We start from the raw sequence: 42,499 nt of genomic DNA on the forward strand, positions 1-42,499 counted from the left end.
CGCGGTCCCCTACGTCCTGGAGAAGGTGCACGACAACGCGCGCGGCCAGGCCGGCGGCGGCGTCAAGGGCAGGATCTTCGAGGCGGCGCGCGCCCACGCGGTCGCCTACAGCGAAGCCCTCGACACCGGCGGGCCGACCTGGGCGCAGCGCATCGCGCACCGCGTGTTCGACCGGCTCGTCTACGCCAAGATCATGGGGGCGCTCGGCGGCCGGGCCACCCGCGCCATCACCGGCGGCGGTGCGCTGGAACCGCGGCTGCTGCACTTCTTCCGCGGGATCGGGCTGGAGGTCGTCGAGGGCTACGGGCTGACCGAGACCACGGCGGCCGTGGTCGCCAACCGGCCGGGGCGCATCCGCCCGGGCACCGTCGGCACCCCCCTGCCCGGCGCGGCGGTGCGCCTCGCCGAGGACGGCGAGATCCTCGTCCAGGGCGCCCAGGTCTTCGACCGGTACTGGAACAACGAGGACGCCACGCGGGAGGCGTTCCGCGGCGGGTGGTTCGCGACCGGCGACCTCGGCGCCTTCGACGCGGCCGGCGACCTGCGCATCATCGGGCGCAAGAAGGAGATCCTGGTGACCGCCGGCGGCAAGAACGTCATCCCCGGGCCCACCGAGGAGCGGGTGCGCGAACACCCGCTCGTGTACCAGTGCATGGTGGTCGGCGACGGCCGCCCCTACGTCACCGCGCTGGTCACCCTGGACGCCGAGGAGCGCGCCGGAATGGACGACGCCGCGGTCGACGCCGCGGTCCAGGAGGCGGTCGACGCGGCCAACCGGCACGTGTCGAAGGCGGAGTCGATCCGCCGCTTCACCGTCCTGCCGTCGCCGTTCACCGAGGCGGACGGGACCCTCACCCCCACCCTCAAGCTGCGCCGCCCCGCGATCCTGCGGCACCACGCCGCCGAGATCGAGGGCATGTACGGCTAGGGCGCGTCTGGCTGATCTGCGGATCCCCGGTTCCTCCGCATCCCCTTGCCGATCTTGACGAACTGTTCCCTCAACCGCGAGTGGACTTTCGGTGTTGTGGGCCGGAGGTCTGCGGGGCGGCCTTGTCGCCGGGCGGCATGCGGGTGGTCTGCGGGGAAAGGCAGCGCCGAGGGCTGCGGGTGGGCGGGGTGGGCAGTGGCCTGCACGGTCTCCGAGTGGGGACAAGCAGCACCAAAGGCGGCGGGTGGGTGAGGCCGTAGTCACCTATCCGATGCCCGTTTCCTCCTCATGTCCTCGCTGATCTTGACGAAAGTGTTCCCTCAATGGCGGTTGAGGGAACACTTTCGTCAAGATCAGCGAGAGCGTCGGGAGGAAACGGACATGACGGCGGCGCTCAGGCGCCGAGACTGACGGGGAGTGCGGTCTCGGCGCGGACAACCGCCGCCAACGCAGTCTCGGTGCGTGCGGGGTGGCGCCACGCCGTCGATGACCGCCGGCCCGGGCCATGCGCCGCCTTTGGTGCTGCTTGTCCCCACTCGGAGACCGTGCAGGCCACTGCCCACCCCGCCCACCCGCAGCCCTCGGCGCTGCCTTTCCCCGCAGACCACCCGCATGCCGCCCGGCGACAAGGCCGCCCCGCAGACCTCCGGCCCACAACACCGAAAGTCCACTCGCGGCCGAGGGGCCGGTTTCATCGCGACCGGCGGGGAACTGCGGGGAAACGGACACTCGGACGGCCGACCACCCCCGCGTGCACTCGCGCGGCGCCAACGTGGGTAGGGACCGCGGTACGGCGCCGACGCGCCACGCCCCGCGCGGCTCCGCGGGGGCGGCCGCACGACCGAGAAGAGGCCAGATGAGCGCGATCGATCCCGCGACGGTGCCGACCCAGCTGTTCGACTGGGGCCGGATCACCTGGCGGGTGTCGCCGGACAACGTCCCCGGCACCGGCATCACAGTGGGCGACGTCGTGATCTTCCCCGGCAAGGGGCACGACCACCACACCCACCCCGGATCCGACGAGGTCCTCTACGTCGTCGCCGGGCGCGGCGAGCAGACCGTCGGCGACGGCCCCGCCTTCCCCGTCGCAGCGGGCGACATGGTCCACGTGCCGCGCGGCGTCCTGCACTCCACCCACAACACCGGCTGGAGCGTCCTGCACCTGGTCGCGATCTACAACCCGGCGGGGGCGGAACAGGCGCTGCGCGACGCGCCGGGCTTCCGCGAGATCGGCCCCGGCGAGCAGGCCACCCTGGCGAACGCATGAGCGCCCCCGCCGCGCGCGCCGCCGGAGGCGCGCCATGACCACCGTCGCACTGCTGGGCACCCTCGACACCAAAGGCGCCGAGTGCGCCTTCGTGTGCGACCGGATCCGCCGTTCCGGCGCCGTGCCGCTCCTCGTGGACTGCGGCGTGTTCGCGCCCCAAGACGCGCGCCCCGACATCGACCGCGCCGAGGTGGCCCGCAGCGGCGGATACGACCTCGGCGCGCTTGCCGCAGCGGGTGACCGCGGCGCCGCCGTCGCCGCGACCGCGGAAGGCGCGGCCGCCGTGCTGGCGCGGCTGCACGCCGAAGGCCGCATCGACGCCGCCATGGGCGTCGGCGGCTCCGGCGGCACCTCCATCGCCGCGCGGGCGCTGCGCGGCCTGCCCCTGGGGTTCCCGAAGCTGGTCGTGTCGACGGCGGCGTCCGGCCAGACCGCGCCCTACGTCGGGGAGAGCGACCTCGTCCTGTTCCCCAGCGTGGTCGACATCGCCGGGCTCAACGCGATCTCCACCCGGATCCTCGCCAACGCCTGCGACGCCGTGCTGGGCATGGCGGCCGGGGCCGCCGTCGAGTACCGCGCGCCCGGCCCCGCCATCGCGGCGAGCATGTTCGGCGTCACCACCGAGTGCGTCGGACACGCGCGTGCCCTGCTGGAGGAGCGGGACTACGAGGTCCTCGTGTTCCACATGACCGGTGCCGGCGGGCGCACACTGGAGTCCCTCGTGGCGCGGGGCGCGCTGCACGGCGTCCTCGACATCACGACGACCGAACTCGCCGACGAGCTGGTGGGCGGGGTCATGTCGGCGGGCCCCGGCCGCCTCACGGGGGAGGGCCCGCTGCCGACACCCCGCGTGGTGTCGCTGGGCGCCCTCGACATGGTCAACTTCGGCCCGCGCGACACCGTCCCCGCCGCGTTCGCCGACCGCACGCTGTACGTGCACAACGCCGGGGTCACCCTGATGCGGACCACCGCCGAGGAGTGCGCGGAGCTGGGCGCGCGCCTGGCCGCCCGGGCGGCGGGGCTCGACTCGCCCGCTGCGGTGCTCCTGCCGCTGGGCGGGGTGTCCGCCATCTCCACCGAGGGCGGCCCCTTCCACGACGCCCGCGCCGACGCCGCCCTGTTCGACGCGGTCCGCGCCGGACTGGCGGGGTCCGACGTCGACCTCGTCGAACTCGACACCCCCATCAACGATCCCCTGTTCGCTGCGACCGCTGTGCGGGTCCTCGGCGAACTGGCGGAGCGCACGGCACGGCCCGGCAGCGGGGCCACCGACGACACGGACGGGAAACCATGACCAGAGTGCCCCGAGAGCGCATCCTCGACCTGCTGCGCGCCAAGAGGGCGGCGGGCCGGCCCATCGTCGGCGGCGGCGCCGGGATCGGACTCTCCGCGAAATGCCAGGAGGCCGGAGGGGCCGACCTGCTGGTCGTCTACAACTCCGGGCGCTACCGGATGGCGGGCCGCGGCTCGCTGGCGGGGCTGCTCGCCTACGGCAACGCCAACGAGATCGTCGTGGACATGGCGCCCGAGATCCTCACCGCCGTCCGGCGCACGCCCGTCCTCGCCGGGGTCAACGGCACCGACCCGTTCTGCGACTTCGACACGTTCCTGCCGCGGCTCGCGGCGCTCGGCTACTCGGGTGTGCAGAACTTCCCCACGGTCGGCCTCATCGACGGGACGTTCCGCGCCAATCTCGAAGAGACCGGCATGGGCTTCCACCACGAAGTGGACCTCATCGGGCGGGCCCGCGCGCTCGACCTGTTCACCTCGCCCTACGTGTTCTCCGCCGAGGACGCCGCGGCGATGGCCGGGGCGGGCGCCGACGTCGTCGTCTGCCACATGGGCCTGACCACCGGCGGCAGCATCGGCGCGGAGACCGCGCCGACCCTGGCGGAGTGCGTCGCGCGGATCCGCGACTGGGCGGCGGCGGCGCGCGCGGTGCGGGGGGACGTCCTCGTGCTGTGCCACGGCGGCCCCATCGCCGAGCCCGGCGACGCGGCCTTCATCCTGCGCGAATGCCCCGGCGTCGACGGCTTCTACGGCGCCTCGTCGATGGAGCGGCTGCCGGTGGAGGAGGCCCTGACCGCGCGCACCCGCGCGTTCACCGCCATGGGCGACACGGCGCAGTAGGGGGCGCGGGCACTGCCAAGGGACGAAAAGGCGCCGTGGCGGGGCCCGCACCGCCGCGTATAGGGTCCCGGTATGGGTTCGCGCGCCGACTACGTGGTGGTCGAGCACGGTTCGTGGCGACTGTACTCCTCGCACTTGGCCGCCACGACGATCGACGTCGACCTCATGGCGGGGCCGGTGAGCGCGCTGCGGTTCATCCGCGCGCAGCACGGCAGGGAGCCCCATGACTGGCTCGACGACATCTGGTGCGAAGGCGCGGCACTGGTCGACCTCGACCGGCGCGAACTGCTGTTCTTCGCCTCGGACCTCGACGGCTACGCGCACCGCGCCGCGGTGCTGGAGGTCCTGTGCGAGACCTGGGCGGGGTGGTGCGTCCACTGGGCCTACGACGGCCTCGGCGACCTCGTCGCCCGTGTGGGGCTCGACCGGTCGACGGTCCGCAGGGGCACCTCGCCCGACGAGCCCGAGGCGGCCGACTCATGGGTGGAATGCCTGGTCACCGTCGATGACGGTGAACGCGTGCGCGCCTACCCGCTGCAATCCTGCTCGGCGGGCGAGGTCGTCGGGCACGGGGACGGCTTCGCCGCCCGGATCCCCGCGGCGGCGGAGCGCACGTCATGCCCGGAGTTCCCCGACTCCGGGGTCCACCTCGACCTCCCGGGACGGTCCGCCGGCCTGTGGACGACCGACACCCTGGGCGGCGCGCTGGAGCGCACCGCCGAGCTGTGGCCGGGGTGGCGGTGGGAGTTCTGGGCCGACGACCACGAGCGGCAACGCGCCCTCGCCGGCGGCGCGGTGCGGCTGCCCACCCCGTCGCCGGACTCGGGCTTCGGATCGATCGGCACGCGGCTGGACCGCCACCGCAACTACGACCCGATCGGCTCCGCCCACCGGTTCATCGACCGGATGGCCGCACACGACACCGGTGTGCGGCCCTCACCGGAACTGTTCGATCATGTCGAGGCGCGCCCGACGGCAGCCGAATGGGCGGCGCTCGAAGCGGCCGTGCGGCGGTGCGCCGCCGGCCGTCACAGGTGCAGCAGGCCGCCGTCGTGGTGCAGCGCGTCGGCGTCCTCGTCGTCGAACCACCTGCCGTTCTCGCCCAGGTAGCGGAACCGCACGGTGTCGCCGGCGGGGACGCTCACCACGGCGCTGCGGCGCCCGTTCGCGCGCGCCTTGAGCGGGTGCGCGTAGGGGTCCCACGCGTTGAAGCACCCCACCAGGGACACCGCACCCTCGGGCGCGGTGTCCGGGATCGAGAAGGTCAGCTTGACGTGTCCGTCGCGGTCGGGCTTGCTCCGTTTGATCATGATGGCACCTTCGGTCGTCGCGGGCGGGTCGCCGTGCGCCCGCCCGGTTGGAACAACGGAAATGAACATGTTCGCCGACCAGTTTCCGTGAGCCGCGCGACGATGACGTGCAAGGACACGCGCACTTGGGTCCGATTTGACGCTCGGCCCGCGCCGCGCGCCGCACCGCCTTCGGGGCCCGCTGCGGCGCGCCGGGTCCGGGTGCGCCGCGCCGCTCAGTCGGGGACGAGGTGCTCGGTGTACCCCAGCGCGATCAGTCGCCGCTGTGCCGCGCGGACCTCCTCGGGCACCGCGACCGGGGCGGACCACCCCCGCTCGGCGTAGCGGTCCAGCCGCTGGAGGTCGCCGACGACGAAGTGGACGAGTTCCCGCTCGCTGTACCGCTCGTCCGGGTAGCCGTCGAAGCCGCCGGGGAACGCGCGGAACGTCCATTGCACCCCGGGCCAGTGGACGGCGGCCGCCGCCAGCGCGCGGCGGCCCATGTAGGGCTTCGCGGTGACGACGGCCCGGCGGACGTCCAGGCCGGCAGCCGCGGCGAGGTCCCTGCCGCGGGCGAAGTTCTCGCTGGTGTTGGTGGCGCCGCGCTCCAGCAGCAGCGCGGAGTCGGGGATCGCGGCGACCTCGCGCGCCGCGGCGGCGAACACGTCGGCCTCGGGGCGCTCCCACCGGGCGTGCCCGCCCCCGCCGTTGGTGCGCCGCCCGCGGTCGCCCGTGAACATCAACAGCGGGGCCGTGCGGTCGGCCCACAGCAGCGCCGCGTGGTGCGCGACCCGCAGGTCGTGGCTGCCCAGCCCGAGGATGAGGTCGGCGGGTCCGTCGCCGGGCCCGGTCATGGGTTCGGCGTGGAAGTCCCAGAGCACACGGGCGCAGGCGCGCGCCTCGACGTCGATCGGCACGGTCCCGATGATCGCGCACCGGGCGGCGCGGGGCGAATCCCGGGGGCGGCCCGGCGGGCGGTGCCGATGGCGCGCGATCCGAATGCCGGTCGTTTCGGTCTAGACCGTAAGTGGAACTTGTGGCAATCTCGGTGGCAGAACGGCGCCGTACGAGCGCACAGGACGCGAGCGCGCCGGATCCCCCCGGTTTCGGTCCAGAGCGAAAGGCAGCCCGATGGTGAAATCCGGCAGTGCGACGCGCCCCGGCGGTACCGGGCGGCGCAGGTGGAGCATCGGGCCGGCGTTCGTGACGGCGGCCCTGGTCTTCGGGCCCGGCAGCATCACCCTCGCCAGCTCGATCGGCGCCGGGTACGGGTACGCGCTGCTCTGGGTGCTCGTCGTCGCTGCGGTCTTCATGCTCTCCTACACGGGCATGGCGGTCCGGCTGGGGATCGGCGACTCCCGCTCGCCCTTGGAGGTCATCCGGGCCCGCCTCACGCCGTGGCTGGCCGTCCTGGTGGGCGTCGGCTGCTTCCTGGTCACCGCCGCGTTCCAGGCCGGCAACAGCGTCGGCGCCGGTGCGGCGACCGCCATCCTGGTGGGCGGGAACGTGCAGGTCACCGCTGCGCTGTTCACCGCGCTGGGCATCGCGTTCGTCTGGCTGCCGAGCTTCTACCGGCACCTGGAGCGGGTCATGGTGGTGCTCGTCGTCGCCATGTTCGTCCTCTTCGCCGCGACCGCCGTGGTCTCGCGGCCGAGCCTCGGCGGGATCGCCTCCGGGCTGGTGCCGAGCGTGCCCTCGGGGTCGGCCCTGCTGGTGGTCGCGCTCATGGGCACCAGCTTCTCCGTCGTCGGCGCGTTCTACCAGGCCTACCTGGTCCAGGAGAAGGGGTGGCGGCCGGAGCAGCGCGGCTCGGCCATGCGCGACACCGCCCTGGGGATCGCCCTGCTCGGCGGGCTCACCGCCGTGATCGTCATCGGCGCGGCGGCGGTCCTGCGGCCGCAGGAGGTGGCGGTCACCTCGGCCGGCGACATGGCCGCGATCCTGGAGCCCACCATCGGCCCATGGGCGCGCACCCTGTTCGCGCTGGGCCTGTGGGCCGCGGCGTTCTCCTCGCTGGTCGGCAACGCGACCATCGGCGGGTGCATGCTCGCCGACGCGCTGGGCCTGGGCCGCTCGCTCTCGGCGCCGGTCGTGAAGCTGTTCATCTCCGGGGTGATGTTCCTCGGCGGCGCGGTCGCCGTGGCGTTCGCCGCGAACCCCGTGCAGCTCATCATCACCGCCCAGGCCGCGACGGTGCTCGTCGTGCCGATGGTCGGCGCGGTCCTGCTCTACCTCGCGGCCGACCGCCGCCTCCTGGGCGCGCTGGCGAACCGGTGGTGGCAGAACGTGCTCGGCGCCGTCGGGCTGCTCGCGCTGCTCCTGCTGGCGTGGTCCTACGTCGTGCAGCTGAGCTAGGCCGACCGGCCGACATGCCGGGCGTGCGGGCGGTCAGCCGCCCGTGCCGTAGGCGGCGATGCGTTCGGCAACGGCGTCGCGCGCGGCACCGAGCACCTCGGAGACCGACCACGCGGCCCGGCGCACCTGGGCGCCGATCTCGTGCATGCGCTCCGTCGGCATCCGGCCCTCGGGGGCGCTGACGCTGATGCTGCCCGTCACCGCGCCGGAGTGGTCGAACACAGGCGCGGCCGCGGTGCGGATGCCCGGTGTGCGTTCCGAGAACGACAGCGCGTACCCGGCCTCGCGCGCCTGCGCGAGGTCGCGGCGCAGCAGGTCCGGGTCGGTGATCGTCGTGGGGGTCACCGCGCTGATGGGCTGCGACAGCAGGGAGTCGGCCGCAGCGGGGGAGAGGAACGCCAGCATCGCCTTGCCGGGGGCGCCGTGGACCAGCGCTATGGGCACCCCCAGCTCGGTGTAGGTGCGGCGCAGCGCGTGGTGGCTCTCGACCTGGTCGACCACCGCGCGCTCCAGGCTCGGCAGCAGTTCGTGCAGGCCGACGGTCTCGTCGACGATCGCGCGGAGCTCCGTCATCGTCGCGAGCGCGGCGTCGCGCAGAGTGGTGGGGAAGGCCCCGCTGCGGGCGAGCTGTACCAGGAGCGGGCCGAGCGCGTACTGGCGCTGCCGGGTCTGCCGGACCAGCCCGTTGTGCTGCATGGCGACGAGGAGCCGGTGCGTCGTGCTGGTCGACAGGCCGGTGGCGCGGGCGATGTCGCTGATGCCCATCTCGGGGGCGCGGGGGCTGAAGCACCGCAGGATCCGCACGGCCCGGTCGATCGACTGGACGCCCGACCGGCCCGGCGCCGCGGCCCGCCCCGCCGCGGCACCGGACTCGCCGGATGCCGCCGCGTTCTCCATGGCGGTGATTTCTTCGTGACCCATTGACGTAACACCTAGGTAACTCGTATTTTCCTAATATACAGGATGCTATCCCACAATACGGGAACGTGGTGCGAGAGTGAAGCCACTCGACGGATTCCGAGTCCTGGACCTCACCCGCTTCCTCTCCGGCCCCTACTGCACGATGGTGCTGGCGGAGCTGGGAGCCGACGTCATCAAGGTGGAGCAGCCCGGCAGCGGCGACGACTCCCGCCGCCTCGCGCCGAAGGTCAACGGCGAGAGCTACCCCTTCGGGATGCCCAACCGCAGCAAGCGCAGCGTCTCCCTGGACCTCAAGGACCCCCGCGGCACCAGCGCCTTCCTGCGCATGGCCGAACAGGCCGACCTCGTCATCGAGAACTTCCGGCCCGGCGTCGTGCGGCGCCTCGGCATCGACCACGACACGCTCAGCGCCGCCAACCCCGCCCTCCTCTACTGCTCCATCAGCGGCTACGGCCAGACCGGGCCCTACCGCGACCGGCCCGGCTTCGACATCATGGCCCAGGGATCGGCCGGGTTCATGCGGATGACCGGCCACCCCGGCGGGCGCCCCGCCAAGGTCGGGATCGCCATCAACGACATCGCCGCGGGCGCGACCGCGATCTACTCGATCCTCGCCGCCGAACTCGCCCGGCGGACCACCGGCGAGGGGCAGTACATCGACATCTCCCTGGTCGACGCCGGACTCGCCTGGACCGTGTGGGAGTCGGGCGCCTACTTCGGCAACGGCGAACTCCCCGCCGCCACCGGCACCCGCCACCGCCGCTCCACCCCCTACCAGGCGTACCGGACCGCCGACGGCTACGTCACCATCGGCGCCAACAACGACCGCCTGTGGCGGCGCCTGGTCCTCGACGCCCTGCACCGCCCCGAATGGCTCGACGACCCGCGGTTCGCGACACTGCCGGCGCGCATGGAGCACATCGACGCCCTCCAGGACGCCATCGAGGAGGTCACCGCTGACCGCACCACCGCGGAATGGATCGAGGCCCTCGACAAGGCCGGCGTCCCCGGCGGGCCCGTGCTCCGCTACGACGAGGCGCTCGCCGACCCGCACGTCGTCGCGCGCGGCATGATCGCCGAGGTCGACCACCCGATCATCGGGCCCATGCGCACCATCGCGCCCCCGGCGAAGTTCAGCTCCGTCGACTTCGCGGTGCGCGGCCCCGCACCGTGGCTCGGCCAGCACACGCGCCGCGTCCTCGCCGAGGCCGGGCTGGGCGAGGCGGAGGTCGACGCCCTCTGCGCCGACGGCGTCGCCTACGACGCACACCCCGAACGCACAGAGAGGTAGCCGCCATGTCCGATGACCTGCACGTCGAACGCTCCGGCGCGGTCGTGACGCTGACCCTCAACCGGCCAGAGAGCCGCAACGCCATCCGGCTGTCCATGTACCGCGAACTGCCGTCGCTGCTGGCCGGCATCGACGCCGACCCCACCGTGAAGGTGCTGGTCGTCCGCGGCGCGGGCACCAGGTCCTTCGCCGCCGGCGCCGACATCACCGAGTTCCGCGACGTCCGCGCCGACGCCGAGAGCGCACGCTCCTACAACGAGCAGGTCGCCGCCGCCGAACGCGCCCTCGACGGCATGGGCAAGCCGACGATCGCCATGGTCCACGGCTACTGCATCGGCGGCGGGTGCGGCCTCGCGCTCGCCTGCGACCTGCGCTTCAGCGACACCGGGGCGCGGTTCGCCATCACCCCGGCGAAACTCGGGCTGGTCTACAGCCTCGAATCGACCAAGCGGCTGGTCGACCTGGTCGGGCCCGCGCAGGCGAAATGGATCCTGTTCTCCGGGCAGCAGGTCGACGCCGACCGGGCGCTGGCGACCGGGCTCACCGACATGGTCGCCGACACGGCCGAACTCGCCGAGCAGACCTACGCGTTCGCCGAACTGGTGGCGGCCCGCGCCCAGTTCAGCGTCCGCGCCGCAAAGGACATCGTGCGCCGGATCGTCGGCGGCCAGACCGACGACGACGAGGCCACCACCCTCCTCCGCAACTCCTCCTTCGACACCGAGGACTACGCCGAAGGCGTCCGCGCCTTCCTCGAGAAGCGCCCGCCGCGCTTCACCTGGTCGTGAGGCGCGGCGACCGCGTCGCCCCGCACCGACAGCGAGGGCGCGGACCCTGTACCGCCGCACCGGGGCGCGCACGGCGCGCCCCCTGAAGACCACGCGATCCCCCCGGCGGGGCGCCGGCCGGCGGTCGCGGACTCAGTTCCCGCTGAGGAGGCAGCACCCATGCCGAACACCCGACGACCGCTCACCGCACTGACCCTGCCCGCCGCCCTCGCCCTGCTCGCCGCCGCGACCGGATGCGGCGCCGGCACCACCCTCCAGGAGGACCCCGAGGAGTACCCCAGCCAGAACCTCGAATGGACGATCGCGTTCGGCCCCGGCGGCGGCAACGACATCATGTCCCGCACCCTCGTCGACATCCTGAACGAACACGACCTCTACCCCCACGACATCGCCGTGGAGAACCGCGAGGGCGGCAGCGGCGCCACCGGGTGGGGCCACCTGCTCAGCAACTCCGGCGACCCCTACGTCGTGTCCACCACCTCCGGGTCCTTCCTCACCACCCCGTTGCAGGCCGACACCGGCTGGACCCATGCGGACTTCACCCACGTGGGCCTGCTCGCGACCGACGACCTGCTGTTCCTCGTCCCCGAATCCGCCGGGATCGCCGACTGGGCGGAGTGGACCGAGCACGCGGCGGACACCGGCCCGGTCGCGGTGGGCGGCATCGGCACCGTCAACGTCGACTTCATCGTGCAGGCGCGGCTCGCCGAGCAGGCCGGCTACGAGATCGAGTACGTGCCGTTCAACGACGAGGGGCAGCTCCAGACGGCGATGTCCTCCGGCTCGCTCGACGCGATCGTGTCGAACCCGGGGTCGGCCATGGGCCAGGTGAAGGGCGGCGACATCACCCCGCTGCTGTTCACCGGCAAGGAGCGGCTCGACGCGCTGCCCGACGTGCCCACCGCCGCGGAGGAGGGCCACAAGGGGATGGTGTCCATGCCCCGCGGGCTCATCCTGCCGCCCGGCGCGCCCGACTACGCGCGGGACTGGTGGATCGGCGTCATGCGCAAGGTCGTCAAGACCAAGGAGTGGCGGGACTACATCACGAAGAACCACCTCGCCGAGGACATCCGCTGGGGCGACGACTTCACCGCCTACCTCAAGGACAGCGGAGACGAGTTCGAGGCGTCCCTGCGCGAGCAAGGGGCCGTGAAATGACCAGGACGACGTTCACCTGGCCGCGGATCCCACTCCAGCGGCGGGCGGCGGAGCCGACCCGCGACGGGCGCACCGGGGCCGCCGACCGGCCCGCCGCCCCGGCGCGGCGGATCACCGGGGCGACCGTCTTCTACCTCATCGTCACGGCGGTCCTCATCGGCTACACCGCCATGGCGTTCGGCATGGACTGGCGCACCGACGCGGGACGGATCGGCCCCGGCTACTTCCCCCGCATCCTCGGCGTGATCGGGGTCGCGCTCGCCGCCCTCGCGACCATCGGCAGCCTCCGCCCCACGGCAGCCGGACCCGGCGAGGCGGCCCCCCGCCACCCGTGGCCGGTGGCCGCCACCTGCGCCGGCCTCGCGGGCTTCGCCGCCGTCATGGTGCCGGTGGGCGCCATCGTGACGGGGGCGCTGCTGCTCACCGGCCTGCTCCTGCTGGTCGACCGCACCCGCCCAGTGCGCGCCGCCGCACTCGGGATCGGGTTCCCGATCGCCCTCTACGTCGTCTTCGACATCCTCCTCAACGCGGCGCTGCCCTCCGGCGTCCTGCCCTTCCTCTAGCTCGGACACCCGGCTCGGACACCCGTCCCGGACACCCGGCGCGGGCACCCGTCCCGGACACCCGGCGCGGACACCCGGCGCGGGCCGGGGCCCGACCGGCGGCGCGCGGTGCAGCCCCGCCCCCGCCACGCAACGACGCAACGACACCCGACGACCCCTCTCGGAGTCCGTTATGGACGTCTTCGCGCACCTCGCGAACGGCATCGCCAGCGTGCTGTCACCCACAACCCTGCTGTTCCTGCTCATCGGCGTGCTCGTCGGGATGTTCATCGGCGCGATCCCCGGCCTCGGCCCCTCGGCCGGCCTCGCGATCCTGCTCCCGCTGACCTTCGGACTGGACGCCACCACCGCCATCGTCATGCTCGCCGCCGTCTACTACGGGGCGATGTACGGCGGGACCATCACCTCGGTGCTGATCAACACGCCGGGCGACTCCGCGAGCGTGCCCGCGACCCTGGAGGGCTACCCGCTCGCGCGCAAGGGCCGGGCGATACCCGCCCTGATCATCGCCGCGGTCGCGTCGTTCGTCGCGGGCACCGTCGCCACGGTCATCCTGACGGTCGCCGCGCCGCCGACCGCGCGGATCGCGTCGTCCTTCGGGCCGCCCGAACTGTTCCTGCTCGTCGTCATCGGCCTGCTCACGCTCGTCGTCCTCGTCGGGAAGAGCTGGAAGGGCGGCCTGCTCTCCGTCGTGCTGGGCTTCGCCATCGGCACGGTCGGCATCGACGTCAGCGGCGGCGAGCAGCGCTACACGTTCGGTTCCACCGAGCTCATCAACGGGGTCGACTTCATCCCGGTCGCCATCGGCCTGTTCGGGCTCGGCGAGATCCTGTGGACGATCTACCGCGGCGGGCACCGGGAGACCCCCGCGGAAATGGACCTGCGCGCGCGGCGCGGGGCGTTCTGGCCGAGCCGCCAGGAGTGGCGGGAGGCCGCGAAGCCGATCGCCCGCGGCACCCCGTTGGGATTCCTCCTCGGCGTGATCCCCGGAGCGGGCGCGACCGTCGCCTCCCTCATCTCCTACAGCACGGAGAAGGCCCTCTCCAAGCGGCCCGAGCGGTTCGGCAAGGGCGCGGTCGAAGGGCTGGCGGGGCCCGAGGCCGCCAACAACTCCGCGGCGACCGGTTCGATGGTCCCGCTGCTCACCCTGGGGATCCCCGGGTCCGCCTCGACGGCGGTGCTGCTCGGCGGGTTCATGATGTGGGGCCTGCAACCCGGCCCGCTGCTCATGCGCGACAACCCCGAGTTCGCGTGGGGCCTCATCGCCAGCATGTACCTCGGCAACGTGATGCTGCTCGCGATGAACGTGTTCTGCATCCCGCTGTTCGCCGCCGTCACGAGGATCCGTTTCGCGACCCTCGCCCCTCTGATCATCCTGCTCTGCGCGTTCGGGACCTTCACGGTCAACGGCAGCATCGTCGAAGTGGGCATCATGTTCGGCTGCGGGGTCCTCGGATTCTGCATGCGGCTGTACGGGCTGTCGCCCGCGGCGACCGTCATCGCGCTCGTCCTGGGGCCCATCGCCGAGGAGACCCTTCGGCAGAGCCTGCTGCTGTCGGGCGGGACGTTCGCGGTGTTCGTCGAGCGGACCCCCTCACTGGCACTGCTCGGGGTCATGGCGGTGCTGGTCATCGTCCCGATCGCCATCCCAGCGGCCAAACGGGCCCTGCACCGCAGGGCCGCCGAGCGGGAGCAGGAGGGCGCACCACCCTTGACCTAGCAGGGCGGCGCGTCCCTGGTGTCCTGGGGTGGAGGGGGTGTGCGGCGCGTGCCTGGTGTCCTGGGGTGAAGGGGGTGGGTTACCGTCGCAATCGCGACGGCAACCCACCCTCGGTCCGCTGGACGCTTCGCGATCGCGACGGTAGATAACCCTCTGTCCGCTGGATGCTTCGCACGCCTCCACTGCGCACGCTTCGCGGAGTGTCGCGCAGCGGGGGACCGCGACGGCAACCTCCGTCTGCGGTCAGCCGGCGTCGGGCCCGGTGCCGAGCCGCTCCTCGCGTTCCGGGCCCGGCTCGGCCCCGCCCGCCGCGGGCTCGTCGCGTTCGGCGGGCGGCTCCGCCGCGTCCTCGGCCTCCGCCGCCGATTCCGCCGTGTCCGATTCCGCCGCGCCCGTGCCATGGCGGTTGAGCGCGAGCGCGCGGCGCGCCTGGTAGCAGCGGTGCGGAGCCCACCACGCCCACCAGCCGACCGCGGCGGCCAGCAGGACCGCGCCGAGCCCCGGACCGGCCCACGCGAGGTCGCCGCCGGAGCGCAGCCCGATCCACGCGGCGTTGCACGCCTGGGACGCCACCAGCAGCCCCCACCCCGTCCGCGCCCACGGGCTGTACAGGGACGCGAGCCCGCGCTGCGCCCGGTCCGCAGCCGCCGGCGCCAGATCGGGGTCGGCGCACCGGGTGCCGGTGCGCACCGCGCGGACGACGGCCGCACGGTCGGCGCCGCGAACCGCGCGGGTCGGCCGAGGGAGCGCGCCGCCGTCCCGCTGCACGTCCAGCTCGCGGCGGTGCTCGGCGGCCGAGGCGCGGCGCAGCGCCCAGCCGGCGGCGAGGAGCAGGACGACGGTGAGACCGAGACCGATCGATGACACCAGGTTCATGGGGACCGCCAGGGGAGGAGGGGGCAGGGGTGCGGGCCGGGTCGGGAGCGCGGGTGCAGCGGGGTTCAGCAGGATCCTACGAGCCCGCGCGGGCGGGCGCCCCGTGCAGCGCGGTCCCCGGAGGGGGCCCGTGCGGGGCGGGGACACGGCGGGAGCGCCGCCGTTCGCGGTCCACAGTTCGCGGTCCGTCGTCCGTCGTCCGTCGTCCGTCGTCCGTCGTCCGTCGTCCGTCGTCCGTCGTCCGTCGTCCGTCGTCCGTCGTCCCGCTACACTGTGCGCATGCTGTATCGCCACGACGTGTTTAGCAAGCCGGCTCCGGAGGCGCCGGCCGCTCTGTCGTAGGCGGCGCACCGAAGTCGGCAGTGAGAGCGATGAGGCCCCGGCCTCCTCGCTCTTCGTGCTTTCCGGGCCCCTTCCCGGACCCCAATGGCGGCCGACCCGTTTCCAACCCGTGCGGCGCGGCCCGGCCGCGGACCACGACGTGAGGAGACACCGATATGAGCCCCGAACCCACCGCCGGTACCGCAGCGGACCACGCCGCGATCACCCCCGACGACGGCGCCGTCGAGCTCGCCGAGCTGCGGCGCCGCATCGACGAGGTCGACTCTCGGCTCGCGGAGCTGCTCGAACAGCGCGCGATCCTGGCGGCCGGCGTCCAGCGCGTCAAACCGGTCGGCGGGTTCGCCGGGCGCGACGCCGAGCGCGAGCGCGCCCTCGTCGCGGCCATGGCGGGGCGCGCGCCGCGGCTCGGCGAAGAGCGCCTGGCGCGGATCATGGCCGGGGTGATCGAGGCGGGCCTGGAAGCCGCCGAACAGGAGCGCGGCGTGGAGCGCCCCTGAGCCGCCGGGCCCGCCGGGCCGGACGCGCCGGTGGCGGGCCGGGGACGCGCCCGGTCCGCCACCCGCACGGCGGGGCACCCGCACCGGCCGCAAACCGGCGGTCGGCCGTCCGGGCGGGCCCGTCGAGTCACTCGGGCCTCTCGGCCCCGTCGGGCCTCTCGCGCCCCTCGTGACCCGTGCCGCGATAATCGGTGGCGCCGCCGGGCGGCGGCGGAGTAGAGTCCGGCGCGTCGCTTGCAGCACGGGCGCGGTGCGCCCGCATCACAGGGAAGAGGGATGACCTATGGCCCGCTTTGCGCGTTCTCCGATTCCATCCTTCCCTTGCGAGCCGCGGGAGCAGTTCCGCCCCGTCTGACCGGTCGCCCGCGACCGGCGCGCACCGTGCGCCGGGTGCGCCGCCCCGCCGGCTCGCGTGTTCCGCCATTGAGAGCATGCTGTGACCGCTGCCGAGCATTCCGCTCCGTCCGACCGCACCGACTTCACCGACCTCGCCGCGCTGGGCTGGGACCCTGCCGCCGCCCCGACCGCCGATCCCGGCTCCACCCCGCTCCGTCCGGCGCGGGTCGCGTCCGTCGGCAAGGGCGCCGCCGCCGTCCTCGCCCCCGAACCGCTGACCGTCTCCTACGGGCCCGCGCTGCGCCGGGCCGCCGCGGCGGACCCCTTGGCGCTGCCGTGCTCGGGCGACTGGGTGCTCCTGCGCCCGGCCGAGGACACCGCCGGGCGGGCCGCGTGGACGCTGGAGGAGGTCCTGCCGCGCAGGACCGCGCTGGTCCGCAGCGGAGTCGCCACCGACTCCCACGGCCAGATCCTCGCCGCCAACATCGACACCGTGTTCGTCTGCGAACCGGCGGCGCCCAAGTACAACCTCGCCCGCGTCGAACGGTTCCTCATCCTGGTGTGGGAGAGCGGGGCCGTGCCCGTGGTCGTCCTCACCAAGTGCGACCTCACCGCCGAACCAGCAGCCGACCTGCTGGAGCGGGTCGCCCCGGCGGCCGTCGGGGCCGAGGTGCACGCGGTGAGCGCCGCAGCGGGCACCGGGCTCGACGGGCTCGCGGCCCATCTGCGCCCCGGGACCACCCTGGCGATGCTGGGGTCCTCGGGCGCGGGCAAGTCCACCCTCGTCAACGCCCTCGCGGGGGCGCGGATCATGGACACCGGCGAGGTCCGCGACGACGGCAGGGGGCGCCACACGACGACCCGGCGCGAACTCGTCCCGCTCCCGCAGGGCGCCGTCATGCTCGACACGCCCGGTGTGCGCCGCATCGGACTCGGCGGGTCCGGCGACGGTGTCGAGCGCGCGTTCGCCGACCTGCTGGAGTTCGCGGAGCTGTGCCGCTTCCGCGACTGCGTCCACGAGAGCGAACCGGGCTGCGCCGTGCTGGCGGCGGTGGAGTCGGGCGACCTCCCCGAACGGCGCCTGCACAGTTGGCGCAAGCTCCAGCGCGAGGCCGAGTGGAACGCCGCCCGCACCGACCACCGGGTCCGCCAGGAGCGGGCGCGCAAGTGGAAGACGATCCACAAGGAGATGCGGCGGAGCGGCCGCAACAGGCCCTGACGCGCCGACGCCGCCGGGCCGCTCCCGCGGCCCGGACCGGGGCCCGTGCCGGGCCCGGCTCAGCCGCGCGCGGCACGGCGTACCAGGTCGACGACCGAATCAGCGGCGTCGGCCAGGCGGTAGCCGTCGTCATTGAGCGATTCGGCCACCACCGCGTCGATCGCGCCGTTGATCATGATGGCCTGCGTGCGGGCATCGGCCGGGCGGTACTCCCCGGCGTCCTGCGCGTGCTCGATGAGGGCGGCGAGGGCACCCCACCGCGCCGCGGACCCCGGGGAGTCGCCGATCCCGGTGTCGTCGGGGTCGCCCAGCGCCTCGGCGATGACCCGGACGTGGTCGGGGTGGTCGGCCATGTACCCGATCATGGCGGCGGCGTATTCCTCCACCGCGGCACCGGGGCCCGCCGCCGCCTCGACGCGCGGTCCCACGTGCTCGGTGAGGTCGTGCAGCACGGAGCGGTAGGCCGCCTCGATCACCGCCTGCTTCGAGGAGAAGTGGTAGAGCACGGCCGCCTTGGAGATCGACGCGGCGGCGGCGATGCTGGCGAGTGAGGTGGCGGCGTAACCGCGCTCGGCGATGAGCGCGATGGTCAGGCCGATGAGCTGTTCGCGGCGGGCGCGTTCGGTGATGCTCGGCCGCCTGGCCACGGCGTCGGGTTGCGGGGGCACCGGCCCATCCTCTCACTCGTCCTCTTATTCGTCTTCTCCCTCGGCGCCGTCGACGAAGGCGGCGACGTCGGCCGCGAGTTCGTCGGGGTACTCGCCATTGAGGGCGTGCGACGCGTCGGGGTAGAGCGCGACCGACCCGTCGGGGAGGGTGCGCTCCGCCGTCTCGACCGCAGCGGCCGAATCGTGCATGACGGACTCGCCCGCGATGACAGCGAGCGCGGGCGGCTTCAGCGCCGCCATCCGCTCCTCGGGGATGCGGGTGGGCGCGGGCAGCACCAGCGTGTAGTTCCGCATGCCCGACTCGATCATGTCGGCCTCGGGGACGTCCTCGACCGGTGCGCCGCCGGCGGTCCACGAGTTGAAGCCGTCGCGCCAGCTCTTCGGCAGCCAGGGGGCCGACGCGGGGATCGAGCGCACCATCACCTCGACCGGCATGTCGGCGAACACGAGGACCGGGTCGACCAGTGTCACGCTCGCGATGCCCGCCGGTTCGCGGGTGGCGAGGTTCGCGGCGGTCCAGCCGCCGATCGAGAGGCCGAGCAGGTGGACGCGGTCCTCGGGCAGTGCGCGCAGGGTCTCGTGCAGCCATTGCGCCTGGTCGGCGTCTGTCTCGATCGGGCGGTCCTGGACGCTCATGCCGGGCTCGCCGAGCAGGTCGACCGTGTAGACGTCGCGGACCTTCAGCAGCGAGGGCAGGTTGCCCGCCCAGACCGGCGACGCGGCGGCCCGGCCGGGGAGCAGGACCAGCGGGGCGCCGTCGGCCCCGCCGTCGAAGCGGTAGACGCGCACGACCCCGTAGCCGGTGCGGACGTCCAGCGTCTCGTCCGGCTCGGGCAGCTCCGCCATGGCGCGCCCGTAGCTGCGGAGGAACGCGTCCTTCGCGTCGCCGGAGGCGAAGTGACCGATGGGGGAGGTGTCGCGGACGGCGAGGCCGATGAGGACGAGCACGGCCGTCGCGATGCAGATCCCGACACGGACCCGGCGGCGCCTGCGCGGTGTGCTGCTGGTCATCGCATTTCTCCTTACCACTCGGTTAATAATCTAACCGAGTGGTAAGGAGCCGTCAATCGGCCGGCCGCCCCGAAGCGCCCGGTGCGCAAAGCAAAGGGCGCCCCGCCGACCCGGTCGGCGGGGCGCCCCGCTGCTCTGCCGGTGCCGCTAGCGGACGTCCAGCCAGACCATGTGGTGGTCGGAGACCGCGTTGAGGCGGGCCAGCGGGTCGTCGGCGGTCGGCCAGAAGACGCCGCCGCTCTCGACGCGGGTGCCGCGCGACGGCAGGACGTAGTCGACCCGCAGGTTGCCGGGGGCGGGGTCGTCGCCGAAGTCGGCGGTGTCGTTCGCGGGGTCGCCCTTGTGGTCGGCGTTGGCGCCGCCCTGGCGCTCCGCGGCCTCGGGCCCGCCCTCACTCGCGGGTCGGGGGTCGGTGACCCGGGGGGACTCCAGCAGCCCGCGGATCCCCTCGGGGCGGCCGTCGCCGTCGAGGGGGTCGGCGTTGAGGTCGCCCGCGACGACGAAGCGCGCGCCCGGCTTCAGGCCGCCCCTGCGGCCCTCGTCGTCGTAGATGTAGCGGCTCTTGCCGAAGCGCACGTAATCGGCCCAGAACCGGATCTCGTCGTGGTTGCGATTGGCGTTGCGCCGCTCGGGCCCGTCGAAGCTCGGCGGGGTGGGGTGCGCCACCAGGAAGTGGGTCGTGCGCCCGCGCGGGGTGCGCACGGGGATGTCCCAGTGGCTCTTGGACGACAGCGGGAGGGCTTCGCGCTCCTCGTCCGAGTAGAACGGCTCCCCGGTCTCGGGGTCCTCGGGCAGCAGCGCGCCGGGCATGTCCGCCCAGCGGAAGTCCTGGAAGGTGCGCACCCGCCGCTTGTCGATGGGGTACTTGGAGTAGACGACCATCCCGTACTGGCCGGCAAACGCGCCGAATCCGAGCGCGTCCTCGGCGTAGCCGGGGCTGCCCGGGTCGGTGACGGCCGTGCCGTCGTTGTCCAGGTCGAAGCCCGAAGCCACGCCGGTGTTCACCGGGGCGGTGTAGCGGTACGGGTAGTCGATGGGCTTGGCGCCGCCCTGCCCCCGGTCGAGGTAGTTGCGCTGGAACAGCGCCGCGGCGCGGCCGTCGGCGTCGTGGTCGAACTCGTTGAGCAGCAGGACGTCGGGCCGCTGGCGCTGCACGACCTCCGCGACGCCCCGAGCCTGCTCGTCGCCCTTGCCGGAAAGGTCGTCGACGAGGTCGCCCTCTGCGGGACGGTTCAGTGAGGCGTTGAAGGTGGCGAAGCGGATGTCGGAGTCCCCGCGGTCGGCGGGTGCGGGGCGGTGCGGATCGGCGCCGGCCGCCGGGGCGGCGCCGAGCAGCAGGCTGAGGGAGCACGCCGCGGTGGAGAGGACCAGCAGCGGGCGGCGGGGTCGATGCATCGGACGGCATCCTTGGGGTGAGGGGCGGCGCGGCGCCGGAACGGACAGGGGGAGGCCGGTGCAATGGTGCCCACCTTAACCATCCGCCCCATGACCCCCCGATGAACCGCGAACGGCAGCGGCGTACCCGCCACTCCCCGGGGAAGGAACCCACCGATGTCCGACACCGCACCGCCGTCCCGTCCGCTGCTGTTCCTCGACGTCGACGGCCCCCTCAACCCCTTCGCCGCCAAGGCGCACCGCAGGCCAGCCGGGTACACGACGAACCGGGTTCTCGGCCTCCGGGTGTGGCTGAACCCCTCCCACGGCCCCCGGCTCCTCGACCTGCCCTACGACCTGGTGTGGGCCACCACCTGGGAGCACGAGGCGAACGCCGAGATCGGTCCCGTCCTCGGCCTGCCGGAGCTGCCCGTGGTCTCCTGGCCGGACACCGCGCCGCCGAGCGGCCTGTACTTCAAGACGCCCACCATCGTGGAGTACGCGGCCGGGCGCCCGTTCGCGTGGGTCGACGACGACCACGGCCGCAGGGACCGGGAGTACGTGGCCGACTTCCACGACGGCCCGGCGCTCCTCCGGCACGTCCACCCCGCCAAGGGGCTGTGCGCCGCCGACTTCGGCGCGCTCGCCGCGTGGGCCGCGGCACTGCCCGAGGCGGCCGCCCGGTGAGCCCCGCCGCCCCTGGGCGCCGCGCGCCGACCGCGAAGGCGGCCCGCCGCGCCCGCTACAAGCGGGCGCGGCGGCTCCGCTACCGGATCCGCCGGTGGCGGAGCCGCCACCGCACCTGCGACTGGACCCGCCCCGGCTGCTGATCAGTACTCCTGGCCGGACTGGGTGGCGTTGCCCGCACCCGCCGGGTTCAACCGCTTCAGGTGGATCTGGCGCGACAGGCGGATCGCCGGGCGGACCATCAGCTCGACACTGCCGAACAGGAAGCACCAGGTGCCCGCGGTCGTCCACGCGGTGGAGAAGAACATGACGCTGCCCGCGATGAACCACGCGGCGATCAGGATGTCGTTGAGGATGCTGACCGCCTCGTAACGCTGGCGGACGATGAGCTCTTCGCGGCCGATGCGGACGGTGAGCGCCCTCGCGGGGCCGGTGTCGGACATGGTCCCCCACTGCCCCCGCGAGGCCCTTTTCGCTCCTCGTCCCGAAGGGGGAGCGCGGTGCCGGGGCACTTTTTGCGCGGCCATTGCACGGTCATGGCGCGGTCTGTGCGCGGCCCGGCGGGGCGCCCGGCCCGGGCGGGACGCGTCCCGCCCGGGCCGGTGCGGCGCGGACGACGGCGTCGGCCGCCGCCGCCAGGGCGACGGAGACGGTCCGGGCGTCGCCCGTGCCGACGCCTTCGGCCGCGGGCAGCCGCTCGGTCAGCGCGGTCCCGACGACGTCCGGGTGAGCAGCCGCCGCGGGCCGGGCCCCTGGGTGCCGAGCTCATCGTGGGGGTTGGCCATGCGGCAGCGGTCGATGGACAGGCAGCCGCACCCCACGCAGTCGGTGAAGTCGTCGCGCAGCTGCTGGAGCTGGCGGATCCGCTCGTCGAGGTCGGCCTGCCAGCACGCCGACACCCGCTCCCAGTCCTTGCGGGTGGGGGTGCGGCGGTCGGGCAGCAGCGACAGGACCGCGCTCACCTGGCTCAGCGGGATCCCGACGCGCTGGGCGATGCGGATCATCGCGACTCTGCGCAGGGTGTCGCGCCGGTACCGCCGCTGGTTCCCCGCGGTGCGGCGGCTGGTGATGAGGTTCTGCCGCTCGTAGAAGTGCAGTGCCGAGACCGCCACACCGCTGCGCTGGGCGAGCTGCCCGACGGAGAGCTCCGTCTGGTCCCATGTCGCCTCTTCCATGCGCCCCTCCGTATGGCCTTGATTCCGGTCGCGCCCCCATCGTTCCACGCGGCGCAGGACAGGGTGCGACCCGGTCGTATCGGGCACCCGAAACCCCACCGCACCCCGCCCCGCCAGCACCCCCGACGCGCCGCGGAACGCTGACCGGATGTGGTCTGTGTCGGCGTTCCGCTCGTTGCGCGTGAGACGGGTGCGCGCGGAGTTAGGGTTGGAATCCACTCCCGCCCTCGACTGAAGAGATGAGCTGTTTCGTGGCCGACTCATTCGCTCACCTGCACGTTCACACCGAGTACTCGATGCTCGACGGCGCCGCCAAGCTCAAGCCGTTGTTCGCCGAGGCCGCCCGGTTGCGGATGCCTGCGGTGGCGATGACCGACCACGGGAACATGTTCGGCGCCTACGAGTTCTGGAGCCAGTCCAAGGACTCCGGGGTCAAACCCATCATCGGCATCGAGGCCTACGTCGCTCCGGACTCGCGTCATTACAAGAAGCGCATGCAGTGGGGCCGCAGCGCCGGCGGCGAGGACGCCTCGGCCGAGGGCGGCAAGGACATCTCCGGCGGCGGGCGGTTCCTCCACCAGACCATGTGGGCCTACAACGCCCAGGGGTTGCGCAACCTCTTCCGGCTCTCCTCACTCGCATCCACCGAAGGGTTCTACGGCAAGCCCCGCATGGACCTGGAGATCATGGCCCAGTACAGCGAGGGCATCATGGTCACCACCGGCTGCCCCTCGGGTGGGGTGCAGACCCGGCTGCGCCTGGGCCAGGAGCGCGAGGCCGTCGCCTACGCCTCCCAGGTCCGCGACATCTTCGGTCCCGACAACGTGTTCGTGGAACTCATGGACCACGGCATCGACATCGAGCGCCAGGTACGCGACGGCCTGCTCAAGGTCGCCCGCGAACTGTCCCTGCCCACGGTGGTCACCAACGACTCCCACTACGTCACCGAGGACCAGGCCGAGGCCCACGACGCCCTGCTCGCCGTGGGCGTGGGCAAGAACATCGACGACCCCACCCGGTTCCGGTTCAACGGCTCGGGCTATTACCTCAAGACCGCCGACGAGATGCGCGGCCTGAACAGCTTCGACGAATGGGCCGCGGGGTGCCGCAACACCCTGCTGATCGCCGAGCGGGTCGAGGACGGCTGCTACGACGAGGTCTTCGCCCACCGCGACATGATGCCGCGCTTCCCCGTCCCCGAGGGCGAGACCCAGGAGACCTGGCTGCGCCGCGAGGTCGACCGGCTCACCCCCACCCGCTACCCCAACGGTGCGAGCGACGAGGTGAACCGCCGCATCGACTACGAGTTGGGCGTCATCAACGAGATGGGCTTTCCCGCCTACTTCCTCGTGGTCGCCGACATCTGCCAGCACGCGCGCACCAACGACATCGCGCTGGGCCCGGGCCGCGGTTCGGCCGCCGGGTCGATGATCGCCTACGTCCTGGGCATCACCGACCTCGACCCGCTGGCGCACGGGCTGCTGTTCGAGCGGTTCCTCAACCCCGAACGCGTCACCATGCCCGATGTCGACCTGGACTTCGACGAGCGCAAGCGCGGCGACATGATCCGCTACGTCACCGAGCTCTACGGCGACGAGCGGGTCGCCCAGATCCTGACCTTCGGCACCATCAAGGCCAAGGCCGCCATCAAGGACTCCACGCGCATCCTGGGGCTGCCCTACGCGGTGGGCGACAAGATCACCAAGGCGTTCCCCGCCGCGGCCGGCGGCAAGGAGATCGACCTCAGCGCCATCAGCGACGAGTCCAACCCGCGCTACGCCGAGGCCGCCGAGCTGCGCCAGCTCGACCAGAACGACCCCGAGGTGCACCGGGTCCTCCAGACCGCGCGCGGCATCGAGGGCCTCACCCGCGGCACCGGTGTGCACGCCGCCGGGGTCATCCTGTCCAAGGAACCGCTGCTCGACGTCGTCCCGCTGCACAAGCGCGACACCGACGGCGCCATCATCACCGGCTTCCCGTTCCCGCAGTGCGAGGACATGGGGCTGCTCAAGATGGACTTCCTGGGGTTGCGCAACCTCACCATCATCGACGACGCCGTGAAGAACGTGAAGGCCAACGAAGGCGTCGACGTCGACTTCGACCAGATCAGCGTCGCCGACAAGAAGACCTACGAGCTGCTGGCCCGCGGCGACACCCTGGGCGTGTTCCAGCTCGACGGCGGCGCCATGCGCAACCTGCTCAAGCGCATGGAGCCCACGGACTTCTCCGACATCATCGCGGTCAACGCCCTGTACCGGCCCGGTCCCATGGCCGCGAACGCGCACAACGACTACGCCGACCGCTCCAACGGGCGCCAGGAGATCACCTCGATCCACCCGGAGCTCTACGACGCCCTCGACCCCATCCTGTCCGAGACCTACCACGTGCTGGTCTACCAGGAGCAGATCATGGCCATCGCCCAGCAGTTGGGCGGGTACACCCTCGGCGGCGCCGACCTGATGCGCCGGGCCATGGGCAAGAAGAAGAAGGAGGCGCTGGAGAAGGAGTACGTCAAGTTCCAGGCCGGCATGCTGGAACGCGGCTTCTCCCAGGACGCCGTCACCACGCTGTGGGACGTCATGCTGCCGTTCTCCGGTTACGCGTTCAACAAGTCCCACGCCGCCGGGTACGCGATCCTGTCGTACCGCACCGCCTACCTCAAGGCCAACCACCCTGCCTCGTTCATGGCGGCGCTGCTCACCTCGGTCAGCGACGACAAGGACAAGATGGCCGGGTACCTCGCCGAGTGCCGCAAGATGGGCATCCAGGTGATGTCGCCCGACGTCAACGAGTCCGGCCTGCGCTTCACCCCCGTCGGCAAGGACATCCGCTTCGGCATGGGCGCGGTGCGCAACGTCGGCGCCAACGTGGTCGAGTCCATCTGCCGGTCCCGCGAGGAGAAGGGCAAGTTCGCGAACTTCGTGGACTTCCTGTCCAAGATCGAGGTGACCGCCTGCAACAAGCGGGTCATCGAGTCGCTGATCAAGGCGGGCGGCTTCGACAGCCTCGGGCAGCCGCGCATGGACCTCTTCAACCACCACGAGACCGCCGTCGAGGCCATGATCGGCTCGAAGCGCCAGGAGGCCAACGGCCAGTTCGACCTGTTCGGCGGCGGCGAGGAGAGCGACGAGCCCGCCGCGCCCATCGGGTTGAACATCCACTGGCGCGACGAAGAGTGGGACCGCAAGATCAAACTCGGGTTCGAGCGGGAGATGCTGGGCCTCTACGTGTCGAGCCACCCCCTCGCAGGTGCCGAGCGGATCCTGGCGCGCTCCCGCGACGCAACGGTCCTCGAGGTCATGAACGGCGAGCGCAAGGCCAACGACATGGTCCGCATCGCCGGGCTCATCTCCAAGGTCGAGCGGCGGGTCAACAAGGCCGGCAACCAATGGGCCATCGTCGTGGTCGAGGACCTCGACGCCTCGACCGAGGCGCTGTTCTTCCCCAAGACCTACCCGCTGTACACCGACGCCCTCGCCGAGGACACCGCGGTCACCATCAAGGGCCGGGTGAACAGCCGCGACGGGACGTTCTCGCTGTTCGTGGAGGAGATGTCGATCCTCGACATCTCGCACGTCTCCGAAGGCCCGCCGCCCATGCTGCTGACCATCCCCGAGAAGCGGCTGACCAAGGAGCTGGTGGGCGACCTCAAGCAGGTGCTGGCGGGGCACCGCGGCGAGACCCCGCTGCGCATCCGGGTCGACAACCCCGCGAAGTCGCGCATCGTCGCCGTCGACGACTACCCCGTGCGGATGGGCACCGAGTTCTCCGGCGAGATCAAGTCGCTGCTGGGGGCCGACGCCATCTTCTACTGAGTCCTACGACCGAGTGCCGCGGAGCAGTGCGCGCACGCTTCGACTGCGGGGGCGGTGGTCCGGTGAGGACCGCCGCCCCCGTTGCCGTGCGCCCGAAAGCCCCGCGCCGCAGCGGTTCCAGCACTTCACAGGTGACGGAACGAAGCTGATATGTCCACATGAGTCACGGCAATCCCGATTCACTGGCATAATCGGGCGCCGATCATCAAGTGGATCTTCGACAGGACTGAGAGGTGCTCCGTTGAGCGAGCGCGGCGTGCACGACGGCGACCTGCCGGGGTCCGCGGGCGAGCACCATGTCCAGAAGGTGCTCGGGACCACCGAACGGGCCGAGCGCTTCTACCGCGACCAGGTGCTCGACCACCTCAATGAGCGGATGCGGGAGTTCATCGCCCGCCAGGAGATGATGTTCGTCGCGACCGCCGACTCCCACGGCAACTGCGACTCCTCCTTCCGGGCCGGCCCGCCCGGTTTCGTGCACATCATCGACGACCGGCGGCTCGCCTACCCCGAGTTCCGCGGCAACGGCGTGCTCGCGAGCCTCGGCAACATCGCCGAGAACCCCGGCATCGGGATGATGTTCCTCGACTTCACCCGCGACCGGATCGGCCTGCACGTCAACGGGCGCGCGGCGATCCTCGACGACCCCGACCTGCGCCGCCTCGCACCGGACGCGCCGCAGCCCCAGATCCCCGGGCAGCGCGCGCAGGTGTGGGTCCTCGCCGAGGTCGACGAGGCCTACATCCACTGCCGCAAGCACCTGCCCCGCCTGCGCCCGATCGAGGACGGCGAGTCCGCCGCATGGGGGACCGACGACACCCGTAGCAAGGGAGGTGACTTCTTCGCGGCCCGCGAGACCGCCAGCCCTTGGAGCGCAGGGCGGGAGCGGCGCCCGCTCGAACCGGTGTCCCAGCACCGGTGACGAGGAGCGCCGCCGCCCCGACCGCCCGAACTCCCCGCACGCCGACCGGCCGCTCCGGCGCCGTTCGGCCACACGCAAGGCAGAGTCAGCCCGATGCAGCACCGCACTGTAGACCAGGTACCGCCTCCGAGCCCCCGGGTGATCGACGTCGTGCGCGCCACCTGCGCGACCCTGCCCGATGATTCGACCCTGCTCGCGGAGCACTTCTACGACCACCTGTTCCGCCTGGCGCCCGACATCCGGCCGATGTTCGCCGCCGACATGACCCAGCAGCAGATCCGCATGAGCGAGGCGCTGCTCGACGTCGTGCGCAACCTCGACCAGCCCCAGGAGATCCAGGCCTACCTGCGCGACCTCGGCGCCCACCACTACCGCGTGCTCGGCGTGGAACCCGCGCAGTACCGCTACGTCGGCTGGGCGCTGGTCCGCGCGGTCGGCGACCTCTCGAACTCGTGGAGTTCGCACACCGGGTCCGCCTGGGTGCTCGTCTACGAATGGATCACGGCGAACATGCTGGCCGGCGCCCAGGAGGCCGCCGAACGGTCCCGCATGACCGAGACGCGCCGCACGGAACCGGCCCGCGAGCGCCAGACCGACCCCGGTCGCCGGGCGCGCACACGCTGACCCGGCCGACCCCGCACGCCCGGCCCACAAGGCCGAGGGTGCCCGACCACGGCGCCGGCGGACCCCGCCACACGCGGACCCGGCGCCCGCCGCGCCCCTGACTCCTTAGCCGCGCGCGCCGCGCAGCGGTACCTCTGACGGTGTCCGGAGCGCCCGCACGGCCAGGAGGGCCGCCCACGCGAAGCCGGTGACCAGCGCAATGCGCTGAAGCAGCCCGCCGAGGTCCGCAAAGCCCGACACCTGGCCGAAGCCGAGGCTCGCGAGGACGGTCGCGGCCGTGAAGCCGACAGCGGTGGCGACGGAGTAGGCCGCCCACCCGTATCGCCGCTCGCCGACGAACCGCAGCGCGAAGAGGACGCAGGCCGCGGGCGGGGCGAGGAACACCGGCGTCGAGAACAGGTCGTGCAGGAGACCGTGGGGGCTGTATTCGGTCAGCAGGTCGGCGGTGCCCGGTGGATACCCGCTGACCGGGTCGGTGGTGTAGATCCCCGCGCCGATCAGGCCGACGCCCCACAGGCCGATCAGCAGCGGCCCCCACACCGATGCGCGGCCCGTGCCGAGCGCCCTCCGCAGGCCCACCGCGAACGCCGCCATGAGCAGCCCCGACGCGATGAAGGCGGCGGTCTGGGTCCAGCCGGTGTCGCCGAGGGCGAGCGAACTGACCGGGTGGCGCACCGGGTCGTAGTCGGCGCGCACGGCCCCGGTGCCGAGGAACACCCCGACGAACAGGAGTCCGGCGGCGACTCCGCACGCCAGGAGCGCGCGCACGGTCCGCTGCCCGGCAGGGTCCGCCGGGCCCCACGCTGTGCCGTCGGCCGCTGAGGAGCCGCGGCCCTGCCCCGAGAACCGCTCCATCGCGCCTGCCTCCGGATCCGCCCGCTGTCGGTGCCCGGCGGCCCGCGCCGGGCCGCCCTTCTCCCGCGCAGAGTAGGGCGCGCCCGATCCCGATGTCAATAAATGTTGACGGTCGAGGCGGCGGAGGGTCGAGGTGACAGAGATATTACTTGCCAGCGATACGATACCGATATATCGTAAAAACGTAATCGTTCGATTAGACCTATCGAAACCTATCGCGACCGCCGGGAGGCGGAGCGGAGGTGCGAACATACGAGGAGACCGATCATGAATGCGATGGCAATGCCATGGCCGTTCGGCGCGCAGTCCGGACGCCCTGGCCCCTGGTGGCTGGCCGCCGCCGCGGGCGCGGAGCGATCGGAGGGCCGGGGCCGCGGACGCCGCGGCGACGAGCGGACCAGTGAGCGAGAAGGCGAAACACGAGACCGAAAGGGATGGCGGCATGGCGGCTGCGGAGACCACCGGCACGGGTTCGGCTGGGCGGCCATGAGCCCCCGGCACCACGGCCCGCACGGCGGCGGCCCATGGGGACCCCCCGGACCGTGGGGGCCCGGTGGTCCGTTCGGCCCCGGCGGCAACCCGTTCGAGGCGTTCTTCGGCGGCGGGCGCGGACACCGGCGCGGCGGCGGCCGCCGCGTGCGGCGCGGCGGCGTGCGGATCGCCATCCTGGTCCTGCTCGCGGAGGAGTCGCGCAGCGGCTACGAGATCATCCGCGAAGGCAAGGAGCGCAGCCGCGGCCAGTGGAACCCGAGCCCCGGCTCCGTCTACCCGATGTTGCAGCAACTGGAGGACGAGGGTCTCGTACGCCCCGCCGAGCCCGGAGACGACGCCCGCCGGCGCCCCTTCGAGCTGACCGACGAGGGCAGGCGCTACGTCGAGGACAACGCCGAGGAACTGGTGCTCCCCTGGGAGGCCGAACCCGAGGAGGAGTCGGGCGGCTACTCCGCCTACACCGAACTCGCGAGCGTGGCGGCCCAGCTCGCCGCGGCGGCGATGCAGGTCACGCAGGCCGGCACCACCGACCAGGTCGAGCGGGCGAAGGACCTGCTCGCCGAGACCCGGCGCGGGCTGTACCGCATCCTCGCCGAGGACGACACCGACGACGCGGCCGACGACGGTGAACCGTCCGAGGGCGGCGGCCCCGACACCCACGGCGACGGCCCTCGGGCCTGACACCGGCCGGCGGGGCGGGTGCGGCACGCCGCCCCGCCCCGCCCCGCCGTGCGTGCCCCGGCGGCGACCCGTCTCGCGACGCTGACGGTGCCTGCCGGGCTTGCGCCGAGGCTGCCGCAGCGGGCCCCCGCGAAACTCCGCGAAGCGGGCGCAGTAGGGGCGCGCGGCACACCCCCTCCACCTCAGGGCACCAGGACCGCGCCGCACACCCCCTTCACCCCAGGACACCAGGGATGCGCCGCACACCCCCACCAGCGCAGCTATCCGGTGGGCGGGGCGATCGCGTGTGCTCGCACGTGTACTCCGTGCGTATTGACCTGCACCCGTTCCATGATCCAGGCTGGTCCGGTATAGACCGGACTATACCGACATCGATGAGCGGGCCCCGCTCCAGTCACTGCCGCCGACGGGATGACGAATGGACGCCGTAGTTAATGCGCTGATCTGGATCGCGAACAACGTGTTCGGCCAGATGGCCATCCTGATCGGGATCATCACGCTGCTGGGCCTGGTGCTCCAGCGCAAACCCATCGAGGACGTCGTGGGCGGCGCGCTGCGCGCCACCCTCGGCATCATCATCCTGTTCGTCGGCATCGACCTGTTCACGGGCGGGCTCACCAGCTTCCAGGCCATCGTGTCGAGCGCGGTGGGGCTCGACCCGCCAGCCTCGGAGAACACCCTTGAGGACTTCCTCAAGGGCTACGGCGGCACCGTCGCGATGATCATCACCATCGGCTTCCTGCTGCACATCCTCCTCGTCGCGGTGTTCCCCGCGGCCCGCTACGTGTACCTCACCGGGCACCTGATGTTCTACGTCAGCGTCGTCATCACCGCCTGCCTGGTGGAGGTCTACGGCGACCTGCCCCAGGTCACCCTGATCGCGGCCGGGTCCGTGCTGATCGCCTGCTATTGGACGCTGCAACCGCTGTGGATGCGCCCGGTGATGCTCAAGGTCACCGGCGGGCGCGACGACTTCGGGTTCGGGCACACCACCTCGACCCTCGGCCTGCTCACCGCCGTGGTCGCCCGCCCGTTCGGCGACCCCGAGCGCCACTCCACCGAGCGCCTGAAGCTGCCCCGGCAGCTGTCCTTCTTCAAGGACGTCAACGTCAGCACCGCCCTGGTCATCGGCGCGATCCTGCTCGTCTCGATGGCGTTCGCCGACTCCGGTGTCATCGCCCAGGCGGCCGCAGAGTACGACCCCGAGATCGACCCGTGGGCATGGGGCGTCATCGCCGCGTTCCGGTTCGCCGCCGGGATCGCCATCCTGCTGTACGGCGTGCGGATGTTCCTCGCTGAGATCGTCCCGGCGTTCAAGGGCATCAGCGACAAGGTCGTGCCCGGCACCCGGCCCGCGCTCGACATCCCCACGATCTTCCCGTTCGCGCCGACGGCCGTCATGCTCGGCTTCATTTCGAGCACCGCGACCTTCCTCATCCTGCTCGGCGTGTTCGCCGGGGCGGGCTGGTTCACCCTCGTCCCGCCGATGATCATGCTGTTCTTCGGCGGCGGTGCGGGCGGCGTGTTCGGCAACGCGGTCGCCGGGTGGCGCGGCGCGCTGATCGGCGGCGTGCTCAACGGTGTCGTCCTCGCCGTCGGGCAGGCGCTCACGTGGGGGATGCTGTCGTCCACGGCACCCGAGCTGGCGACCCTCGCCGACCCCGACTGGTACGTCATCGCCTGGCTGCTCATCGCCGTCGGCAACGTGGTGCCCGGTGTGTGGCCCATCCCGGTCGTCGTCGGCGCGATCACGGTCGCCCTGCTGTTCTGGCTCTCGCGCCGCAAGCGCGCGCAGGAGCGCCAAGAGGCCGCGGAGGCGGCCGCCGCCGAAGAGCAGGCGCAGGCGGCCGCGGCGGACGGCGGCGCGACCGCCGACGCACCGGAGAGCGCGCCGAGCGGCGCGGCGGCCGATACTGAGACCACCACGGACACCGAGTCCGCAACGGATACCAAGGTCACCGACACCGAGGCCACGGACACCGCGGCCACGGACACCAACAAGGACGAGCGTCCCTGAGCCCCGCACGCTGACGGCTCACCGCTCTCAGGCGCCCGCCCGACCGGGTCGGGCGCCCACGTCGAAGGAGGACCCATGCCCCGTTCCGAACCCCTGCACATCCTCACCGTCTGCGGTGTCGGCATGGGCTCAAGCCTCATCCTGAAGATGACCGCCGAGGACGCCCTGCGCGACATCGGGGTCAGCGCCAAGGTGGAGAACACCGATATCTCCACCGCCCGCGGCATGCGCCCGGACGTCGTCATCGGTCAGGGCATGCACACGGACGACATCGCCGACCTCGCCCCCGTGGTGCTGGCCGTCGACAACTTCCTCGACAAGGAGGGCCTCGCGGCGTCCCTCCGGGAGCGGCTGGGCGAGCAGGGCTGGCTGTGAGCAGCGGGCCCGCGCAGTGCGCGGGCCCGGCACGGTAATCCACACACCACCAATCCACACCACCAAGGGGGAGTCGTCAGGGTGCGCGGTTCGGACTTCGGAGAGGTCATGCGTGCGCAGCTCGCGCGCGTGCAGGAGCACAACACGGCGGCGATCGGCACGGTCGCCGACCTGCTGCTGGAGCGTGTCGTCCGCGGCGGCGGGGTCGCGCTGGTGGCGGGCTCGGGCCACTCGGTGGCGGCGATCGCCGAGGCGTTCTTCCGCGCCGGGGGGCTCGCGACCGTCAAACCCATTTACACGCCGGAGCTCTTCCCGCTGCACGGGGCGGCGACCAGCACCGCCGTCGAGCGCCGCAGTGGGCTGGCGGCCGAGGTCCTGGCGAAGAGCGGGCCGGACGCCGGGGACGTGCTGTTCGTCTACTCGACCTCGGGCGTGAACCCCTACCCGGTGGAGCTCGCCCGCGAGGCGCGGCGGCTCTCGATCCCCGTGGTCGCGGTCACCTCTCCCGCATGCAGCGCGGTCGCGCCCAAGCGGGCCGGCGGCACCCTCGCAGAGGAGGCCGACCACGTGATCGACACCCTGATCCGCCCCGGCGACGCCGGGTACCCGCCCGAGGCCCCGGTCACCGCGCCCATGTCGAGCCTCGTCAACGTCTACCTGTGGAACCTGCTGCTCGCCGAGCTGCACGCCCGCACCGAGGCGGCAGGGCTCGACCTGCCCCTGTGGCGCTCCGCCAACGTCGAGGGCGGCGACGACGCCAACGCCGGGCTGTTCGCCCGCTACCGGCCGCGGATCCCCGAACTGGAGTGACCCGCGGGCGGGCCGGCCGCGGTGCCGGCGCGGCCCGCCCGCGCAGCGCCGCCCACCCGGCCCGCCGCGTCCGGGACACTCACTGCCTCCGGGGCCGCCACCGCCTCCGGGGCCGCCCTCAGGACGGCTGCGGCCGCCGCAATCCAATGAGGAGCAGTTCGACCAGTCGGCGGGGGTCGTAGCGGGGGTCGCCGTCGCGTCCGATGCAGAGGTTGCCGATGCCGCGCATCAGTTCGTAGGCGTGCGTACCGGGCCTGATCTCACCGGCGTCGACCGCGGCGTCGAGCAACTGCGCGCAGGTCGGCACCAGGCGGTCGAGGAAGTAGGTGTGCAGCGCCTCGAAGCCGCTGCCGTCCGATTGCAGCGCGTTGGCCAGGCCGTGCTTGGTGACCAGGAAGTCGACGAAGAGGTCGACCCACTGGCGGAGTGCGGCGAACGGGGAGTCGGCGCCGTCCAGCAGGCGCGGGCCGGCCGCGGCGCATTCCTCGACCTGGTGGCGGTAGACGGCGACGACGAGATCCGCCCGCGTGGGGAAGTGGCGGTAGATCGTCCCCATCCCGACGCCCGCTCTGGCCGCGATCTCCCGGATCGGCGCATCGACGCCCGAGGTGACGAATACCGCGGCGGCTGCGGTCAGCAGCGTCTGCTGGTTGCGCAGCGCGTCGGCGCGCTTGCCGCGGGCCGGAGCCGGGCCCTCCCCTGACCGGCGTGGAGTGGGCACCACGCTCTCCTTCCGCTTGCCTTTTTGACAAAACGGAACACTGCTCCGTATATTAATCGGAACAACGCTCCGGTTTCAGTCTAGCTGAAGACGGACGCTCCGGTACGCCCGCCGCCGGAACCAGGGCGGCAAGCAAGGGCCATCGAAAGGGAAACACGCGTCATGAGTGCATCGACGTCCACGGCCGGCACCTCCGGCCCTCCCACCCCCGTCCTCTCGGTCGCTCCGGTCGTGCTGCCGGCACCCGACCGCGCCGTGGACCTGGAGCTTCGCGTCACTGTCCCCGTGACAGGGAGCGCGCTTCCGATCATCCTCCTCTCGCACGGCCAGGGCCCCTCGAACCACCTCTCCTCGCTGAACGGCTACGCCCCGCTCGCCGGCTTCTGGGCGGCCCACGGCTTCGCCGTGATCCAACCCACCCACCTGAGCTCCGCGACACTGAGCCTGGCCCCCGACACCCCCGGGGCGCCAATGTACTGGCGATCACGGGCCGAGGACATGACGCACATCCTCGACCGTCTCGACGAGATCGAGGCCGCCGTCCCGCAGCTCCCCGGGCGCCTGGACCGCAGCAGGGTCGCCGTGGCCGGGCACTCGATGGGCGGGCACACCGCGAGCCTGCTGCTGGGCGCCCGGCTCACCGACCCGCACGACGGAACAGAGGTGGACCTGGCCGAACCCCGGATCACGGCGGGCGTGCTGCTCGCCACGACCGGCCGGGGCGGTGATGCCCTCACCGGGTTCGTGGCCGAGAACTACCCCTTCCTCATGACCGGCGACTTCGCCGCGATGACGACGCCGGCGCTCGTGGTCGCCGGCGACAAGGACGCCTCGGCCCACCTGACGGTCCGGGGCCCGGACTGGCACACCGACCCCTACGTCCTCGCCCCGGGCCCCAAAGCCCTGCTCACCCTCTTCGGCGCGGAGCACGGGCTCGGCGGGATCTCCGGATACGACGTCGCCGAGACCACGGACGAGAATCCCGAGCGCGTGGCGGCGGTCCAGCGGCTCACCTGGGCCTACCTCCGCTCCGCCCTCTACCCCGGGGACCCCGCCTGGCAGGCGGCGTGCGACGCGCTGGCGGCCGGTTCGGCCCCGGTCGGCGAGGTCCAGTCCAAGTAGGCGGCGGCGCCGCCTCCGCGGCGGGCCGGCGGCGCGCGGCCGCTGCCCTCGGCGGGCGGCCCTTACTCGCCGACCGTCCCGTCGACCAGTTCGCGGACGATGTCGAGGTGCCCGTTGTGCCGGGCGGTCTCCTCCAGCAGGTGGGCGAGCACCCAGCGCAACGTCACCGGGGCCTCGCCCTGGCGGCTCCTGCGGGCCGAACTGCCCAGCTCCAGCCGTGCCGCGATCTCGCGGGAGCGGGCGCACTGGGTGTCGTACTCGTCGAGCAGCTCCGCCAGCGGGCGCTCGGCGCCGATGCGCCATTCGGCGTCCCAGTCACCCGGCCCATAGGGTGCCCGGTCGAGCCCGCCGAGCATGGTCGTCTCGAACCACACGTGCTCTACCCAGCGCAGATGTGAGACGATCCCGCCCACGGTCATCAGCGGTGACGTGGGGATCGGCGCCGCGGCGGCGTGCTCCGGGCTGATCCCCTGGCATTTGCGGCGGACCGTGGCGCGATGCTGATCGAGCCAGGACGTGAGCATGGTGCGCTCGTCGGCCGCGTGCGGCGGCTCGACCGGGGTGCCGGTGCGCAGGCCTGCTGCCGGTGCGGTGCGGCTCGTTGTCTCACTCATGCGCTCATTGTCAGGTTCGCCCGAATGGCGTGCCACTGGTTTTCCGCCGCCCGGCAGCGGATAGATTCGTTGCGCGCCGGGAACGACCGATCCTGTCACGTCCGACGCCCATGAGCAGGAAGAGGTGAGCCACCGGTGATCCGGCCGCACCTGGGTATCGGAGCCTTGACAGCGGGCGCCCTCACACTTGTCGGAGCGCCCTTGGGGCTGCTGTGGTGGGCCATCGCGCCGCGGCCCGAGGTCACGGTCGTGGCCGACGGCGGCACGGTGCCCTACCCGGTCTCGGAGACCATGTTCGCCAGCGAAGGGTACCTTGCGCTGATCCTCCTGGTCACGGGATTGCTCTCCGGGTATGCCTGCTACCTGGCGCAGTACCGGATCGCGAGGCTGCGAGCCGTCGACGTCCGGCTCGCCTGCCTGCTCGGGATGGTCGCCGGAGGGGCGCTGGGATCGGTGCTCGCATGGCGGATCGGTATCGCCCTCGACGCCGCGGCGTTCGCGCGCGTCCTCGCCGCGGCCGAGACCGGCGACGTGGTCCGCGCGGGGTTGGACCTGCGTGCGACCAGCGCGCTGCTGCTCTGGCCGTTCGTCGCGGTCCTCCAGTACTCGCTGTTCGACGCGGTGAGCGTCCTGCGGGGCGATCTCCCGCACGAGGCCGCGCGCGGCGCCGCGGCTCCCGGCGCCGATGCGGCGGCCGACACCGGCGAGGTCACGCCCGCCGCCGACGGGTCCGCCGCCGAGGAGCCCGACGTCGCCGAGGGGACCGCGCCGCTGAGCGGCGGCCCGTCGCAGCGGTAGCGCGACCGCCCGGCACTCAGCCCACCCGTCCGCCGCCCGAGCGGCGCCACTGCGTGCTGCGCGGCGCGGCCAGGCTGTCGCCGTCGCCGCCCCAGTCGCCGGTGCCGCCATCGGCGGCGAATCCGCCGCCGACACTCCGGTCGACGGCGCCCGCACCGGACCGCGGCCAGCATGCCGACGCGAAGGCGCGCAGCGGCGCGAGTTCGGCGTGCTCGGTACCGCCGCCCGCACCGCCGCCCGCACTGCTGCCCGCACCGCCGTCCGCACCGCCGTCCTGGTTCCGCGGGTGCAGGCACAGGCCGCGCAGCCCCACCAGCGCGGTCGTGCGCAGCGCGGAGTCGACCGCGGTGCGCCCGCGCCCCGGGGCGAGCGCGCGGGCCTCGGCCAACGCGGTGTCGCCCGCGACGGTGCGCGGCCCCAGCTTGCCGCCTGAGGCGCGGTAGCAGCCGTACAGCGCGAACCAGCCGGCGAACAGCGCCAGCGCCGCTGCGGCGGCCGAGCGCGGGAGTGCCCCGCCGGCGATGGCGAGCACGGTCACCGACACCGCGGTCAGCACGGCACCCTGCACCCCGCTGATGAACCGGTGCGCCAGGTGCAACAGGAAGGGGTAGCCGAGGAACACGGCACCGAGCAGCAGCGGCGCGGCGGTGGAGCCGGGCGGCGGCGTGCCGACCGCCGCGACGAGCGCGTACCCGGCGAACAGCACCCCGCCGACCCCAAGCAGCGCGTGGACGCCCCACGCCGCGTGCCGCCAGGACCCGACCCCGTGCAGGGCGCCGGGCGGGAAGAACAGGCCGAGCCTGCGCAGCCGCCACAGCAGCGCGGTGGCCGCATCGCCGCGGGTGGCGGTCGCGACCAGGCGCTCGACAGGGACGGCGACACCGGACTGGAGCCGGGCGTCGACGGTACGGGCGAACGGGGCGCCCGACAGGGGGCGGACGGGGGTGCCCTCCGGGCCGGGGCGGGCGACGGCCCCGCGTCCCCACGCCACGGCGCGCCCGCTGAGGTACAGCTCCGCCAGCGCGACCTCGCCGACCCGCCGGTTGCCGCCGGCCAGCATCGCGAGCTCGTAGGCCGAGAGGTCGTCGGGCCCCGTGGCGGGGCGCAGCGGCCCGCGCGTCCGCAGCCGGGTATAGCGCAGGCGGGTCAGCAGGTAGCAGACGCCGACGGCGACCTGGCAACCGGCGACGGCGAGCACGAACGCGATCACCACCGTGCCCCCTCTCGCGCCGCGACGCGGAGAACCGGCGCCGCCGCACGCGGGACCCGGGGCCATTGGGGGCGCACCCGCTGTGCGGAGGCGGAAACCAGGAGTGATCCCACCGTAGATCGCGGAACCGGACCGCGGAAGTCCCCCGGAGGTCAGCTTGGTGTGGCCGGTGCGGCTATTGCGCCGGTTCGTGCCTCCGTGAGCCGGACGAGGTCCGCCGGCGCGATCTCCAGCTGGAGGCCGCGCCGGCCCGCGGACACGAAAACAGTGGGGTGCCCGGCCGCGGTCGCGTCGATCACCGTGTGCAGCCGCTTGCGCTGCCCGAGCGGGCTGATGCCGCCCAGGACGTAGCCGGTCGCGCGCTCCGCGGTCGGCCGGTCCGCCATCGCCGCCCTCTTCCCGCCGGCCGCGGCGGCGAGCGCCTTGAGGTCGAGGCTGCCGCTCACCGGCACCACGCCGACGGTGAGGCGGCCGTCGACCTCGGCGACCAGGGTCTTGAAGACGCGCTCCCGCGCCACACCGAGCGCGTCGGCGGCGGCCGCGCCGTAGCCGCCGCCACCGACGTCGGCGGTCGTCTCGAACGGGTGCACGGTGAAGGGGACCCGGGCGCGCGCGGCGGCGACGGTGGCGGGGGTGCTCTGTCCGCTCAACGGGTTCTCCTCACGGTGGGCGCCCGTGGCCGGAGGCCGCGGCGCTGCGCCGGTGTCCAGTGGATCATCCCGGCCCAGGCACCCGAGCACGCCGCCCGGCGACGCTAGTTCAGGTTGACGTCATGCTGCATGAACTGGCCGGCGGGGAGCAGCGGCAGCGTGGACAGCAGCCTGTTCTCGCGGCGCAGCAGCTCCCCGGCGCGTTCGAGGCGGGCCGCCGCGTGGTCGGACTCCAGCAGCTCCTGCTTGTCGTGGCGGTCGGTCAGCAGCGCGGCCGAGAGCGCGTAGGACAGGGGGAGCGGCTCGGCGGGGAAGTCGTCCTGGGAGTCGATCGGGATGCCGTGCCGTTGCAGGCGGTCGCGGTAGACGGTGAAGAGGCGGCCGGCGCGCTCGGCGTAGGCGTCGGCATCGGCGCCGACCTCGTCGGGCATCGGCGTTATGGCGGCCCGCAGGTAGGGGGAGCCGTCGTCGAGGTACTCCTCGACCCTGAACCGGCTGACGCCCTCGACCAGCAGGTCGAACCGCCCGTCCTCGTGCTTGCGGACGGTGCGCATCTCGGCGACGCAGCCGACGTCGCACAGCTGGTGCGCCGACATCTCGCCGACCTCGTGGCCGATCTCGATGCAGAGGACCCCGAAGCGCCGCGGTTCGTCGGCCGGCAGGTCGAGCAGGTCGGCGATCAGGGAGCGGTAGCGGTCCTCGAAGACGTGCAGCGGCATGGCCGATCCCGGGAACAGGACGGTCCCGAGTGGAAACAATGGCAGCCGGTGTGGCATTGGTCCAGTATGCCGAAAAACGGGCGCGGACTGCGCGAACGCGCGCAAAGGTGCGCACATCGGCGCGCCGCGGGCCCGCGGCGCTCAGGCGGGCCGGGCCTGCGGCGACGGCTGCGGTTGCCGGGACGCCCCGGGGCCGCCGGGGAGGGCCCGCCGCGTTGCGACGGGTCCTCCCGCTGCGCCGGGACGGGCCGGGGCCGCCTTGGCGGTCTCGGCCCGTCCCGGCGATCCCCGGCCGTCAGGTCGTCAGCGACGGGCCGGCGGTCTCGGGCGCGCCGGACTCGCCGCCCTGGACGTCGGACAGTTCGCGCGCCACGAACGTCTCGACGTCGAACAGGTTGCCGTTGCTGCGGTCCACGACGTTGAGGAGCGTCGACATGGTCGCGACCTCCTCGGTCTGCTCCTTCACGAACCACTGGAGGAACTGCTCGCCGGTGTAGTCGTTCTCGTCGCGGGCGACCTTCACCAGGTGCAGGATCTGCTTGGTCACCTCGCGCTCCTGGCGCAGCGCCAGCGCCACGAGGTCGCGCGGCGTGTCGAACTCGTTCTGAATCTCATCGACGCCCGGAATGGCGGTCGTGACGTCATTGTCGATCAGGTAGCGGACCATCATCATGGCGTGGTCGCGCTCCTCCATTGACTGCCGGTAGTAAAGCCGGGCGAGCTGCGGGAGGTCGCGGTCGTCGAACCAGGACGCCAGCGCGATGTACTGCTGGGAGGCCGTGAATTCGTGGCGCACCTGGTCGAGCAGTAGCCGGTGGAACTTGGAAAGGCCGTGGTCGGAGTGCTTGTCTGCGGAAGTCATAGTGCAGACAATACCCTTCTCGGTGTCCGTTAAGAATATCTGGCAATTAATCGGCTGGTAATGTTCGCCACTTAGGCAAGCCTTTTGTAATATGTCTTAGGTAAGGGTGCCCAAAGTCTGCCCGCCACCGATTTGCCGTCATTTTCGGCAAGGCTTCCCTTTGTTGCGGAAAATGGCCGGGTGTGCAGACCGGGCGGTACCGACGCGTTGCGGGAACACCGTTGTACGCGGCGCTGCCCGCCACCGGAACTCCGATGGCGGGCAGCGCTCGATGCCTCGGTGCGGGCCTCAGCCGACCCAGTTCATGCACCACACGATCCACGGCAGGCCGACCAGGTCGATCAGCACCGCCCCTGCCAGCGGAACCACCAGGAACGCCCGCTCCGAACGCACGCCGAACCGGCTGTTGAACGCGTCCATGTTGGCCATCGCGTTGGGCGTGCCGCCCAAGCCGTGGCCCATCATTCCGGCCGCCATTGTGGCCGCGTCGTAGTTGCCGCCCAGCAGGCGGAAGACCACGAATGCGACGAACACCACGAGCACGAGGACCTGCACCGCGAGGATCACGACCAGGGGCAGGGCCAGCGCGTAGAGTTCCCAGATCTTCAGGCTCATCATGGCCATGGTCAGGAAGAAGCCCAGGGTCAGCCCGGAGATCAGGTCGACCGTCCCGGAGTCCAGCCGCACCCACCCGAACCTGTCGTTGAGGTTGCGGAAGACGACCGCGACCACCATCGCGCCCACGTACCCCGGCAGGACGAAGCCGGTCGTGTCGCTGAACCACGTGCCGAGCAGTGTGCCGAGCACCATGATCACGCCGACCAGCACGCCGGTGGACAGCAACTTGCGGTATCCGGCGGACCCGCTCTCCTCTGCGTTCTCCGTCTCGGGCCCCCGTCCCGTGTCGGAGCCCGAGTCGGAGCCCGTGTCGGAGCCCTGGTCGACGACCGTGGTCGTCGATCCGGTGGACGCCGTGACCAGGGTCGGCACCCGCACTTTGCCCCGCTTCATCAGCCAACCGGCCAGCGGGCCGCCGAGCACGCTGCCGGCCACCAGGCCGAAGGTCGCCGAAGCGACCGCCACGGCGGTGGCCCCCTCGGCACCCATCGCCTCGGCGGTCGGGCCGAACGCAGCCGCGGCGCCGTGCCCGCCCTCCAGGCTCACCGCTCCCGCCATGATGCCCAGCAGCGGGTTCACCCCGAGGACCTCGGCCAGGCCGATGCCCACCAGGTTCTGCACCACCGCGAGCGTCCAGCAGGCCAACAGGTAGACGATCAGCAGTCGGCCGCCTTTGCGCACCAGCGACAGGCTGCCGGTCAGGCCGACCGTGGTGAAGAAGGCGATCATCGCCGGTTCCTGCAACGTGGTGTCGAACTCCACGGTGGCCACGTCGGCCTGGCGCAGCACCAGCAGGAGCAGCGCGAACAGGAACCCGCCGATGACCGGGCCGGGGATGCTGAACCGCTGGAGGAACCCGACGCGGCGGCGGGCGAACTCGCCCAGGATGAGCAGCACGCCGGCCAGCACGCTGCTCTGGACCAGGTCCAGGCTCAGTTCGTGGTTCACAGTGTGCTCCTCCGCGTCGCGATTCGGTCGATCATGCGGGCCGCGACCCGGGCGGTGCGGCCGTCGGCGTCGAGGGCCGGGTTGAGCTCGGCGACGTCGAAGAGGGCGAGCCGCCCGGAGGCGGCGACGGTGTCGATGACCGCCTGCACGACCTCGGGGGCGACCCCCAGTGCGGCCGGAGCGCTCACCCCGGGCGCCACCCACGCCGGCAGCGCGTCGAGGTCCAGGGTGAGGTACACGTCGTCGACCGAGGCGACGAACTCGCGCACGAAGTCCAGCACCCGTTCCACCGCCGGCGGTGCGCACTCGGTGTCGGTCAGGTAGCGCACCCCGAGGCGGTGGGCGCGGTCGAAGAGCACCCCGGTGTTGCCCGTCTCGCTGATGCCCACGACGGCGTAGTGGAACGGGCGGCCGTGCGCCTGCTCGTTCTCCGCGATCTGGCGGAACCCGGTGCCGGAGGTCGGCACCCGCTCCTCGCGCAGATCGAAATGGGCGTCGATGTTGAGCACCCCCAGCGTGCGGGTGCGGTCGGCGCCGAGGCCGCGGTCGAGGCCGAGGTAGCCGGCCCAGGCGACCTCGTGGCCGCCGCCCAGGACGATGGGGAAATGGCCGTTCCCCATGGCGGCGGCGACGCTCTCGCCCAGCGCGGCCTGCCCCTTCTCCAGGTCGCGGTCGTCGACGCGCACGTCGCCGCCGTCGTACAGGGCGGCGGGCGTGTGCAGCGCCAGCGGGGCCAGGGCGCGGCGCAGCGCCGCCGGTCCCTCGACCGCCCCGGTGCGCCCGTTGTTCCGGCGGACGCCCTCGTCACTGGCGAACCCGATGAGGGCCGTCCCCGGCCGGTCGGCCGCGGACAGCGGGAGCACCGCGCGGTGCCAGCGCAGGTGCTCGGGGCCGGGCCCGTCGTCGCGTCCGGTCCACTCGGGGGGATCCACCCTGATCAATTCGTTCCTCCACTGAGCTTGAGTTTTATGGTTGCTGCTGGCGGTGTTGTTCGAGGCTGGCTGCCCGCTTCACGGTCTTACCAGGCTCGTAGCGCGGGGCCGGCCTGCGG

Annotated in this window: 41 protein-coding genes (1 of these 41 cut by a window edge); 23 read left to right on the forward strand and 18 right to left on the reverse strand. The window is 72.6% G+C overall.

Going from position 1 to position 42,499, the window contains the following annotated elements; all coding sequences use genetic code 11:
• The 5 genes from CLV63_RS24190 to CLV63_RS24210 all read left to right on the forward strand — a co-directional run.
• Positions 1–928, forward strand: partial view of an AMP-dependent synthetase/ligase gene (locus tag CLV63_RS24190; RefSeq protein WP_106585492.1) — the 3' portion only. It extends 875 nt beyond the left edge of the window; the window shows 928 of its 1,803 coding nt (coding positions 876–1,803); its start codon lies off the left edge, out of view; its stop codon occupies positions 926–928.
• Positions 929–1,784: 856 nt separating this feature from the next.
• Complete coding sequence (locus CLV63_RS24195) at positions 1,785–2,195, forward strand: cupin domain-containing protein (RefSeq protein ID WP_106585493.1); 411 nt, start codon at positions 1,785–1,787, stop codon at positions 2,193–2,195.
• 34 nt (positions 2,196–2,229) lie between these two features.
• Positions 2,230–3,489, forward strand: coding sequence for a Tm-1-like ATP-binding domain-containing protein (locus tag CLV63_RS24200; protein WP_106585494.1), 1,260 nt, complete (start codon positions 2,230–2,232; stop codon positions 3,487–3,489).
• On the forward strand, positions 3,486–4,325 hold the full coding sequence (locus tag CLV63_RS24205; RefSeq protein WP_106585495.1) for a phosphoenolpyruvate hydrolase family protein: 840 nt from the start codon (positions 3,486–3,488) through the stop codon (positions 4,323–4,325). The genes CLV63_RS24200 and CLV63_RS24205 overlap by 4 nt, the downstream gene beginning before the upstream one ends.
• A 72-nt stretch (positions 4,326–4,397) precedes the next feature.
• A complete protein-coding gene (locus CLV63_RS24210; RefSeq protein WP_106585496.1) occupies positions 4,398–5,435 on the forward strand; it encodes a hypothetical protein in 1,038 nt (345 codons plus the stop codon).
• Here the strand turns inward: CLV63_RS24210 and CLV63_RS24215 are convergent.
• Positions 5,354–5,635 carry an isoamylase early set domain-containing protein gene (locus tag CLV63_RS24215; RefSeq protein WP_106585497.1) on the reverse strand — a complete coding sequence of 94 codons (282 nt, stop codon included), beginning with the start codon at positions 5,633–5,635 and terminating at the stop codon, positions 5,354–5,356. The genes CLV63_RS24210 and CLV63_RS24215 overlap by 82 nt on opposite strands.
• Before the next feature lie 215 nt (positions 5,636–5,850).
• Positions 5,851–6,531, reverse strand: a complete 681-nt coding sequence (locus CLV63_RS24220; protein WP_245929018.1) for an ElyC/SanA/YdcF family protein — start codon at positions 6,529–6,531, stop codon at positions 5,851–5,853.
• Positions 6,532–6,745: 214 nt separating this feature from the next.
• Between CLV63_RS24220 and CLV63_RS24225 the strand changes: the two genes are divergently transcribed.
• Complete coding sequence (locus CLV63_RS24225) at positions 6,746–7,969, forward strand: Nramp family divalent metal transporter (protein WP_106585498.1); 1,224 nt, start codon at positions 6,746–6,748, stop codon at positions 7,967–7,969.
• A 33-nt stretch (positions 7,970–8,002) separates the two neighbouring features.
• Here the strand turns inward: CLV63_RS24225 and CLV63_RS24230 are convergent, their stop codons facing one another.
• Entirely contained in the window at positions 8,003–8,890 is an 888-nt protein-coding gene (locus CLV63_RS24230; RefSeq protein ID WP_245929019.1) for an IclR family transcriptional regulator, read from the reverse strand.
• Positions 8,891–8,966: 76 nt separating this feature from the next.
• Between CLV63_RS24230 and CLV63_RS24235 the strand changes: the two genes are divergently transcribed.
• From CLV63_RS24235 to CLV63_RS24255, 5 genes are all read left to right on the forward strand, one after another.
• Entirely contained in the window at positions 8,967–10,181 is a 1,215-nt protein-coding gene (locus CLV63_RS24235; RefSeq protein ID WP_106585499.1) for a CaiB/BaiF CoA transferase family protein, read from the forward strand.
• A 5-nt stretch (positions 10,182–10,186) separates the two neighbouring features.
• Positions 10,187–10,969: an enoyl-CoA hydratase-related protein gene (locus tag CLV63_RS24240; RefSeq protein ID WP_106585500.1), complete on the forward strand. Its 783-nt coding sequence runs from the start codon at positions 10,187–10,189 to the stop codon at positions 10,967–10,969.
• Positions 10,970–11,128: 159 nt separating this feature from the next.
• Positions 11,129–12,127 (forward strand): Bug family tripartite tricarboxylate transporter substrate binding protein, encoded by a 999-nt coding sequence (locus tag CLV63_RS24245; protein WP_106585501.1) that lies wholly within the window; start codon positions 11,129–11,131, stop codon positions 12,125–12,127.
• On the forward strand, positions 12,124–12,690 hold the full coding sequence (locus CLV63_RS24250) for a tripartite tricarboxylate transporter TctB family protein (RefSeq protein ID WP_106585502.1): 567 nt from the start codon (positions 12,124–12,126) through the stop codon (positions 12,688–12,690). Before CLV63_RS24245 ends, CLV63_RS24250 begins: the two co-directional genes overlap by 4 nt.
• A 172-nt stretch (positions 12,691–12,862) precedes the next feature.
• Entirely contained in the window at positions 12,863–14,410 is a 1,548-nt protein-coding gene (locus CLV63_RS24255) for a tripartite tricarboxylate transporter permease (protein WP_106585503.1), read from the forward strand.
• Between the two features lie 243 nt (positions 14,411–14,653).
• On the opposite strand, the gene CLV63_RS24260 is transcribed toward CLV63_RS24255, so the two are convergent.
• On the reverse strand, positions 14,654–15,277 hold the full coding sequence (locus CLV63_RS24260) for a hypothetical protein (RefSeq protein WP_146165649.1): 624 nt from the start codon (positions 15,275–15,277) through the stop codon (positions 14,654–14,656).
• Positions 15,278–15,783: 506 nt separating this feature from the next.
• Here CLV63_RS24260 and CLV63_RS24265 point away from each other — a divergent pair.
• Both CLV63_RS24265 and rsgA read left to right on the forward strand, forming a co-directional pair.
• Positions 15,784–16,125: a chorismate mutase gene (locus CLV63_RS24265; RefSeq protein WP_211301443.1), complete on the forward strand. Its 342-nt coding sequence runs from the start codon at positions 15,784–15,786 to the stop codon at positions 16,123–16,125.
• 436 nt (positions 16,126–16,561) lie between these two features.
• A complete protein-coding gene (gene rsgA / locus CLV63_RS24270) occupies positions 16,562–17,680 on the forward strand; it encodes a ribosome small subunit-dependent GTPase A (protein ID WP_106585505.1) in 1,119 nt (372 codons plus the stop codon).
• Between the two features lie 59 nt (positions 17,681–17,739).
• Here rsgA and CLV63_RS24275 read toward each other — a convergent pair whose 3' ends face one another.
• From CLV63_RS24275 to CLV63_RS24285, 3 genes are all read right to left on the reverse strand, one after another.
• The gene (locus CLV63_RS24275) at positions 17,740–18,348 is read right to left on the reverse strand and encodes a TetR/AcrR family transcriptional regulator (protein ID WP_106585506.1); all 609 of its coding nucleotides are present in this window, start codon (positions 18,346–18,348) and stop codon (positions 17,740–17,742) included.
• A gap of 24 nt (positions 18,349–18,372) precedes the next feature.
• Entirely contained in the window at positions 18,373–19,359 is a 987-nt protein-coding gene (locus CLV63_RS24280; RefSeq protein ID WP_106585507.1) for an alpha/beta fold hydrolase, read from the reverse strand.
• 147 nt (positions 19,360–19,506) lie between these two features.
• Positions 19,507–20,754 (reverse strand): endonuclease/exonuclease/phosphatase family protein, encoded by a 1,248-nt coding sequence (locus CLV63_RS24285; RefSeq protein WP_106585508.1) that lies wholly within the window; start codon positions 20,752–20,754, stop codon positions 19,507–19,509.
• Positions 20,755–20,910: 156 nt separating this feature from the next.
• Here CLV63_RS24285 and CLV63_RS34690 point away from each other — a divergent pair, with 156 nt between their 5' ends.
• The gene (locus tag CLV63_RS34690; protein WP_106585509.1) at positions 20,911–21,420 is read left to right on the forward strand and encodes an HAD domain-containing protein; all 510 of its coding nucleotides are present in this window, start codon (positions 20,911–20,913) and stop codon (positions 21,418–21,420) included.
• Between the two features lie 143 nt (positions 21,421–21,563).
• Here the strand turns inward: CLV63_RS34690 and CLV63_RS24295 are convergent, their stop codons facing one another.
• Both CLV63_RS24295 and soxR read right to left on the reverse strand, forming a co-directional pair.
• Entirely contained in the window at positions 21,564–21,863 is a 300-nt protein-coding gene (locus tag CLV63_RS24295; RefSeq protein ID WP_106585510.1) for a YrhK family protein, read from the reverse strand.
• 258 nt (positions 21,864–22,121) lie between these two features.
• Positions 22,122–22,595 (reverse strand): redox-sensitive transcriptional activator SoxR, encoded by a 474-nt coding sequence (gene soxR / locus CLV63_RS24300; protein WP_106585511.1) that lies wholly within the window; start codon positions 22,593–22,595, stop codon positions 22,122–22,124.
• A gap of 251 nt (positions 22,596–22,846) precedes the next feature.
• On the opposite strand from soxR, the gene dnaE reads away from it, so the two are divergent.
• From dnaE to CLV63_RS24315, 3 genes are all read left to right on the forward strand, one after another.
• Positions 22,847–26,410, forward strand: coding sequence for a DNA polymerase III subunit alpha (gene dnaE, locus CLV63_RS24305; RefSeq protein ID WP_106585512.1), 3,564 nt, complete (start codon positions 22,847–22,849; stop codon positions 26,408–26,410).
• A 241-nt stretch (positions 26,411–26,651) separates the two neighbouring features.
• The gene (locus tag CLV63_RS24310) at positions 26,652–27,332 is read left to right on the forward strand and encodes a pyridoxamine 5'-phosphate oxidase family protein (RefSeq protein WP_245929020.1); all 681 of its coding nucleotides are present in this window, start codon (positions 26,652–26,654) and stop codon (positions 27,330–27,332) included.
• Positions 27,333–27,425: 93 nt separating this feature from the next.
• Entirely contained in the window at positions 27,426–27,956 is a 531-nt protein-coding gene (locus CLV63_RS24315; RefSeq protein ID WP_106585513.1) for a globin domain-containing protein, read from the forward strand.
• A 105-nt stretch (positions 27,957–28,061) separates the two neighbouring features.
• Here CLV63_RS24315 and CLV63_RS24320 read toward each other — a convergent pair whose 3' ends face one another.
• Positions 28,062–28,811 carry a DUF998 domain-containing protein gene (locus tag CLV63_RS24320; protein ID WP_106585514.1) on the reverse strand — a complete coding sequence of 250 codons (750 nt, stop codon included), beginning with the start codon at positions 28,809–28,811 and terminating at the stop codon, positions 28,062–28,064.
• A 486-nt stretch (positions 28,812–29,297) separates the two neighbouring features.
• Here CLV63_RS24320 and CLV63_RS24325 point away from each other — a divergent pair, with 486 nt between their 5' ends.
• From CLV63_RS24325 to CLV63_RS24340, 4 genes are all read left to right on the forward strand, one after another.
• A complete protein-coding gene (locus CLV63_RS24325; protein WP_342751433.1) occupies positions 29,298–29,984 on the forward strand; it encodes a PadR family transcriptional regulator in 687 nt (228 codons plus the stop codon).
• A gap of 418 nt (positions 29,985–30,402) precedes the next feature.
• Positions 30,403–32,001 (forward strand): PTS ascorbate transporter subunit IIC, encoded by a 1,599-nt coding sequence (locus CLV63_RS24330; protein WP_146165650.1) that lies wholly within the window; start codon positions 30,403–30,405, stop codon positions 31,999–32,001.
• Positions 32,002–32,076: 75 nt separating this feature from the next.
• Positions 32,077–32,376, forward strand: a complete 300-nt coding sequence (locus CLV63_RS24335; protein ID WP_106585516.1) for a PTS sugar transporter subunit IIB — start codon at positions 32,077–32,079, stop codon at positions 32,374–32,376.
• Between the two features lie 81 nt (positions 32,377–32,457).
• Positions 32,458–33,186, forward strand: coding sequence for a sugar isomerase domain-containing protein (locus CLV63_RS24340; RefSeq protein ID WP_281260759.1), 729 nt, complete (start codon positions 32,458–32,460; stop codon positions 33,184–33,186).
• 118 nt (positions 33,187–33,304) lie between these two features.
• Here the strand turns inward: CLV63_RS24340 and CLV63_RS24350 are convergent, their stop codons facing one another.
• Positions 33,305–33,907: a TetR/AcrR family transcriptional regulator gene (locus tag CLV63_RS24350; RefSeq protein ID WP_106585517.1), complete on the reverse strand. Its 603-nt coding sequence runs from the start codon at positions 33,905–33,907 to the stop codon at positions 33,305–33,307.
• Positions 33,908–34,069: 162 nt separating this feature from the next.
• Here CLV63_RS24350 and CLV63_RS24355 point away from each other — a divergent pair, with 162 nt between their 5' ends.
• Positions 34,070–35,029 carry an alpha/beta hydrolase family protein gene (locus CLV63_RS24355; protein WP_106585518.1) on the forward strand — a complete coding sequence of 320 codons (960 nt, stop codon included), beginning with the start codon at positions 34,070–34,072 and terminating at the stop codon, positions 35,027–35,029.
• A gap of 62 nt (positions 35,030–35,091) precedes the next feature.
• Here CLV63_RS24355 and CLV63_RS24360 read toward each other — a convergent pair whose 3' ends face one another.
• Entirely contained in the window at positions 35,092–35,643 is a 552-nt protein-coding gene (locus tag CLV63_RS24360; protein ID WP_106585519.1) for a DinB family protein, read from the reverse strand.
• A gap of 135 nt (positions 35,644–35,778) precedes the next feature.
• On the opposite strand from CLV63_RS24360, the gene CLV63_RS24365 reads away from it, so the two are divergent.
• A complete protein-coding gene (locus tag CLV63_RS24365) occupies positions 35,779–36,441 on the forward strand; it encodes a hypothetical protein (protein ID WP_106585520.1) in 663 nt (220 codons plus the stop codon).
• A 16-nt stretch (positions 36,442–36,457) separates the two neighbouring features.
• On the opposite strand, the gene CLV63_RS24370 is transcribed toward CLV63_RS24365, so the two are convergent.
• The 6 genes from CLV63_RS24370 to hutG all read right to left on the reverse strand — a co-directional run bounded on the left by CLV63_RS24370 (position 36,458) and on the right by hutG (position 42,380).
• A complete protein-coding gene (locus CLV63_RS24370) occupies positions 36,458–37,654 on the reverse strand; it encodes a TIGR04222 domain-containing membrane protein (RefSeq protein ID WP_170134311.1) in 1,197 nt (398 codons plus the stop codon).
• Positions 37,655–37,803: 149 nt separating this feature from the next.
• A complete protein-coding gene (gene ybaK / locus CLV63_RS24375; RefSeq protein ID WP_106585522.1) occupies positions 37,804–38,301 on the reverse strand; it encodes a Cys-tRNA(Pro) deacylase in 498 nt (165 codons plus the stop codon).
• Positions 38,302–38,405: 104 nt separating this feature from the next.
• The gene (locus CLV63_RS24380) at positions 38,406–39,077 is read right to left on the reverse strand and encodes an LON peptidase substrate-binding domain-containing protein (RefSeq protein WP_106585523.1); all 672 of its coding nucleotides are present in this window, start codon (positions 39,075–39,077) and stop codon (positions 38,406–38,408) included.
• A gap of 238 nt (positions 39,078–39,315) precedes the next feature.
• Positions 39,316–39,882, reverse strand: a complete 567-nt coding sequence (locus CLV63_RS24385; protein ID WP_106585524.1) for a ferritin — start codon at positions 39,880–39,882, stop codon at positions 39,316–39,318.
• A gap of 288 nt (positions 39,883–40,170) precedes the next feature.
• Positions 40,171–41,448, reverse strand: a complete 1,278-nt coding sequence (gltS, locus tag CLV63_RS24390; RefSeq protein WP_211301444.1) for a sodium/glutamate symporter — start codon at positions 41,446–41,448, stop codon at positions 40,171–40,173.
• Positions 41,445–42,380, reverse strand: a complete 936-nt coding sequence (hutG, locus tag CLV63_RS24395) for a formimidoylglutamase (protein ID WP_245929021.1) — start codon at positions 42,378–42,380, stop codon at positions 41,445–41,447. The genes gltS and hutG overlap by 4 nt, the downstream gene beginning before the upstream one ends.
• Positions 42,381–42,499 lie beyond the last annotated feature (119 nt).

The organism is Murinocardiopsis flavida, assembly GCF_003014485.1.
GTDB classification, from domain to species: domain Bacteria; phylum Actinomycetota; class Actinomycetes; order Streptosporangiales; family Streptosporangiaceae; genus Murinocardiopsis; species Murinocardiopsis flavida.

Excerpts from the sequence above, each read along its gene's own strand:
- CLV63_RS24195 (WP_106585493.1), top strand. The coding sequence starts at position 1,785 with ATGAGCGCGATCGATCCCGCGACGGTGCCGACCCAGCTGTTCGACTGG.
- CLV63_RS24200 (WP_106585494.1), top strand. The coding sequence starts at position 2,230 with ATGACCACCGTCGCACTGCTGGGCACCCTCGACACCAAAGGCGCCGAG.
- CLV63_RS24205 (WP_106585495.1), top strand. The coding sequence starts at position 3,486 with ATGACCAGAGTGCCCCGAGAGCGCATCCTCGACCTGCTGCGCGCCAAG.
- CLV63_RS24210 (WP_106585496.1), top strand. The coding sequence starts at position 4,398 with ATGGGTTCGCGCGCCGACTACGTGGTGGTCGAGCACGGTTCGTGGCGA.
- CLV63_RS24215 (WP_106585497.1), bottom strand. The coding sequence starts at position 5,635 with ATGATCAAACGGAGCAAGCCCGACCGCGACGGACACGTCAAGCTGACC.
- CLV63_RS24225 (WP_106585498.1), top strand. The coding sequence starts at position 6,746 with ATGGTGAAATCCGGCAGTGCGACGCGCCCCGGCGGTACCGGGCGGCGC.
- CLV63_RS24230 (WP_245929019.1), bottom strand. The coding sequence starts at position 8,890 with ATGGGTCACGAAGAAATCACCGCCATGGAGAACGCGGCGGCATCCGGC.
- CLV63_RS24240 (WP_106585500.1), top strand. The coding sequence starts at position 10,187 with ATGTCCGATGACCTGCACGTCGAACGCTCCGGCGCGGTCGTGACGCTG.
- CLV63_RS24245 (WP_106585501.1), top strand. The coding sequence starts at position 11,129 with ATGCCGAACACCCGACGACCGCTCACCGCACTGACCCTGCCCGCCGCC.
- CLV63_RS24250 (WP_106585502.1), top strand. The coding sequence starts at position 12,124 with ATGACCAGGACGACGTTCACCTGGCCGCGGATCCCACTCCAGCGGCGG.
- CLV63_RS24255 (WP_106585503.1), top strand. The coding sequence starts at position 12,863 with ATGGACGTCTTCGCGCACCTCGCGAACGGCATCGCCAGCGTGCTGTCA.
- CLV63_RS24265 (WP_211301443.1), top strand. The coding sequence starts at position 15,784 with ATGAGCCCCGAACCCACCGCCGGTACCGCAGCGGACCACGCCGCGATC.
- CLV63_RS24280 (WP_106585507.1), bottom strand. The coding sequence starts at position 19,359 with ATGACCAGCAGCACACCGCGCAGGCGCCGCCGGGTCCGTGTCGGGATC.
- CLV63_RS24285 (WP_106585508.1), bottom strand. The coding sequence starts at position 20,754 with ATGCATCGACCCCGCCGCCCGCTGCTGGTCCTCTCCACCGCGGCGTGC.
- CLV63_RS34690 (WP_106585509.1), top strand. The coding sequence starts at position 20,911 with ATGTCCGACACCGCACCGCCGTCCCGTCCGCTGCTGTTCCTCGACGTC.
- CLV63_RS24295 (WP_106585510.1), bottom strand. The coding sequence starts at position 21,863 with ATGTCCGACACCGGCCCCGCGAGGGCGCTCACCGTCCGCATCGGCCGC.
- soxR (WP_106585511.1), bottom strand. The coding sequence starts at position 22,595 with ATGGAAGAGGCGACATGGGACCAGACGGAGCTCTCCGTCGGGCAGCTC.
- CLV63_RS24315 (WP_106585513.1), top strand. The coding sequence starts at position 27,426 with ATGCAGCACCGCACTGTAGACCAGGTACCGCCTCCGAGCCCCCGGGTG.
- CLV63_RS24320 (WP_106585514.1), bottom strand. The coding sequence starts at position 28,811 with ATGGAGCGGTTCTCGGGGCAGGGCCGCGGCTCCTCAGCGGCCGACGGC.
- CLV63_RS24325 (WP_342751433.1), top strand. The coding sequence starts at position 29,298 with ATGAGCCCCCGGCACCACGGCCCGCACGGCGGCGGCCCATGGGGACCC.
- CLV63_RS24330 (WP_146165650.1), top strand. The coding sequence starts at position 30,403 with ATGGACGCCGTAGTTAATGCGCTGATCTGGATCGCGAACAACGTGTTC.
- CLV63_RS24335 (WP_106585516.1), top strand. The coding sequence starts at position 32,077 with ATGCCCCGTTCCGAACCCCTGCACATCCTCACCGTCTGCGGTGTCGGC.
- CLV63_RS24355 (WP_106585518.1), top strand. The coding sequence starts at position 34,070 with ATGAGTGCATCGACGTCCACGGCCGGCACCTCCGGCCCTCCCACCCCC.
- CLV63_RS24360 (WP_106585519.1), bottom strand. The coding sequence starts at position 35,643 with ATGAGTGAGACAACGAGCCGCACCGCACCGGCAGCAGGCCTGCGCACC.
- CLV63_RS24380 (WP_106585523.1), bottom strand. The coding sequence starts at position 39,077 with ATGCCACACCGGCTGCCATTGTTTCCACTCGGGACCGTCCTGTTCCCG.
- CLV63_RS24385 (WP_106585524.1), bottom strand. The coding sequence starts at position 39,882 with ATGACTTCCGCAGACAAGCACTCCGACCACGGCCTTTCCAAGTTCCAC.